Origin of the sequence: Paenibacillus doosanensis (assembly GCF_025060755.1) — a bacterium.
Classification (GTDB): domain Bacteria; phylum Bacillota; class Bacilli; order Paenibacillales; family NBRC-103111; genus Paenibacillus_S; species Paenibacillus_S doosanensis.
In genome coordinates this window covers 1-57,671 of record NZ_JANYUY010000028.1, presented here as the reverse complement: position 1 = coordinate 57,671, position 57,671 = coordinate 1, and the positions used below count along the sequence as shown (strand labels likewise).

39 protein-coding genes, 20 tRNA genes and 2 rRNA genes (1 of these 61 running past the window's edge) are annotated in these 57,671 nt (G+C 53.6%); 3 read left to right on the top strand and 58 right to left on the bottom strand.

What is annotated here, in order from left to right; genetic code table 11:
- The 23 genes from N0M98_RS19825 to N0M98_RS19715 all read right to left on the bottom strand — a co-directional run.
- Window positions 1–5,649, bottom strand: the 5' portion of a protein-coding gene (locus N0M98_RS19825) for an S-layer homology domain-containing protein (protein WP_259618925.1). 1,980 nt of this gene lie to the left of the window's left edge; 5,649 of the gene's 7,629 nt are visible here — the first part of the coding sequence; it begins with the start codon at window positions 5,647–5,649; its stop codon lies off the left edge, out of view.
- A 109-nt stretch (window positions 5,650–5,758) separates the two neighbouring features.
- Window positions 5,759–11,212, bottom strand: a complete 5,454-nt coding sequence (locus N0M98_RS19820) for an autotransporter adhesin family protein (protein WP_259618924.1) — start codon at window positions 11,210–11,212, stop codon at window positions 5,759–5,761.
- A gap of 232 nt (window positions 11,213–11,444) precedes the next feature.
- Window positions 11,445–14,501, bottom strand: coding sequence for a hybrid sensor histidine kinase/response regulator (locus tag N0M98_RS19815; protein ID WP_249865281.1), 3,057 nt, complete (start codon window positions 14,499–14,501; stop codon window positions 11,445–11,447).
- A gap of 19 nt (window positions 14,502–14,520) precedes the next feature.
- Window positions 14,521–15,630 carry a response regulator gene (locus tag N0M98_RS19810; RefSeq protein WP_259618923.1) on the bottom strand — a complete coding sequence of 370 codons (1,110 nt, stop codon included), beginning with the start codon at window positions 15,628–15,630 and terminating at the stop codon, window positions 14,521–14,523.
- Between the two features lie 592 nt (window positions 15,631–16,222).
- A complete protein-coding gene (locus N0M98_RS19805) occupies window positions 16,223–16,777 on the bottom strand; it encodes a DUF1697 domain-containing protein (RefSeq protein ID WP_310944048.1) in 555 nt (184 codons plus the stop codon).
- Between the two features lie 181 nt (window positions 16,778–16,958).
- Entirely contained in the window at window positions 16,959–18,074 is a 1,116-nt protein-coding gene (locus N0M98_RS19800) for an ATP-binding protein (RefSeq protein ID WP_249865283.1), read from the bottom strand.
- Window positions 18,075–18,360: 286 nt separating this feature from the next.
- Window positions 18,361–18,612 carry a hypothetical protein gene (locus N0M98_RS19795; protein ID WP_249865284.1) on the bottom strand — a complete coding sequence of 84 codons (252 nt, stop codon included), beginning with the start codon at window positions 18,610–18,612 and terminating at the stop codon, window positions 18,361–18,363.
- Window positions 18,613–19,214: 602 nt separating this feature from the next.
- Window positions 19,215–19,808, bottom strand: a complete 594-nt coding sequence (locus tag N0M98_RS19790) for a hypothetical protein (protein WP_249865285.1) — start codon at window positions 19,806–19,808, stop codon at window positions 19,215–19,217.
- 427 nt (window positions 19,809–20,235) lie between these two features.
- Window positions 20,236–21,111: an Rpn family recombination-promoting nuclease/putative transposase gene (locus N0M98_RS19785; protein WP_259618922.1), complete on the bottom strand. Its 876-nt coding sequence runs from the start codon at window positions 21,109–21,111 to the stop codon at window positions 20,236–20,238.
- A 179-nt stretch (window positions 21,112–21,290) separates the two neighbouring features.
- Entirely contained in the window at window positions 21,291–22,085 is a 795-nt protein-coding gene (locus tag N0M98_RS19780; RefSeq protein WP_249865287.1) for an SDR family NAD(P)-dependent oxidoreductase, read from the bottom strand.
- 74 nt (window positions 22,086–22,159) lie between these two features.
- Complete coding sequence (locus N0M98_RS19775; RefSeq protein ID WP_249865288.1) at window positions 22,160–23,320, bottom strand: UxaA family hydrolase; 1,161 nt, start codon at window positions 23,318–23,320, stop codon at window positions 22,160–22,162.
- 138 nt (window positions 23,321–23,458) lie between these two features.
- Window positions 23,459–23,779 (bottom strand): UxaA family hydrolase, encoded by a 321-nt coding sequence (locus N0M98_RS19770; protein ID WP_249865289.1) that lies wholly within the window; start codon window positions 23,777–23,779, stop codon window positions 23,459–23,461.
- A gap of 143 nt (window positions 23,780–23,922) precedes the next feature.
- Window positions 23,923–24,846 carry a fumarylacetoacetate hydrolase family protein gene (locus N0M98_RS19765; protein ID WP_259618921.1) on the bottom strand — a complete coding sequence of 308 codons (924 nt, stop codon included), beginning with the start codon at window positions 24,844–24,846 and terminating at the stop codon, window positions 23,923–23,925.
- Between the two features lie 79 nt (window positions 24,847–24,925).
- On the bottom strand, window positions 24,926–25,699 hold the full coding sequence (locus tag N0M98_RS19760) for an SDR family NAD(P)-dependent oxidoreductase (RefSeq protein WP_259618920.1): 774 nt from the start codon (window positions 25,697–25,699) through the stop codon (window positions 24,926–24,928).
- Between the two features lie 32 nt (window positions 25,700–25,731).
- The gene (locus N0M98_RS19755; RefSeq protein ID WP_259618919.1) at window positions 25,732–26,490 is read right to left on the bottom strand and encodes an IclR family transcriptional regulator; all 759 of its coding nucleotides are present in this window, start codon (window positions 26,488–26,490) and stop codon (window positions 25,732–25,734) included.
- A 248-nt stretch (window positions 26,491–26,738) separates the two neighbouring features.
- Window positions 26,739–27,524: a LutC/YkgG family protein gene (locus tag N0M98_RS19750; RefSeq protein ID WP_259618918.1), complete on the bottom strand. Its 786-nt coding sequence runs from the start codon at window positions 27,522–27,524 to the stop codon at window positions 26,739–26,741.
- Entirely contained in the window at window positions 27,514–29,016 is a 1,503-nt protein-coding gene (locus tag N0M98_RS19745) for a LutB/LldF family L-lactate oxidation iron-sulfur protein (RefSeq protein WP_259618917.1), read from the bottom strand. The genes N0M98_RS19750 and N0M98_RS19745 overlap by 11 nt, the downstream gene beginning before the upstream one ends.
- Window positions 29,000–29,743 carry a (Fe-S)-binding protein gene (locus tag N0M98_RS19740; RefSeq protein ID WP_249865295.1) on the bottom strand — a complete coding sequence of 248 codons (744 nt, stop codon included), beginning with the start codon at window positions 29,741–29,743 and terminating at the stop codon, window positions 29,000–29,002. Before N0M98_RS19740 ends, N0M98_RS19745 begins: the two co-directional genes overlap by 17 nt.
- Before the next feature lie 215 nt (window positions 29,744–29,958).
- Window positions 29,959–31,134 carry a Ger(x)C family spore germination protein gene (locus N0M98_RS19735; protein WP_259618916.1) on the bottom strand — a complete coding sequence of 392 codons (1,176 nt, stop codon included), beginning with the start codon at window positions 31,132–31,134 and terminating at the stop codon, window positions 29,959–29,961.
- The gene (locus tag N0M98_RS19730) at window positions 31,131–32,600 is read right to left on the bottom strand and encodes a spore germination protein (RefSeq protein ID WP_259618915.1); all 1,470 of its coding nucleotides are present in this window, start codon (window positions 32,598–32,600) and stop codon (window positions 31,131–31,133) included. The genes N0M98_RS19735 and N0M98_RS19730 overlap by 4 nt, the downstream gene beginning before the upstream one ends.
- Complete coding sequence (locus N0M98_RS19725; protein ID WP_259618914.1) at window positions 32,564–33,664, bottom strand: GerAB/ArcD/ProY family transporter; 1,101 nt, start codon at window positions 33,662–33,664, stop codon at window positions 32,564–32,566. The genes N0M98_RS19730 and N0M98_RS19725 overlap by 37 nt, the downstream gene beginning before the upstream one ends.
- Before the next feature lie 541 nt (window positions 33,665–34,205).
- On the bottom strand, window positions 34,206–34,919 hold the full coding sequence (locus N0M98_RS19720) for a FadR/GntR family transcriptional regulator (RefSeq protein WP_249865299.1): 714 nt from the start codon (window positions 34,917–34,919) through the stop codon (window positions 34,206–34,208).
- Window positions 34,920–35,155: 236 nt separating this feature from the next.
- Complete coding sequence (locus N0M98_RS19715; protein ID WP_259618913.1) at window positions 35,156–36,028, bottom strand: AraC family transcriptional regulator; 873 nt, start codon at window positions 36,026–36,028, stop codon at window positions 35,156–35,158.
- A gap of 395 nt (window positions 36,029–36,423) precedes the next feature.
- On the opposite strand from N0M98_RS19715, the gene N0M98_RS19710 reads away from it, so the two are divergent.
- Complete coding sequence (locus N0M98_RS19710) at window positions 36,424–38,397, top strand: alpha-amylase family protein (protein ID WP_259618912.1); 1,974 nt, start codon at window positions 36,424–36,426, stop codon at window positions 38,395–38,397.
- A 124-nt stretch (window positions 38,398–38,521) separates the two neighbouring features.
- Here the strand turns inward: N0M98_RS19710 and N0M98_RS19705 are convergent, their stop codons facing one another.
- Window positions 38,522–39,907: a protoporphyrinogen oxidase gene (locus tag N0M98_RS19705; RefSeq protein WP_259618911.1), complete on the bottom strand. Its 1,386-nt coding sequence runs from the start codon at window positions 39,905–39,907 to the stop codon at window positions 38,522–38,524.
- Window positions 39,908–40,018: 111 nt separating this feature from the next.
- On the opposite strand from N0M98_RS19705, the gene N0M98_RS19700 reads away from it, so the two are divergent.
- Window positions 40,019–40,531 (top strand): dihydrofolate reductase, encoded by a 513-nt coding sequence (locus N0M98_RS19700; RefSeq protein WP_259618910.1) that lies wholly within the window; start codon window positions 40,019–40,021, stop codon window positions 40,529–40,531.
- A gap of 193 nt (window positions 40,532–40,724) precedes the next feature.
- Here N0M98_RS19700 and N0M98_RS19695 read toward each other — a convergent pair whose 3' ends face one another.
- From N0M98_RS19695 to N0M98_RS19680, 4 genes are all read right to left on the bottom strand, one after another.
- A complete protein-coding gene (locus N0M98_RS19695; RefSeq protein WP_259618909.1) occupies window positions 40,725–40,928 on the bottom strand; it encodes a YbdD/YjiX family protein in 204 nt (67 codons plus the stop codon).
- On the bottom strand, window positions 40,921–43,008 hold the full coding sequence (locus tag N0M98_RS19690) for a carbon starvation CstA family protein (RefSeq protein WP_259618908.1): 2,088 nt from the start codon (window positions 43,006–43,008) through the stop codon (window positions 40,921–40,923). Before N0M98_RS19690 ends, N0M98_RS19695 begins: the two co-directional genes overlap by 8 nt.
- 134 nt (window positions 43,009–43,142) lie before the next feature.
- Window positions 43,143–43,340, bottom strand: coding sequence for a LytTR family transcriptional regulator DNA-binding domain-containing protein (locus tag N0M98_RS19685; protein WP_259618907.1), 198 nt, complete (start codon window positions 43,338–43,340; stop codon window positions 43,143–43,145).
- Window positions 43,341–43,631: 291 nt separating this feature from the next.
- A complete protein-coding gene (locus N0M98_RS19680; RefSeq protein ID WP_249865307.1) occupies window positions 43,632–43,934 on the bottom strand; it encodes a YunC family protein in 303 nt (100 codons plus the stop codon).
- Window positions 43,935–44,122: 188 nt separating this feature from the next.
- On the opposite strand from N0M98_RS19680, the gene N0M98_RS19675 reads away from it, so the two are divergent.
- Window positions 44,123–44,677, top strand: a complete 555-nt coding sequence (locus tag N0M98_RS19675) for a hypothetical protein (RefSeq protein WP_259618906.1) — start codon at window positions 44,123–44,125, stop codon at window positions 44,675–44,677.
- 73 nt (window positions 44,678–44,750) lie between these two features.
- Here N0M98_RS19675 and N0M98_RS19670 read toward each other — a convergent pair whose 3' ends face one another.
- The 30 genes from N0M98_RS19670 to N0M98_RS19525 all read right to left on the bottom strand — a co-directional run.
- Window positions 44,751–46,700 (bottom strand): putative bifunctional diguanylate cyclase/phosphodiesterase, encoded by a 1,950-nt coding sequence (locus N0M98_RS19670; RefSeq protein WP_259618905.1) that lies wholly within the window; start codon window positions 46,698–46,700, stop codon window positions 44,751–44,753.
- A gap of 377 nt (window positions 46,701–47,077) precedes the next feature.
- Window positions 47,078–47,458 (bottom strand): DUF423 domain-containing protein, encoded by a 381-nt coding sequence (locus N0M98_RS19665; RefSeq protein WP_249865310.1) that lies wholly within the window; start codon window positions 47,456–47,458, stop codon window positions 47,078–47,080.
- Window positions 47,459–47,593: 135 nt separating this feature from the next.
- On the bottom strand, window positions 47,594–47,896 hold the full coding sequence (locus N0M98_RS19660) for a hypothetical protein (protein WP_249865311.1): 303 nt from the start codon (window positions 47,894–47,896) through the stop codon (window positions 47,594–47,596).
- Between the two features lie 232 nt (window positions 47,897–48,128).
- Window positions 48,129–50,456, bottom strand: coding sequence for a glycoside hydrolase family 95 protein (locus N0M98_RS19655; RefSeq protein WP_249865312.1), 2,328 nt, complete (start codon window positions 50,454–50,456; stop codon window positions 48,129–48,131).
- 261 nt (window positions 50,457–50,717) lie between these two features.
- Complete coding sequence (locus N0M98_RS19650) at window positions 50,718–51,011, bottom strand: DUF3817 domain-containing protein (RefSeq protein WP_249865313.1); 294 nt, start codon at window positions 51,009–51,011, stop codon at window positions 50,718–50,720.
- Window positions 51,012–51,119: 108 nt separating this feature from the next.
- Window positions 51,120–52,103: an aldo/keto reductase gene (locus N0M98_RS19645; RefSeq protein WP_249865314.1), complete on the bottom strand. Its 984-nt coding sequence runs from the start codon at window positions 52,101–52,103 to the stop codon at window positions 51,120–51,122.
- 253 nt (window positions 52,104–52,356) lie between these two features.
- Complete coding sequence (locus tag N0M98_RS19640; RefSeq protein WP_249865315.1) at window positions 52,357–53,373, bottom strand: NAD-dependent epimerase/dehydratase family protein; 1,017 nt, start codon at window positions 53,371–53,373, stop codon at window positions 52,357–52,359.
- 22 nt (window positions 53,374–53,395) lie between these two features.
- Entirely contained in the window at window positions 53,396–54,994 is a 1,599-nt protein-coding gene (locus N0M98_RS19635; protein ID WP_259618904.1) for a glycoside hydrolase family 28 protein, read from the bottom strand.
- 348 nt (window positions 54,995–55,342) lie between these two features.
- Window positions 55,343–55,413 (bottom strand) — tRNA-Gly (locus N0M98_RS19630).
- Between the two features lie 4 nt (window positions 55,414–55,417).
- Window positions 55,418–55,494, bottom strand: a tRNA-Pro gene (locus N0M98_RS19625).
- 7 nt (window positions 55,495–55,501) lie between these two features.
- Window positions 55,502–55,584 (bottom strand) — tRNA-Leu (locus tag N0M98_RS19620).
- Between the two features lie 6 nt (window positions 55,585–55,590).
- Window positions 55,591–55,664: transfer RNA gene (locus N0M98_RS19615), tRNA-Arg, on the bottom strand.
- 53 nt (window positions 55,665–55,717) lie between these two features.
- A tRNA-Cys gene (locus N0M98_RS19610) sits at window positions 55,718–55,791 on the bottom strand.
- A gap of 11 nt (window positions 55,792–55,802) precedes the next feature.
- Window positions 55,803–55,874 (bottom strand) — tRNA-Gly (locus N0M98_RS19605).
- Window positions 55,875–55,882: 8 nt separating this feature from the next.
- Window positions 55,883–55,967: transfer RNA gene (locus N0M98_RS19600), tRNA-Leu, on the bottom strand.
- Window positions 55,968–55,978: 11 nt separating this feature from the next.
- Window positions 55,979–56,051: transfer RNA gene (locus tag N0M98_RS19595), tRNA-Lys, on the bottom strand.
- 13 nt (window positions 56,052–56,064) lie between these two features.
- A tRNA-Gln gene (locus tag N0M98_RS19590) sits at window positions 56,065–56,136 on the bottom strand.
- A gap of 10 nt (window positions 56,137–56,146) precedes the next feature.
- A tRNA-His gene (locus N0M98_RS19585) sits at window positions 56,147–56,222 on the bottom strand.
- A gap of 18 nt (window positions 56,223–56,240) precedes the next feature.
- Window positions 56,241–56,323, bottom strand: a tRNA-Tyr gene (locus N0M98_RS19580).
- Window positions 56,324–56,342: 19 nt separating this feature from the next.
- Window positions 56,343–56,418, bottom strand: a tRNA-Thr gene (locus N0M98_RS19575).
- Window positions 56,419–56,438: 20 nt separating this feature from the next.
- Window positions 56,439–56,514: transfer RNA gene (locus tag N0M98_RS19570), tRNA-Phe, on the bottom strand.
- A gap of 25 nt (window positions 56,515–56,539) precedes the next feature.
- A tRNA-Asp gene (locus tag N0M98_RS19565) sits at window positions 56,540–56,616 on the bottom strand.
- Between the two features lie 18 nt (window positions 56,617–56,634).
- Window positions 56,635–56,711: transfer RNA gene (locus tag N0M98_RS19560), tRNA-Met, on the bottom strand.
- A 16-nt stretch (window positions 56,712–56,727) separates the two neighbouring features.
- A tRNA-Val gene (locus N0M98_RS19555) sits at window positions 56,728–56,803 on the bottom strand.
- Window positions 56,804–56,834: 31 nt separating this feature from the next.
- Window positions 56,835–56,909 (bottom strand) — tRNA-Glu (locus N0M98_RS19550).
- 13 nt (window positions 56,910–56,922) lie between these two features.
- A tRNA-Ser gene (locus N0M98_RS19545) sits at window positions 56,923–57,014 on the bottom strand.
- A gap of 10 nt (window positions 57,015–57,024) precedes the next feature.
- Window positions 57,025–57,100: transfer RNA gene (locus tag N0M98_RS19540), tRNA-Asn, on the bottom strand.
- A gap of 4 nt (window positions 57,101–57,104) precedes the next feature.
- A tRNA-Ile gene (locus N0M98_RS19535) sits at window positions 57,105–57,181 on the bottom strand.
- 42 nt (window positions 57,182–57,223) lie between these two features.
- Window positions 57,224–57,340, bottom strand: a 5S ribosomal RNA gene (gene rrf, locus N0M98_RS19530).
- 154 nt (window positions 57,341–57,494) lie between these two features.
- A 23S ribosomal RNA gene (locus N0M98_RS19525) occupies window positions 57,495–57,671 on the bottom strand; the annotation flags it as partial.

The window sequence follows — 57,671 nt, the reverse complement described above, 5'->3', positions numbered from 1 at the left end:
CGTCTCTTTACCGTTCACGATGACCTTGAGTCCCGCGTCGTTAGAGCTTCTTCCCGAGACGCGGATTTTACCGCCGCTCGTTCTTGCGCCCGTCACCGGCTCGTCCAAATATAATATCGGAGCGATCGTATCGACGGTCAGATACAGCATCTTGACCTTGCTGTCCTTCGTTTTCGTATTGGTCGCCACAAGCTCGATCGCATATGTGCCGTCCGTCGTCTGCGGAGCGAGCTGCAGCACGCCGTGGCTGCCGCTGCCTTCATTCTGCAGCGTCGTCTTGCCGAGCGATTGACCGTTATAGAAGGCTTCCACCGATACATCCTGCTGATCGGAATACAGCTCGACGCTTTGCTGTGCGACATTATTGGTCAGCACGTCGATTTTCGGCTGACGCTTCGACAGCAGCTCCCGGCTCTTCTCCAAATCCGGCTTGGCAGGTACCGGAAGCAGCTTGCTTACGCTGTCGGTTCTATCCGCATAATGGAAGTTTTCGTTCTTATCCAGTTCCTTGGACGGCTTGACAACAGCGGAAACGCCAATCTTGTATTCTTGTCCGACCTGCAGCCCGACATATTTCACCTGGCTCGGGTCTACACTTCCGCCGTTCAGACTCTTTTGATCCACTGCATCGGAGGTTGTCGTAGCCGTCCAGCCCCCGAGCAAAATGCCCTCGTATTTGCCGGTTTCGGCATTCCAGTGGCTTGCAAGCTCCTGCTCGGTGAACATCAGCTCTCCGAAGTTGTCGTAAGGCAGCAGCTTGCCGTTTTGCTCCTGCATCGCATTGATTACATAGCTGTGTTCAGCGTCTTTCAATGCATCCTTCTTCGCCGCAGGCTTGAACGATAACGCGAAGTATCCGTTGCCCGCCGGCTCTATCGATACGTCGCTGACCGGCTGAGGCGCCAATGGATCGATGATTTCGAACTGCTCCGCCGATGTTTTGGTGCCGAAGGTCGATTCGGACTTCAGCTCGGCGCGCAAATAATAATTGCCCTGCTGCATTAATCCGCGAATATCTTCGGTTCCGTCCAGCATATCTACCTGGGTCACATCGATCGCCTTATGACCGCTGGTCGTTGTGCCGGAGAGTCCGCCTCCCTCGCTTACCTTCACATCCCGCGCAATCAGAATGCCGGGATCGCCCGGATCGAGCGTCTCCTGCCCGTTCTCGCCTTGGGTCGTAGTCGTGCTGACAGGCTCTTTGGTCAAGTACAGATTGACCGTATCTTCCGGCTTCGCATTTTCCACCGACCAGTTGGCCGTAAACCGGTTGGCGTTGCCGCTGTCTTTCGTCAAGCTGACGTCTTTGAGCTGCGGCAAAGTCGGAACGTTCAGTAGCTTCGTCTGCACCGCCGATTCGGAAGTCAGCGTCCATGTTCCGCCCTTTTGCACCCGATCCTGCGGAAGCACGATATACGCCTTGCGGTGATCGACCTTGTCGCTCGCTTGGGCAGCCGGGATAATTTGCGTGAACGCCGTCGCGTCCGGATTCGTATTCTTATCGTCATAAATGATCGGATAAGGCTGTCCCGCCGCATCTTTCAGTGTCAAGCTCGGTGTATTCTGATCGGTATATTCCACTTCAATGATCGCATTGCCGGTAACGCCGTCCATCGGAATTTCATGCACGCGTCCGCCGTTTTTCACGGTAATGCCGCCTATGCCGATGTCCATCGATCCGTTGTCCAGCAGCTGCACACCTTCGGCTACGTCGCGGTATACGATCTCATGCGTCTCTTTCTCCGCCTCGACCCACGATGTCGCCACCGTCTTCACGCCTTGCCCGATGACGAGCAGACGGGGACCGCGCTTCGGATCGTTGATCAGCAAATGGGTAAAGCCGTCCGGCAGCTGCTCGCTGGAGGTGCCGAATTCGACGCCGCCGCCCCAATAATAAGTGATTCCGAGCGAAATAAACAGAATGCCTACGCTTCCCCACACTTTGTCGTTGTTCAGTCCGAAGAACATGCTGGACAGCGGCATTCCCCCGACGACAGGCACTTCCTCCGGAATTTGCACCTTGGCGCCGATGTATCCTTCGAAGTCGGTCCGGTGCTTCTCCAGGTTTTGCCCGACGAACACCCCGGCTTTACCTACAATGACATTCCAGCCGGCAATATCTACCTCCGCCTGCATGCGCACGAACCAAGGCGTTACCCACTGGGCTTCGATCAAAGCCTGGGTCAGCATTTTGATTAAATCGTCTTCCTTGGGCGCCGCCTTGGGCGAATAATTCATTTTCCCTTCCAGCTTAATGCCCGTCCGCTTCAAGGTCAGGTCGATATCCCCGAAAAAGTACGCGGGAGCCACGCCGAACCTCAAGCTGACACCGGCCTCGATGACCAGCGGGAACGGATCGTCTTTGGTGCCGCCGGCAATCGTATCGGCCAGCTCGCGCACCGCTCCCCGGACCCCGGTCAGGTAAGTCGCTCCGGTAATCAGCACGCCCGGACTGTCCAGCGAGGCGCTGAATGCAATGACATCCGGCAAAATCCGTCCGTCATCGACCTGCTTGAACGAAATTTCCGCACCGATTTCGGTCATGCTTTTTAATTGGGCGTCGAATTTCAAGCCGTATGTGTTGGATACGCCGTCAACCTTCTGCACGTAATGAACGATGTTGATTTCACCGCTCGGCTTCTTCGGCCCTTCGGGTTCCTTCTTGGCGTCCTTCGATTCTTTTTTATCCGGCTCGATCAAGCCCAAGCTTTCATTCAGGTCGAACTTGAGCCCCGCATCGATGCCGACAAAGCCTTTATCGTTAAAAACAACGTTGCGGACTTCGGCGTTCAGCACCTTGAGCGAAATGGTTCCGCCGAAGGAAACGCCGCCCAGTCTTAGTATAAAGTCGTTAAACGAGATGCCGAAGCCGGAGAACGTAAAGTTCGGTACGGCAAACAAGCTGTGCTTGTTGAAATAAACGAGCTGGATCATCAGCTGGCGCAGCGGGTTGAGTCTGTCTCCCAGCGCTCCCGTCGCCCAGCGCAGCGTACCGTTTAGGCTATCGTCCTCTTCGTTTCCTTCTTCCTTCGGAAATTCCGCTTGCGGAATCGTATAGCCTTCTCCCAGCGTTTTATCGAAACCGTTGTAGAAATCGAGCGTCCATTCCCCTTTGTGGAACACAAAGCCGCTGCTTGCGACGCTGAGCGTTCCATCGCCTTTGACGAAGAGCGTATCGAAGAACGGCACGCTGTCGAAGCCGTTTACCTGCTGCTTGGCGCCGAAGATGTCCAGCTTGCCCCGGGAGAACACCATATCCTTGCCTTTGTAAGCAACGGCGCCGTTAATGATGGCCGGCTCGGTCTTCGTATCCACGATCACCTGCTGGTCCGCTCCGGTTCCCGCTGTTTTGATCATCCCGCGGATGTCGACGAGCTTCTCCTTCTCCTCGTCTTCGAAAAATTCGTCCATCTCATCTTGCGATGCGAACAGAGCGTAGTTGTATGCGGGCACTTCCTTCAGCGACTCGTCATCCAAATATCCGGAAAGATCGAACTCGGGATCGATCGCTTTGCTCGCCGCGCCGAAATAATATTTGGCATTTTTGAACACCGTTACGGCGCTGTATAAATCGGTTCCTTTCTTGAAAGGCTCACCTGGAAACGCGCTGTTGATATCGTCCAGCAGCTTCCCGCTCAGCGAAGGGGTCACATGGCTTAAATCGACCATTTGCTTATAGACGGCCATAATTTTCGCTTCCCTGACCCGGTTGGCATCGTTATCCGTCACGGCAAACGTTTGACTCGTCGTCAAATCGTACATCGCCGCAATGTCCGCATCGCCGCCGGTATCGCCCTTGTAGTCGATTTCAACCTGGTACTCCCCGAGCGGCAGCTCCGGCCCCAGACCGGCCTCAATCACCTTGCCGCTGCCGTCGACCAAATCGCCGCCCCGGTACGTAATACGCATGTCGCCGGAGAAACCGTCGTCAGTCGGCTGCAATATAACCGAGCTTTTGACCGGCACCTTATAGCGTTTTCCTGTCGCCTTATCTTTTAGATACAGATCGAAGTTAGGGTCGGTCGTCTCGTTGCCCGTATTGTACGCGTCGATATTCGTCATATTGACCGTAATGTATTTGACGTCCGTGCTGTACGCTTCCTTCGGCGTCAACCCGTAAGCATACGTCGGCACGGCGTTGCCGATGGCGGGCAGCAGCACAAAGTTCGATTTGCTCGACTCGTATTGGGCTTTTATCCCTTCGTCCGTCTCCCCTTCCAGCTTCACCTGGGTTTCCGGACTGCGAACCGTCATCATATATTGCTTGGTCGTAGGCCACGGCTTGCCCTTCGCCTGCACCTTGAACGAGGCGGTAACCGTATCGCCCGGCTTATACTTCGGTATAATGCCCTTCTCCGCCTCTTCCGGCGTCGCCGATTTCCGGAACATGAGCTTCTTGCTGCGGTAGGCCTCGGTCAGCGCTTTGCCGTTCGCGTCGCGCACAATATTGCCCTGCTCGTCCAGCTTGACGAAGTTCAGCCCGCTGTCCAGCGTCAGCTCAACCTCGATATTGGACTGCTCCATATTAAATACAGCCAGATTCTCCACTTCGGCGTTCAGATCGAATATGCCTTCGCCGACATAGTCGCTGTTATCGCTTAAGGTAGCGAGCTGCTGAGGCGGATCGAGATAGCGGATGGAAAACACTTTGTCCGGCTCGATAATTTCGCCCAAACCGTACACCGTCTCGAACGTCTGCACCGCTTGGTTGGCCAGCGGTTTCGGCTGCCAGTAGAAAGCTACCGCGGAGTCGGCCGTGCCATAGTCATTCGTATCTCTCGTAAAGTCAAGGTTCGGATTCGGCGTATAATCCCATTTCGTATTCGCCAGACCGTTCCAATGCCCTACGATCATTTCATCGACGATGTTGATGTTCTTCTCCGCGAAGTTATTGAAGCCGTAAGCCATTACATTGGTCGCTTGCGGATTCGTCAGATCGAGCTTGTCCCGCATAATCCAATACGGAGGCAATTTATAGAGCGGTCTGTCCTCCTCGGAAATACCCGGGTCATTCTCCGGGTCGTGAACAAGCTTTCTCTCCACGGTAAGAGGAACCTGATACGCCGTGCCGATCTGGAACTGCGGACCGTCGTTTCCTCCGACCATCGTGTCGAGCAGCATACGAGAGCCGAGCTGCACCTGGGCTCCGCTGTTGTTCAGCACTTCATAGCGGATGTTGACATTGCCCACGTTTTTCTTGTCCGATTTATCGGAATACAGCATAATAATTTGCTTGATCGCAACGCCTTTGATCGTCCATACCGTTTCTATTTGCTTCGTGCCGTTCGAATTCTCAACAATTCTCGGCGGCGTAATCTCCGAGAAGAAAGCGGCCCCGAACTTGTACGGGTTGCCGAAAATATAATCGGTCCCGTCGATCCGAAATGTCGTAAAAGAGGTTTCCGGGTCGTCGCCTTGGAACAGCATATTGACGTTATCGTCTTTTTTGCGGATCGGCTGCCCTTCCACCGTTCTTATGCCGTATCGTCCGGTGGCGTTATCGACCGTAATTTTAATGAAATCGTTCTGCAGCACCGTTACCTTGGGAGCGCTGAGCTCCGCTGCAAGAACGGATGCAACCTGGACGTTGGAGCCCAAAACGAATATAAGCGCGAACAATAGTATCAGCGTCTTTTTGAGAAGCTTCAATGCAACTGCCTCCTATTCTAAAACCGTAAATACCCTCTTTTCTTTGAACAAAGGTAAAGGCGTCCTTAAAAGGAAGCCTTTATCCCCCGATAGCTTGTCATCCGTCCGACTATTGCTTCTTGCCTATAAAGAAGGTCGCATACTCGCGTTCCCGCTCCTGATTGCGGACGATAATCGTATACCAGCCCGCTTCCGGGAAGGTGACTTTATACTGCCCTTTCACCAAATCGCCGTACGAAACTTGACTTGCAATGTATTTCATTTGCCCTTCGCGATACAATCCCGGCTGATAGAACAAATCGTAAGTGCCCCATTCGTTGACTTGTTTTTGCCCGTCCACATTCATCACGTTAAATTTCTCAATGCTGAAGGTGAGCGTATTAGTATCGAACAATGCGCTTTCCACGCTGGAACCGGACAGAAGCACTCCGTCGGCAAAGATGAGCATGCCGTCGCCGGACACTACGGTTACGTCCTGATACGCTACCGCCGTATTGCCGACCTGATCCGTTGCGGTGTATGTGACGCGCTGCCGACCGAGCTTGCCCAGATCGAGCCCGCTGATTGCGACGCGAATTTGATCCGCCGAAGATACATTGTCGCTGACGGCGTATCCTCCCAAGTCGGTTAGGAAGTTGAAATCCGGCTTGTTCTGCGTCACACCGACCGAAGACATCTTCAATTCGATACTCGGCGCCGTGTTATCCAGACCTTGAATGGTCACGGGCACCTTTTTCGTATTGCCGAGCAGGTCGGTCAGAGCGACGAGCGTGGAACCGTCCGCCGAGAACGTTCTTGAATAGGTGAACGAGCCGTCGTCGCCGCTGATCCGGTTCGTATATTTGCCGTCGGCGTCTTTGGCGGGAGCCGTGCCCGCAAATACCATATTCGGCGCCGTAACGTTACCGGACAGCGTCACCTTCATCTTGCCTTTCGCATACGGCACGCCGTTAACCGTTACAATCCGATCCTCCGGCAGAGCGTTGCCCGCATCGTCTACAAACGTATACTTGATCGAGTCCGCTTCCGGCGGTGCGGAGATAATGTTGTCGACCGTTTCCTTCACGACCGTCGTATTGCCGTACACATCCGATACCGTGAAGGAAGCCGTACCGTTCTGCAGCAGCATCGCCGTATTTTTTCCGCCAGGTACAATAAAGTCTTTATCTTTCGGATTTTGCTTCACTACCGTTAATGTGACTCCGTTGGAAAACAGCACATTGCCGTTATCGTCGGTTATCGTTCCGAACGTCTTGCTGCCGTTGTCGCCGTAAGCGTAAGAACGCTCAATTTTCACCTTCGGCGCCTCTTTGTCGATATAATCGACGGCAGCCTTCGCCTTCCCCGTATTGCCCGCTTCGTCCACAAACTCGAATTCGAAGCTTCCGTTCTCCGTAAACGTGTAGGTCGAGCGTCCGGGAGGATTCGTTATTCTGACCTGCTCGGACAAATCCGTCAGCTGCACGGTCACATTCCCGTTCGTCTTGCCGGTATTCAAATATTCAACCGAACCGGTCGGCGGCGTAGTATCGATATTTTTGACCACGGCATACAGCGTCGATTTCCTGCTTGCATCGGCGTTGTCCGTCAGCTCGAAGGTGTACAGCCCGTTGGCATTGACATGGAACGTGTTGCCGCTGCGAACCGGAGTCGAAGGATTGGCTGCGGCAGGCACGACTTTAATGCCGAGCGGAGCTGCGATATCGATATCTACTCCCGTTTCCAGGCTGGCCGGTCTGTCGCTGCTTAAGCTGGCTAACGCGTACACCGGCATCGTCTTGGGCATATTCGACGCATCCAGATTTTTCGGCTGGCCAACGACGCCCGCAGACGTTCTGTATTTCACTTGAATATGCAAATCGTTCGTGTTGTTCGTCGGCACTTTCAGCGCGACGAAGTTCGTATAAGGACGCCACTTGACCCAGCTTGCTCCGTTATCCGGAGATACCGAGAAATCGTATCCGCCTTTATCCACCGTGCCGGTATCGAGACCGAGCTGCACGATCGCGGTATAACCGTCCTCCTCGTCACCGTACAAGTAAATCAGATCCGATTGCACATCGGCCGGAGGCGTATTGGCGTTCTCGGATTTGGAGACGGCGAACACTCCCGTCGTTTGGGCGATAACGCCGTTCTTCGCCCCGTCCTTGGCCCATACGTACAGCCGGAAATTTTTTTGCTCGCCTGGCTTCAAAGCCTCATTGGTAATAACGGCTTTGCCGTCCTCCGGCAAATCGATCCAGCCCGGGGCATTCTCCGCCGGCGCCGGAAGCTGCTCGTCGATCCATTGGTACTTTATCAGCTCGATTGGCGCTTCAATGTCTGGATTCACGGGTACCGTGACCGTCACGTTTTGCGAATCTTGCGGATAAGCGACTCCGCTTTTGCTAAAGGTGACGACCGGAGCCACGTTATCGAATTTATATTCTTTGGCAAAGAAATATTTTTTCTCGAAGCCGCTCTCATTGATTTTCGCAAGAATATGCACATATTGACTGCCGTTTTTACCCGGATCGGCGGGCACAGTGTAAATCCGGTCTCCGTTATCGCCGTTGGCGTAAGAAGAGAATGCCGTGAAAGAGGATTCCTCCGGCCTTACCGGACTGGAGCTGTACGCATATCCGGCAAAAGTCGCATAGAGCGGATCGCCCAGAGAGAGCAAGCTCGCGTCGTATGCCGATTGCGTTACCGTCCCGTATGTCGTTTGGGCGACCGTGTTCCCATATGCCGAAGCCGTCACGGTCGACAGCGTCAGCGGCGAGATGCTTCCCAGTCCCGTCAGCTTAAACTGAACGTCATGGCTTTGCACAAAGCTTGGGCTTGCTTCCGTCAGATAGCTTCCGCTGATCCGCCCGGAAGAATTGACCGTTACGGTCTTATCGTTATGAACCGTCCGTTCGTTGCCCGCATTATCGACCGTTCGGACGTAGAGCCAATACGCCCCGTCTTCCACAACCTCGTTCTGCGTCGTCAGCGTCGCGCTGTCTCCGGCCAATTCCACCGGCATCCAGGCCGCATCCTGAGGCTGGCTTCCGTCCTTCACCCACTGGTACGAACTGCCGGCGACTCCGCTGTGCTCGTCCGTAATTCTGACTTTCACCTGAACGGCAGGCGTATTGTCTCCGGCGATTTCAACGTAAGCGACCGCAGGCGCCTTGTTATCCAGCTTGATCGTTCCGACGCTGTGAACCCAGTTGGAATCTTCCTTCTCGAAGTCAGTCAGCGGCCACACGGCCAAATCGCCGTAGCTGCCTACCTTCTCCAGCGCCTTATTATCGGCGTAAAAGATTTTATCCGCTTCAGAGCCCGGAGCCTCGGCGATCCAGCCGTTGTATTCTTCGGGATGCTGTTGTATGTAGGATTGCTTCTTGGTGTACTGCATCAATTCTCTTGCCGAATCCCAGGTCATGTCCGACGTCCATGTATGCAAATACCATTCGCCGCTCTTCTCTTCGGTTAACGCTTCCGCTGGCAGCGCGATCAGATTCGTTTTGTTATTGGCGACGCTGAGCTGAATGTTGCTGCCCGGATACAGATCCTCGCCTGGCTGCTTAGCTGACAGAGAGAACCGCTTGAGCGCCGCAAAATGATCTCCCGCTTTGTTTGCAAACGGATCGGTCGCGCTTTGACTCCACATATAATAGACCAATCCTACGGCCGGAGAGCTGGAGCCCGTCATGTTCGATGGACGATAGATGCCCCTGCTCGGCCTCACTTCTCCCGGTCCCTTCGGATCAAGAGACGGTACGATCAGCGCAGGATCGTTGGCGTCGATCGTCACTTTGCCGTTTTTCTGATAAACCTGATCGGTCGCCCCTCCCGATTCATAGCGGTAGCTGATCTCCGGCTGCGTATTGTCAATCGACAGCTGCGCCCAGTCGATCTTCGAATTGACGTTGGCCGCATCCTCGCCGTCTTCCGGGTCGGTGAAAATTCCTTCATAGTTGGCCGGCTGGATCAGCAGATTGCCCGCGTAATCCTGCAGCACGCCCGTATCCTTATTCTCGCCCGTCAGCGGGTCGATGACGTTCGCCTTATTCGTCAAGGCAATCGCCTTCAGAAGCGGCGCTTCCACCGTAACCCCGTCGGGAATCGCGAGATGGAACGTCCATTTGTCGGAATTGTCGCCCTTTACGTACGTCGCTTTCATCCCGTTATTGAGCAGTAAATAAGTATCGTTCACATCCCAACCTTTTTTAACCTGGGCTTCCTCCGTCAGCTGAACGGTGAAATCGAAAGCGTCGTTCTTGTTCAAAGTAACCCCGGTCAAAATTTCCGGTTGAATGCCGTTGCCGACCTTCGTATATTTGGGAGGCACCGCATCGACAATGACCCGAAGCCCTTGGTGATTATAGTCGAAAGGGTTGACGTTTTTGCCTTGCAAGTAGCCGCCTGCTGCGCTGCTATCGTCGCCCGATTGGTTGAATTTGGAATAATCGAGCACAATATTGCCTGCCGCGTCGGCGAGAACGGCTCCTCTGAACTTTTGCTCCAAAGAGGAATCGATGTCAAATACGGAGCCGCTCTCTCCGCTGGCTTTTTCAAGCTTCGGTTCGAGTGGCAGGTTGCCGCTATGATGATACTTGCTGGCCGTATATTTGTATTCCAAGCTTTTATTTAACGGTACACTGAGCGCACCTTTGGCAAAATCCGCCGCCGAGTAGTTTACGCTCTTCAAATATTGCTGCTCTCCGGCCGCCGGCAGTCCGGTTCCGGCCGGGTTGACAAACAGCGGATGTCTCAGAAACGGATCGTTATAGGCCGAGCTTAACGTAATCGGCCTTACCGGCTCGCTGAAATTGTACGCCAGACTGAAATATTCATTTTTTTTGGCGTACAGCTCCGTTTGAGCCGGTTCTATCTTTTTATTTTCCCTGAAAGCGCCGTTGCCCTTGAATGTATATCCCGTCAAAACCGGACGTTTAACGTCTTTAAATCGAATATATAAGCCTCTCGGACCGGACGGAGCGTCCGTCTCATCCCGCACTCCTTTTACTACGACGTTAATAACAGAGTTCTCCGTTATATGTATATCGCCGGATTTGCTCGAACCAGCACCGCCATGATAAGCTAGATCATAGACTACCTGTTGGCCGTCGACATAACCCCACACTTCCGTCCCTTGCCAGCATTTCGGAATACCAAGAAAACCGCAATGCTCCTCAACCCACTCTAGATAGCTCCAGCCGATAGCAACCGTTGCGTCCCCGCCTTGGGCAAGAGCTTTCAGCTGCGGATTTTGCGCGACATTGATCGTAAAATTCATGGTATCGCCTTCATGGACAAAAAGATCTCCGTTTACAAAATCATGATTCCCCCCGATACCGCTATAGCTATATCCATCGGTTTTGCCTATGAAGTTGGCTAACGCATTTTCCGGCGAATGGGAGCAGTTCCCGATTAACACTTGAGTCGATCCGAAGCGAACCTCCTGATCTCCGGACCCGCATTCGCCGCCCGCCGCCTCCGCCTTCGGCATATCCCAAGGCAGAAGAAGCGACAACAGCATGCATACGCTCAAAACGATAGAGCACCATCTTCTTGCCGTCTTGCTCTTCAACATTACAATGAAACCCCCTCTATAAAATCCTTACAACCTATTTCCTATTCACGGCAAACTGGGACTAACTTATTATTTTTTTCCATCTTACGACAGCGAACCTTAAAGAAACCTTAAAAACTAGGTCTTTCGACATAATCTGTATGAAATTTCACCAAAAAGGACTGTCGTCCCAAACAAAAAACGACAACCTTCTCCCGATATTCACATCGGGGAAAGATTGTCGTTTTTGTCGTCACACGTTGGAGTGAAGGACTGCTGCTAACGGAATCAGCACCGTCACTTTGGTTCCGTTTCCCGGCGAGCTGTCCACTCGCAATTCCGAATGATATTCATATTTGAGCCGCTTCATAATATTTTTCAATCCGACTCCCTGGGAAGCCTCCGAGCTCGGGTCCAGCAAGCAACTAAGCCTGTCCTCTCCTATACCGACACCGTCATCCTCGATTTGGATGCAATAATGAGCGTCCGTCCGGTTCGCCTTAATTTTCACCGTGCCTCCCTCGGTTCGGCCTCCGATCCCATGCCGGATCGCATTCTCAACGAGCGGCTGGATCAGCAGCGGGGGAATGCTGACACCGTACATCTCTACTGCTATGTCATACTCAATCCGCAGGCGGTCTTTAAATCTCGTCCGTTCGATTTCGACGTAAGAACGGATCAGGTTCAGCTCCTGTCCGAAGGAGGTTCGTTTCTGGACATTGCTGAACCGGAAGCTTCCGCGCAAATAGTCGGCCAAATCCGTCGTCAATTTACGCGACTGTTCTTCGTCGGTATAGCTTAGGGCGATGATCGTATTCAGCACGTTGTACAAGAAATGGGGCTTGATCTGGGACTGGAGAAACGCCACCTCCAGCTCGATCGCCTTCTCCAGCGACTCCTTCATCAGCAGCAAGCCCTTGATTCTCGCCTTCAGCTCCATCGCATCGAACGGCTTCGGCAAGAAATCGTTCGCCCCCGCCTCGAAGGCGGCGAGCTTATCCTGCGGCTGCGCCGCCGTCGTCACCATTAATACGGGCATTTCCAGCAGCGTATACTTTTGACGGATGTACTGGCATACCTCATAACCCGACATTCCCGGCATCATCAGATCGAGAACGACCAGATCGACCGCATTCGGCTTATCGATCTGCGCAACCGCCTCCAGACCGTTCTTGACGGCAACGACATTGCAGCCTGTCGGCGCCAGCGCATCGAGCAATATTTTCAAATTGGAAAAGTCATCGTCGACGATAAGAATCGTATGCTTACCCAAGTTCTCCTTATAATAGGGAGTAGGGAACGAATAATCCTGCTCGTCCCGGGCTCTGACGTAAGCGAGTTTGTTCGTGCTCGCGCTCGCACCGCTGCCGGCGGACGGCAAGCTGATGGTGAACACCGTTCCTTCGCCTTGGACGGACGACACCTCGATAGTGCCGCGCTGCAGCTCGATCAGCTGCTTCACGATAGGCAGTCCAAGCCCGAAGCTCTGAAGGCCTTGCGACTCGAAGGACTGGAACGGTTCGAAGATGAGATCGAGCGCCTGAGGGTCGATTCCCGCTCCCGTATCCGCCACCGAAATTTCGATCATTCCGTCCCGCTCCGCCGCTGACACTTCGATACTCCCGCTTACCGTATGCTTCACGGCGTTATCGAGCAAGTTGTTCAATATTTGCCGAAAACGGTTTTCATCCGCAAGCACATTCGGCAAATTTTCCGGAACTTTGTTGATCAAAGCGATCGGTTTACCTGCCGTTAAGAAGGAAAAGATTCGCAGCACAATGTCCACCGTCGTACGAACATCGACCGCTACCGGACGAACAGTCAAATCTCCCTGCTTCAGCTTCGACAAGTCCAATATATCAAGCACGAGCTGCGACAGCTTGCGGCTGATGCTAAGGACCAGCTCCAGCTTCTCCTGCTGCTCCGGCGGCAGCGGATCGCGCGCATCCTGGACCATCGATTCGGAAATCGTAATAATGCTGTGCAGCGGCGTTTTGAATTCATGCGATGTTTTGGAAAGGAAATCATCCTTTAATTTATCCGCTTTGAGCAGCTGCAGCGAAAGCTGTTCGTTCTTCTTGAACTCGTTCGAGAACCGGAGCGACATGAGCAGAGCAAGCATCAGCAGCACGAGAATGACCTCGTACGGAAAAGTAAAATACAGCGGTGCGTTCGTGTAGACGTTGAAGCTTTGCGCCAAGGAATGATAGTTTAACGAAATAGCTGCCACTACCAGATACAAGCTGCCTTCCACCCGATGAAGCGCGGCCAGCACGTAGACATACGTCGCATACAAAAACGGCGCCGTCGCATAAAAGGTCGTCATCAGCAATAACAACCTGCTATTGTGCACATCCACAAGAGCCGTGATCATGAGCACGACCCCCAACAGGAGCCCCGTATGGATGACCCACTTGTGGCAAAAAGGACGAAACGCCGTATAAACGAACAAAAACAGCGACATGCAGGCGGCATATACCGAAATCGACTGCAGGCGAATATAAATGCCGTACGGTACGAAGTCGAATAAGACGAACAGCAATCTTTCGCCGCGCGTCGACAAAAACATGGTTACGAATATGCATAGAAGTCCAAAGGTAACGAGCGAATAATCGTTTTTACGCTGGGAATACAATCCGATGAAATACATCCCCATAATGAAAAAGCTGCAGATGGAGATTAAATCGCGGGCCAGCGCGATATCGCGCAAACTGGAAATTTGATTCGAATAACCGAAATAGATGGAATTGGGAATACCGCTGCTCGGCAAATAATCGTAGTTAGCCACCTGCACGATAATTTCGTTCCAGCCCGGCTGCAAAGAAAAATAAGCGACGTACGGCTTATTGCTTCCCACGTACGAACCTTGATCCGGCAAAGTTCCCGCCGAACCGATTTCCGTTCCGTTGACGAGAATACGATTAGCCATTTGAATCGATAACGTCTTCAAGCCGTACATACGGTTTCCATCGTCTACGCGGATGTGCAGCCGGTAAGTGGCTAAACCGAACGGCTTCATCCGCTTGCCCCAGGAACTCGGCAAATACATCGTCTCCGGAGATGGGGATGAGGATGTTTCCACATAAGCCTGCAACTCCTCATGCCCAAGCAGCCTGCCGGGGTAAAACTCCCATTCTCCGTCCAGCGCCACAACGCCTTTCTCGGCCAAGGGCCAGCCGCTTAAGTCCATGCGCCCGCCGGCTGCAAGCGGCGTGCCATTATCGCGAATCATATACAATTGGTACAGAAATCCGTAGGAAACGATCAGCATGATCAATGTTACGGCCGCTGCGGCCAGCTTTTTTCTCATTCGTTACTCCCCAAACAAATTAAGCGAAGCTTTGATACAAGCGCACGGTCTCTTCTTCCAGCTCGACGCCCAAATTTTCCCGCACCGCATGATCGAGCTGCCGGAATATTTTTAACGCCTCGTTGCGTTTGTCCGTATTGATGTACAGTTGGATTAAATCCCTGCCGTCCTTCTCCGAATCGGGAGAAACGTCCAGAACGCGCCGTAAGCTGTCTGCCGCAAGCACAACGTTCCCGTTTCTCATAAAATGGCTGTACGCGATTCTTAACGTCCGGATATATCTGGATTTGAGGTCCTCCCGCTTCCACATCGCCCAGTCGAAATCGCAGTCCTGCAAATATTCCCCTTTGTGCAAGGCGTTCATTCTCTCGTACTGTTTCTCGTTCAGGGCTTCCTCGGCCGCCGCCGTTTCCGCTATAGCAATAAACTCCTCGACATCGCTTTTCATTCCGGTTGCATCGATAGCATAACCTCTGCCGATTTTATTGACCTTCAGATCGAGGCTGCTGGCCTGAAAGCTTTTGCGCAAGTATGAGATGCACGTATACAAATAAGTTCTCGCTTTAGTCAGCTCGGACTCCGGCCAAAGCGAGTTAAGAATCGTTCCAGCATCAATCTGATTCCCTTCGTGATGCATCAAATAAGCGCACAGCTCCCGTTCCTTATTCGTTTTCCAAGGAAGCAGCCCGCCAGCCGTATGGATTTGAAATCCTCCGAAGCACTGCACGTAGATTCCGGCTCCGCTTGCAGCCTCAACGCGGCTTTGGACAGAAACCGCCTTCGCAAGGCGCGATACGGTGTTGCGCAGCCTATCCTTGGTGAACGGCTTCAATAAGTAATCGATGGATTGGATTTCAAAAGCTTCCACGGCGTATTCGGAATAAGCGGTTGTAAACACAATCTGAATATGCGGTACGATCGCTTTGATTCGTCTAGCCGCTTCCACTCCTAATATACCCGGCATTTGAATATCCAGGAATACGGCATCCGCCTGCAAACCTTCCATAGCTTCAATCCCCTGCAGCGGATTCGTAAAACGTCCGGCAACCGTGACGCCATCGATCTCACGCAATAAGATCTCCAAAATATTCAGAGCATTCTCTTCATCATCGATAAGTACAACGCGCATGAACTGAAATCACTCCTTGTTAAAAACCGTTTTTACCGCATGCCGTAGCAAAATTAGCGGTCTGCAGAAACGTTGAAGGGGCGGAGTTGTTAAAAAGACTGGAACCGATTCCAAACATTTGCGCGGTATTTTGCTGTGTAGATTGTGACAAGCCCCAAAACGAAACGATACTTCGAAGGTGATTCCGTCCGCATCCAGCTTCGGCTAGATCTAACTTTTCGCCGCACTTCGACATCCTTCGCTAAGAGGATTATACACCGCTGAATCTGAATAAATCCACTGCTTCGACACTTAAATTAAAATTTTTCCTACCGGGGAAGTGTGCGATTGTCCGTTTGAAGCGGCTTAATCCGCCGGCAGAGTTCGAGCGCCTCCGGACTTACCCGAGAGGCTCTCCAAAAAATGGCCCGCATCATTTCAAGCTTTGCGCAAACCCGCTCCGCCATGTCGGATACGGCGGCGACCGGCCGTATTTCCTCTGCCGCCGCGAGGACAGCCTCGCGGTCGAACGCGTCGATAACGACAGTTTAGCCCCCTCAAGATGATCTTAAGCGCCATTATCATTGATGCGCACGTTCGATCCGCTCGCTCGTTATGCCATCGCCGTTCCTAAAGCCAGCAGTTTATTGACCGTCTTCCAATTGCGCACGGTAACCGGAACGTCCAGCTTGTGCAGGTTTATCGCCAGCTTGGAATCGCGTACGCTGTAGCGGAACAGAAGGTAAACGTCGCGGCCGTCGATGCGGTACTTATCGTTGTCGGTCCTGTATTCGCTCAGCCGTTCTGCCTTTTCAGGCAAAGGCGCTTCAGGCATAAATGCAACATACAGACTCTCCGCATCGGACGCCGCCTCCGCTTCGGCAATTTCCTCATCCGAGAACGGGCACCCGGCGGCAACCTTTTTCCACTCATCCAGCGTTCTTACCACGACGGCGACGGCGAACCCGAGCCTCGCCTCCAGCTCGCGCTCCAGCCGCTGGCGCAGCGGCCCCTCTTCCTCATCGGCTTCAAACAAAACATTGCCGCTTTGAATATAAGTTTGAACCCGACCTAGACCCATCTCTTCCAAAATCGTTCGCAAGTCGGCCATTTTAACCTTATTTTTGCCGCCGACGTTAATTCCTCGCAACAACGCTATGTAAATCATTATCCGGCCTCCTTATTTATTTAACGCATCCCCGCCGTAATTCACAGCCTCAGCCGTTCTCCTCCGTGCGAGCGGCCCCGGCCAGACAGGCGGCCGTCCGAGTGCGAAACAACTCAACTATCCTCGCGTTCCAGGACGCTCTCGGTACGGCTGCCCCATATGACCTTGTAACGGAAAGAAGTTATTGAATGCGAATCCGCAGCCCGGGATAAGCCTCTCTCAGCTCTGCGGCACGCGCTTCGATCTTCGCTTTATCGAACCGTCCGGCGAACAGCTCCTGCTCGGGCTTAAACGTCACGCTCGTACCGGTATCATTCGTCTCGCCGACCGTCATAAGCCCCGATCTCGGAATGCCGTGCCGGTATTCTTGCCGGTAGATCCCCCCATCCCGGCGGATTTCCACGCTCAACGAATGCGACAGCGCATTGACAACCGCGATGCCGATCCCTTTCTCCGCGCCGGGCGCTACGAACGAAGATGCGGAATGACTGAACATATCCATCTTCGTCAAAATAGACTGCACCGTAGGCTGACCGGTTTGCGGCAGCAACCGAGTCGGAATGCCCCGGCCGTTATCCGCAACGGTCGCGCTGCCGTCGTCATGTAAATAGATGCCGACCTCGCTGCAGTAGCCTGCCTCATGCTCTTCAAGCGAATTGTTGACGACCGCCCACAGAAGCTGATGGAGATCGTACCCTTCCTTGCTGGATGCACCCAAATAGCTGTGCGCTTCGTCGCGCGCTTCGGTCATAGCGATATAATCGCTGGTATCGATTAAATCCGACATAGCGGACAACAGCAGCAAAATAGAAAAGCGGCGGTGAGACGGGATCGTATAGCGGCCTCCCCGTTCTTCCTGCACAAGCAGATCCGCACCGGTCAAAGCCTTCAAATGATGGTATAATTGCCCGGTCGTTCCCATATTCAGCCGTTCTACCAGCTCCGCGCCGGTCAAAGCCTCATCCCATAGCTCCAGCAGCAGATCGAGCCTCTGCTTATGGCCGAGCGCAGCCAGCACCTTGGCCGCCTTGCCCCTATTAAGCCCCAGCAATTCTCGCGAGGCTTTCTCCTGCGGTTCGCAGCGCACCGTCTGCTCCCCGCTGCGGTAGTAGCCGGAGAAATACATGGCGCCAGCTTCCCCGCCTCCCCCTTGCACCAGCAGCTCCTTCTGCCGGTTATCGGCTGTTCCGGCCTCGGCAGACTTCACTTCCGCACCGGCCATGCTTCGCACAAGCCTTTCAAGCTCCGCCATTTGCGCTTTCAGCGCATCCAACTCCGCACCATAATCCCGGTTCATCTGGAGAACCACACTCCCTTCATAGATTCAATAAACGCTTAGGAACTACGAAACGAACATAATCACAAAAATACGTATTTACGTAATTATGTTATTACGTATATTTTAAACTATCCTCTCAAGGAAGTAAATACCTACTTATCTGCGAACCGCGGATTTTTTTGAACGGTCTGACGGCAAAAGAAACCATGCCGCAACACGCTGTGCGCAGCTATGGTTTCCTTTTTAGCAAAGAACCGGGATACCGGCGGTCTGATTCGCCTCGATACCAAACGGCCCCGAGCGGTTAATCGGCTCGCTCCCCCGCATCATTATGATTTCCGGCATCTTCGTTATCTGCTGCGCCTTCACCGGCTTGATTGCCTACCGCAGCGCCGATAATACCGCCCGCCACCGCACCGGCAGGCCCTAATACGGAACCTACGACCGCCCCTACCACGCCTCCGCCTATAGCTCCGGCGGTTACTCCGGGGTCAACGTCGGCGAGATCGGGCCGATTGCGGGCCGAACGCTCATCTTGTTCTTTACGCTCGCTCATTCTTCTCACATCCTCTGCTCGTATAGGAAAATGCCGCTTCTTGCCAATTTCCCTATTCTTAGCTTGTCCCATTCATACGTGAAGGATTCTTGTGCTAGCTGCGGTTCTATGGAGAAATCCGTTTTTAAAAATAGTATTGCGTCTACTATCGGAGCACAGGAAATATTGATAGTTTTGCATATTCTATATTAAAGAAAGCAGGGGAGGTGAGAATATGTACGCCATACTATCCGTTTTGTCCCAAATCGGCTTAGGCACCTTGATTCAAGTTGATTCCTTCGGCGTTTCTCATATCGGCAACTATGGGGGATGTCAAAACGGCGCGGTCGTTTTAAACAATGTAGCGTCCGGAACGGGGAATACTGTTCATATTGCCATCACATCGATTATAGCGATTCACACTCTCTGAAAATGGAGCTGCAGCAGGGCGGGGAAAGAGCAGAGCCACCTCTTCGCCCTCTATTTTTTTGCTTCGCCGCATGTCATCGGCAGAGACCCGCAGCCGCACAAAAAACCAAGAGCTCCGCCGAGTCCCTTGATTTTTTAACAGCCTGGGTAGTATGCCGCGCGTATGGATAATCACGCTCCTTTTACAATCCATTTTATACAAGCATCAGATGCTTGAACTGCTCCATCGCGATGTAATAGCGGAATTTGTTCAAATCTTCGGGAGAAATGCCGTGAATCTCCGCGCCGTAACGAATCGTACGTTCCATAATATGCGCGTAGCGAACAATAAGCTTCGGATGAATGCACTCATCGTCGCAAATCAACATGCTGTCGTAAACATAATGCATCCGGATGGAAAAATCATCGACCTCAAATCCGAGGCCGTACCGGCTCACATCGGTAATACGTACGGCCGTCGTCTTGAAGTCCTCGCTAATGGTTGCAAATGTGTTCAGCCTAAAAGGGCTGACCGCCGGCTTATCTTCATTTAACCAGGCTTCGACTTTACACTCCGGCCTTGCTTTTATTTGGAACAATTCCGAGTCGACAGGAGCCAGGAGCACCTTGGATTGGGAATGATTCAGTATTCTCATCGATTGACGGCTGCTTTTATCGAAGCACAGCACCATCTCTCCGTTGATGAGAGCATGATCCTCCCGGAGCGTAACCTCCATGAGCCCATGCTGATCGTAACCGACTTGGCCCTGGTACACCTTACCTTTGTGAAGCAATTGGATGTCTTTCATACAAACCACCTCCTAAACTTTCGGCAATGAAGGTCGGCATCTTTAACGGCTGCTGCGTTTTGCCTTTGACGAATCGTTGCTGATCATAGTTCTACTATAGGAGATAAAGTTTTAAAAAGTATAAGACAATTATTAGGAGATTATTAGAATTTATGTCGCAATTTAGCGAATATTGTCGATTTCTCCGTTTGATTTATTAACAATATGTCCCTTTTCCTGATAAAACCTAACATCACTTCCGTACTTTATACCTACGGCGCATTTGATTCGAGACTTGCGTTGGTACATAAGGCGGGAGTTGAGGGTAAAATTTCGCCCTTTCCTCCACCGTTCCCTCTTTGGTCCCGCTTTTGGGCTGCAATCCCTTTCCGTCAATATCGCAAAAAACAGCCGGCTCCTGCAGCGCGGCTGTCTTGTTATATTTCATTTATTTAAGAGAGCCGAGCGTGCTGATCTCTTCTGTCGACATTCCCGTCGCCTTGGCTATGGTTTGAATATCGATTCCCAGCTCCAAAAGCTTGAGCGCCGTTTCCGCTTTGCCTCTTTCTATGCCTTTTTCTATGCCTCTTTCTATTCCAATAGCCAGCCCTTCCTCCAAAGCCCCTTCAATCCGCGATTTTTCATCGCTAAGCGCCTTCATACGGGCGTCGTAAGCCATCCTTGCCGCCGCATCCTGACTCAAAAATTCCAATGTATCCATCGCCTTTTTCAACATCGGCTCATTCATCGTCAACACCTCCCAGTTGGATTTGTCCGCACCCTTCAGGAACATCAGCCAATTGACCAGTCCACCTCTGTCCAGCGGAACGAATTGTTGATCCAGCTTCGTAAGCTCTATCACATGAATCTCGATATCGTCCAAAAGCGGAATCCCTGTGTGATCCTCTCGCAAATGGAATACGCTGTGGTAACGGTCATTCGGCAGGCTGGAATAATTCAGAATATTGATCGTGACGCACTTTTTCAGCTTCGTGTAATTGCTGCCCTTCGGAATCTGATGGTAGTACATCTCAGACCAGTAGAATAAAGTTCGCTTCTCCATATGGTATGGATTGAATAACTGCATCTCAATGTTCAAAAGCTCCCCTTGTGCAGTACGGGCCTTGATATCCATAATCGATTGTTTATCATCGGGGCTGTCTGGCTCCGTATATGGATTCAGCAGGATAATCTCCGTTAGCGGGGGCTCGCCGGCATCCCGAAACGTACTGTTCAAAAATGCCAGCAGCACATCCTTGTTATGCTCACTGCCAAATATGCGTTTAAAAATAATATCCACACGGGGATCAAGCATGTCTTGCATCGCAAAATCAACTCCATTCCTTTCTTGTTTATTATATCATTTTCAAGACGGTATAATAAAGAAGTACAAAGTACGGCTAATAATAACGTTGGAATGACCTGATTTGGAAGCTGCCCCTGTAAGCGAAAAAAAGCCCCTCGGATTAAATCCCGAGAAGCTTGAGCCTGCGATTATTTTTATTAATGCTCCATATGATCTTCAGGCTGAGCCGCTTTGACTGTCAAGCCGCCGTCAACCATCAGCAAATGGCCGTTGATCTGCATAGCCTCATCCGAAGCCAGAAATACGACGGCGTCGCCGATTTGGCGGGCCGTTCCAAGACGTTTCATCGGATTCGCTTCGATCTCTTTGGCGCGAATTTCCGGATCGGCCAAGAAATCGGTACACATATCGGTGTCGACCGTACTCGGGCCTACCGCATTGACGTTAATGTTATATTTGCCCAGCTCGATAGCCATGCCTTTGGTCAGCATGTTCGCGGCGGCTTTAGACGACTGGTAATGCGGGATGACCGGACTTGTTACGACAAGGCTTGCCGTAGAGAGGACGTTGACGATTTTGCCGTAGCGCTTCTCGATCATTTTCTTCGCAGCCAGCTGAGAGCTTAAGAAAATCGACTTTACATTCGTAGCGTACGTGCGGTCCCATGTTTCTTCCGTTACTTTCATAAACGGTTCGAACGGAGCGATCCCCGCGTTGTTCACCAAAATTTCAACGTCGCCCAGCTGCTCCTCCACTTGCTTGAACATCGCTTCCACTTGAGCCTTGTTGCCCACATCGGCTTGCACGACGATCGCTTTGCTGCCCAGCGCCTCGATCTGCTCTTTGACTTTCTCAGCCAATGCGCGCGAACGGTCCGACGTATAGTTAACGGCTACGTGCGCGCCTTCTTCCGCGAGACGAATCGCAATCGCTTCGCCGATTCCCCGACTGCCGCCTGTAACCAGAGCTACCTTATCTTTTAATCTTGCCATCTTCACGAATCCCCTTTCGCGTGAATACAACCTTATGGACTGCTCAGCGCAGTCATGTGACGCATCCGGATAGATTACAAGCTAGGCCCGATCCGGTTAATACTGAACTCGGTATGGCCGAGCACTTCCGCTTTCGTCAGCTTGCCGCTCGCAACCGCTTTGATCTCTTCCCAGATTTGATTGCCCGCGTCTTCGAGGCTCAAAGTCCCTTCCAGCATATCGCTGACGTCGATATCCATATTATCGCTCATCCGCTCGAACATCCGTTTATTTCCGGTAATTTTGATAACAGGAATGACTGCGGAGCCGGTTGGCGTCCCGCGGCCGGTCGTGAAGCAGACGAGATGAGCTCCGCCGGCGGCCATTCCGGATACGCATTCGATATCATTTCCCGGGGAATCCATGAAGTACAGTCCGTGCTTAGGCAGCTGCTCCGCATATTCGACGATACCCTTGATCGGCGCATTGCCGCATTTGCTGATACAGCCCAAAGATTTCTCCTCGATCGTCGTAAGTCCGCCGGCAATATTGCCCGGACTCGGATTGCCGCCTCGCATATCCGCGCCCATCCGCTCGACTTCCTTCTCGAAACGCTCGACGATATGGTATAACTGCTTCTCCGTCTCCGGTGTCGCGCAGCGGGAAGCAAGCACATGCTCCGCCCCGATGATCTCCGTCGTTTCTCCGATAACGACGCCGCCGCCTTGCTGGATCAGCGTATCCGCCGCCGCTCCAAGCGCAGGGTTGGAGGCAAGGCCTGATGTCGCGTCCGAACCGCCGCATTTGACGCCGATAATCAGCTCGCTGAAAGGAATCGGCTCCGGCTGCATCGCATCGAGCTGAGCGCGCATTTTCTTCGCCAGCTCGGTTCCATGCTGAATCGCTTTCACCGAACCGCCGACCGACTGAATGTCGAATACTTCGACGAGCTTGCCCGTCGGTCTGATCGCCTCTGCCAGCTCATGAGGATCGATCACCTCGCAGCCGAGGCTGATAATGATGACGCCGCCGACATTCGGGTTTTTCCCTGTCCCCGCCAGCACCTCGAACGTGCGTTCTTTGTCCGCTCCGATCTGGCTGCATCCGTGCTGATGCGGAATCGCTACCGTATCCGGCACCATTTGGTTGATTCGGCTGCACACTTGATTGGCGCAAATAACGGTCGGAATAATCAGCAAATGATTGCGAATCCCTACATCGCCGTTCGGTCTTCTGTAACCCATCATGTGACTCATATGTTCTCCTCCTAAAAGTTTTCGCAAGAAAACTGACTTCGTAAGCGTTAACTAAAAGTTTTCGCAAGAAAACTGGCTTCGTAAGCGTTATAAGAAAACGTTTCTTGCGTAAACATTGCGCTTACTCTCTAATGTATATTATGCTTTGACCGCCTGATCCCCGCGGCCGCGAATGCCTTCAACGTTATGAATATGAACGTGCTGCCCCGCTTTAATGTCCGCTGTTGTCCGGCCGATCACCTCGCCGTATTTGCGAATATCGGTGCCTTGAGGAATATCCTCGATCGCCAGCTTATGGCCGAAAGGGATTGCATCAACAAGCACAATCTCATGCACTTGATCCTGCTTGCGGTAGCTTACCTTCTGTCCTTGCTGCAAATCTTTGATGGCCGTAGCCACGTGGTCTCTGGCGTCCATGACCAGCGCGTCGGCTCCTGCTTCGATATGATGTGCTGCCATTGTTTTGACCTCCTAAGAGCTTTCCGTAAGGAAAGCTATCTTCGTTAGCGAATAGTGAATGCGCCGAGCTGCGAGCGCGCGGATCGTTCCTCCGATCGCCGCTTCTCCGGAACGATCGCGTCTGTCTGCCGCGTCTTCGCCGTTTAAACCTGCTCCGCGACCATTTTGTTAGTCAGCGAGCCGAGCTTTTCAATCTCGATCGTAACGACATCGCCGTCTTTTAAATAGACGCGCTTGTCTTCAGGCAGACCGAGCACGACGCCTTCCGGAGTTCCGGTCAAAATAATATCGCCCGGAACGAGCGTCATATGCTGCGAAATATAGCTGACGATTTCGTCGCAGTAGAAAATCATATCGGACGTGTTTGAATTTTGGCGAACCTCTCCGTTCACGATGCAGCGGACGGCAAGATCGTTCGGATTGCCGACTTCGTCCGCTGTGACAAGGTAAGGACCGAGCGGGCTGAAGCCGTCGCAGCTTTTGCCGAGCAGCCATTGATGCGTGCGCATCTGCAGATCGCGCGCAGACAAGTCGTTCACATTGCAATAGCCGAATACATGATCCAGCGCCTGCTCCTTGGAGACGTACTTCGCTTCTTTGCCGATGACGATAACCAGCTCGGCTTCGTAGTCGACTTGATCCGTAACCTTCACCGGAAGCGGTACGTCGGCCCCGTGACCGGTCAGCGTATTGTTGAACTTGTTGAACAGAATCGGAAACTTCGGAATCGGAGCGTTCGTTTCCTCGGCATGCTTGCGGTAGTTGAGCCCGACGCAAATGATTTTGTTCGGATGAGTAACGCAAGGGCCGAGCGTCAGATCGGATTCGGCGAGCAGATATGCCGCCGCCGTGCGTCCGGCCGCTCCCGCCAAAGCCTGATCCACATACGCTTGCAATGCCGCTACCGCCTGCGCGCCTCCGTCGATAACCTCATGCACCGTTTGCGGCACGGATTGTCCCGCCCCGGCGGGAACGGCTTGCAGAGCCGCGGCGATATGTACGATGCCCTGCTCCGTTTTCACTCCGAGCGTTTGCTGGCCGTTCTCGATAAAAGTAAGAAGTTTCATAATGGCATACCCTCCATAATAGTATGAGTCCTTATCGGTTGATAATTTGATCCAATAACGGCAGTTCCTAACGGACGGTTTAGGCGTTTTTGCCGAAGACGACGCCGCCGTCGATGTACAGCGGAGAACCCATCATGAACTTCGATTCGTCCGAAGCCAGGAACAACGCCGCTTTGGCGACATCCTCGGGTCTGCCCAGATCGCCGCTCAGCTGGCGCGATTTGAGCGATGCGTAAGCTTCTTCCTGATTGTCGTACGATTTTTTCAAATAATCTTCGACAAAAGGCGTCAGAATCGTTCCCGGAAGCAGCGCATTCACGCGGATTTGGTATGGCGCATAATCGACCTGCATGGACTTCGTCAACGCAAGCACCGCCCCTTTGGTTGCGGAGTACGACGCGCGTCTGGCTAGTCCTATCTCTGCGATACAAGAGGACATATTGATGATCGACCCGTTGCGCCGCTCCATCATATGCGGAAGCACATACTTGGAAGGCAAGTATACGCCGCGGATGTTGATGTTAATGACGCGGTCCCATGCGTCCGGCTCGACCTCGTGAATGGCTCCGACTCCGCTGACACCCGCGTTGTTGAACAGCACGTCAATGCGCCCGTAAGCGGCGATCGCCTGATCGACCATCGCTTTGACCGAGTCGGGATTCGTTACGTCGGCTTGCAGAAAAATCGCTTCGCCTCCGGCTTGCTTAATTTCTTCTACCGTTTCTTGCCCTCTTTCTTCGAGCAAATCATTGACGATAACGGCCGCTCCTTCGCTGGCGAAAAGCAGAGCCGTGCTCTTCCCGATGCCCGAGCCCGCTCCTGTAATCAACGTTACTTTATTCTGCAATCTCAATTGCTTCACGTCCCTTCCGGAATTATTAATCGCTATTGGCAGTTGCCTTGGGACAACCTGCCCGCAAGCGCGCAAATCTCCCTGCTTGCCTGCTCCCTCTTCTGCTCCCATTCATGCTGAAACATCGAACAGCTGATCGCCGCTATGACTTTTCCTTGCGCGTCCCGCACCGGGGCGGCCACACAGCAGAAACCCATGACGGCTTCCTGAAGATCGCAGGCATGACCTTGATCCCGTATGGCCGCCAGCTGTTCCATCAACTCGCGGCGCGACTTGATGGTATGCAAGGTTAGCTCCTGGCCCAGCTCCTCATTCGGGTATAACGCCTCAACCTCGGCCGGATCAAGCGCAGCCAGCATTGCTTTGCCGAGCGCCGTCGCGTGCGCGGGAAGCTTCATCCCCGGCTCCGAGGCGAGCCTGACAGGCGAAGGCATCTCCTCTTTGGCAAGATACAGTACATCCCGCTGCTCCAGCTTGGCGAGCTGAATCGTCTCCTGAATCGTATGCTTGGTTACGGAGGCTTCCTTGCGGAAGCGGTCGATCAAACTGAATTGCTTGAAAAAAACATTCCCAATAAAACCTAGCTTCGATCCAAGGGAATACGTGCCCTCGGCTTCGCGCACAACCCACTCCAGCGTTTCCATCGTATTGAGCAGGGAAAACATCGAGCTCTTATTAATGCCGAGCTGCTTGGATAAATCGATAAGCTTCAGCTTGGAAGGCTGCCCGGAAATGGCTTGAAGCACGACGTCCGCCTTCTCCAAGGCGGGCACCCAGTATTTCTTTTCCATGGCTCCTCCTGATAAAACACGCCGATTTGGTTTTTTATACAAAACCACGGTTTTGTATAATTGACACCTTCATCGTACAACGGGTACATCTTTCTGTCAACGGATTTTTGCCCTATTACCGGCCCCCGCTTATCCGCTATGCTGCTCAGCTTGCCAAGCGCATAATCGGTTTCCGTCCGGACGCATGACAAAGAGCCCTCCCCGCTTTCGGAGAAGGCCCTCTATTATATTTGTTACGCATTTAGCTTCTATTTAATAATAACCGCGTACACTTTGCCCGGTCCGTGAATTCCGATCGTCAAGTCGTTCTCGATATCGGCGCTCCGGCTCGGTCCCGTAATCAGATTTAAAGACGAAGCATACTGGCTGCCGTCCGTCTTGCCCTGCGTAATGCCGCCGAATGCCTCGCCCATCCGGTATACGAGCTGGTCCGCGCGGAATATCGCGAACAAAATTCCCGTCAGCAGACTGACCGAGCGGCCCCGCTCCGGCGTACATTGGAGGACTAGCGTGCTCGTGTTGGCGATAGCGTAATCCGGCCAGATCATGCCGAGCTGGCAGCGCTCCGTCCGTTTCAGCAGCTCGCTGCGCTTCGCCCAGTTGGAGTCGCCGCCTGCGGAACCGGCGGCTGTAGAAGCCTCCGGCTCCTCCGTGTCGCCTTCCTTCCACGGAACGACGGTCACTCCGGCTTCGGCCAGCGCTTCGTCCAAGCCGAGCTCGATAAGCCCCGCATGCTCCCAACGCGACGCTTGGGTTACCCCTTGCTCGGCTGCGACCTCTTTCAGCCAGGCGCCGATGCTTTCTTTCGCATCCTTCTCATCCACGACAAGCACTTTTCCCGTCAAAGCGGTCCAGCTTTGAATGAACAGATCGATCTTCTCGTCCGTCGTCTTTTCGATCTGCCTGTAGAAATCCGGAGCCCCCTTGAACGGCCGCTCCGGCGGCGTGCTGGAAGGCGCTCTGCGTCCGAGCCGCGACGAAATATTGGCGATAAAGGCCTCGCGGCCGTGAATTTGTCCGGTTTTAGTGCTCATGAGGCTTACCTCCCTTATTCGCTGGCGCTTCCGGGGCCTTCGCTACCACCGGAGCGTTCTTCAGCTCCTTCTGCAGCGCTTCCCAGCGCTCGCGGAACGACTGCTTCGGCTTCATCGGGAAGAAGCGCGACTGCGTCCAGCCGGACATCGGTCCCGGCCCTTTCTTGATATAGCCTTTGCTGATGAAAGGCTTCTGCAAATAATAGGCGGATTTGGTCGCCATTTTATACAAAGTCACGCTCCCGAACGCCGTCTGGAACGACTTGAAGGCCGCGCGCTCGGCAAGGGGCGTCAGCCCCATCTTGACCTTGCGGGCGCGCAGCTGCACGAGCATGTCGTGCAGCGGGATTTTGACCGGGCATGCCTCGTAGCATGCCCCGCACAAGCTGGAAGCGTAGGCCAGCTGGCCCGCTTCCTTCATGTCCTGCTGCAGCAGCGGCGTCAGCACGGCCCCGATCGGGCCGCTGTATACGCTGCCGTAGGTGTGTCCGCCCACGTGACGGTACACGGGGCACGCATTCATACAGGCTGCGCAGCGGATGCAATGCAGCACGTCCTGGAACACCGGATCGCCGAGCTGCGCCGAGCGCCCGTTGTCCAAGATGATCAGATGGAGCTCCTCCGGTCCGTCGGCCTCCCCTTCGCGGCGCGGGCCGGTAATCATCGACGTATACGACGTCAGCTTCTGGCCCGTCGCGCTGCGCGCGAGCAGGTTCAAGACGACTTCCAGATCCTCGTAAGTCGGCACGAGCCGCTCCATCCCCATGATCACGACATGCGTCTTCGGAATCGTGCTGACCATCCGGCCGTTGCCTTCGTTCTCCACAAGCGTAATCGAGCCCGATTCGGCGACGCCGAAATTGCAGCCGGTCAGGCCGATATCCGCCTCCAGGAAATAATTGCGCAGGCGCTGCCTCGCGTAGCCTGCAAGCACCTTCGTCTCCGGCGGGAATTGCTCCCCGGATTCGTTGTTGAACAATTCGGCGATTTGCTGCTTATTCTTATGAATCGCAGGAATAATCAAGTGCGAAGGCGTTTCCTTCGCAAGCTGCAAAATATATTCGCCAAGATCCGTTTCGATCGCTTCAATGCCCTTTTCATGCAGATGATGATTCAGATGAATTTCCTCCGACACCATCGACTTTCCTTTAGCTACCAATTTGGCTCTGCGTTCCTCGGCCAGCTCCATGAAAATTTTGACGGCCTCGTCCCCGGTTTTACAGAAATAAACATGGCCGCCCGCCTTGGCGACGTTATCGGTAAACTGGGTCAAATAATAATCCAGATTCTCAATGACATGCTTGCGGATTTGTTTGCCGCGCTCGCGCCATTCTTCCCAATGGCCGAAATCTTCCGCCGCCTGCAGCTTGGCGGATTTCAGCTTCTCCGTCGTGAAAGCTACCGCTTTGCGTAAAAACTGGTCGGCCAACGCTTCCTCGGTTCTTTTTTTCAGCCCTGTGCCGATCAATTGCTTCTCATCGACCTGATTCACCGTTCTTCACTCCTTCCTCCAGCAGCTGGGCGATATGCATGACGCGAATCGGCTGATTATCCTTGTTCAGCCGGCCGCCGATATTCATCAGACAGCCCATATCCGAACCGACCAGGATGTTCGCGCCCGTCGAGCAGACATGCCCCGCTTTCTCGCATACCATCGCTTCGGACATATCCGCCATCTTCACCGCAAACGTTCCGCCGAACCCGCAGCAATCTTCCTTCCTCGGCAGATCGATCACCTCAAGGCCCTTGATGTTCGACATCAGAAGACCCGGCTCCTCCTTGACCCCGAGGAACCGCGTCGCATGGCAGGAAGCGTGATAAGTCGCCTTGGCTTTCAACACCGCTCCGAGATCCGTCACTCCCAGCACATTGACCAAAAACTGCGAAAACTCGTACGTTTTGGCAATGAGCTCCTCCGCTTTCCGCTTCCATTCCGGCTCATTCTCGAACAACAGCGGATAGTAGTGATGAATCATCCCCGTACAGGACCCCGACGGCGAAACAACGTACTCGCTATGCTCGAAGGCGCGGATCAGCCCGCGGGCCACTTCTCTGGCTTCATCCTGGTAACCGCTGTTGAACGCCGGCTGGCCGCAGCATACTTGCGCTTCCGGGAAATCCACTTCGCAGCCGTAACGGTGGAGCAGCCTGACAACGCTTTCCCCTACTTCCGGATACAGCTGGTCCGCCAAACAAGTAATAAATAAAGAGACACGCATAAGGTTCCCTTCCTTTAACTTAAATTATCGATCGTATGTTATCAGGTTATCAGATAAGTTGATTTTTGAAAAGCTTTATTTGCATTTGCCGCAAAAGAACGAAAAAAGGCCGCACAACAACTGGAAGAGCGGGAAATGCGGCCCATTCGGCTGCTCTGCCCGTCATGATTGATCCGGAACCGGCTGCCGAAGCCTCTGCAAGCTGCACCCCTGTCCTATTGCTTGTACGACCCTTTCATCTGCGGCGATTTGTATTTTTGCGCATGGTTGATAAGCAAGTGCACCTCTATATCCTCAAGCGAGTCCCGATCCAGCGGCAGCCGCCCGTCTACATTCAGCGCTCTCCATTTGGCGGGGTTAAACATATAATAGGTCTGCCCCAAATGAATCAGATCCACCCCCATGTCAAGTCCCTTCTCGTAATACTCCTTAATCTCCTTGCGGATCGTCTGCTCCGCCAGCCGTTCGATCTCCTCCAGCGGCTTTTGCGTGGCAAGCTCCATCAGCGTCCCTTTGGCCTTCAGCTTCACTCTAAAGCGCGGACGGCTGTTCCGGTCGTCAATCTCGATATGGTGCGATGCGTCTTTCACCTCGACGGTCGCGATCGAGCGGCCCGCAGTCCGCAGCGTCAAAGGGGAAGCTTCATAGGCCACCTGCAGCCAGCGCCCCAGCATAATATCGCTCATTTTCATCCATCCCGCATACTTCGTTCCGTTGAAGATGAACCCTCCCGTTTTTTTTAATATGGGCATCGGCCGGTTTTGCTCCCTCCATACCTTGCTCGTCAGCTCAATCGAGGGGATGGCGACCGTGGAGGAAGGCTCCAGCATACTGGCGACGATCTCATTTACATAGTACGGCTTCAAGTTCGAAAGCTGATCGTAGTTCGGCTCCGGGTTGCCCAGCAAGCTGTCGATGGAACTCCGGTCAAAAAACGTTTTGGCGTTAAGCAGGTCGAACAGATCGCTCTTCGTGCCGTAGAACCATTTGGTATAGCGCGTCTCTTTGTTGCGGTTCGTGAAATCGAACACTTTCTCGAGCATTTGCTTTTTAAACACATTTTCCGTCAAAACCAAATAATTGACATGCCCGAGAAACATTCTTCCTTGCCCCGTCGCTATCAAATCATTCATTGCAGCCAGCACCGTCGCCCCTTTCCCTCTGCCTACATAAGCTTTCACCGGGGCCGTCTGCTCCTCCACTTTGGCAATCGAGGCAAAATTGAGCATTTGCGCGTAAACGATAAAATCGTTGTCTTCATAATCGACGCCGAGCCCTGTAATATAGTTCAATCGCTGCACTTCTTTGGCGTCCCAGCAGCCTGCAAGCACCAAAAGGACGGAACCTGCCAGCAGACACGCGATGAATCGACCGGCCGCTCGTTTGCTCAAGAGGTTCCGCCTCCTTTCGGCGAAGATTCCGAATGGACCAGATCGATATTGTTTTTCCGGAAGGGGAGCCGGATAAATTTCAGCAGGCTGTCTTTTCGCGTGTATTTCTCGTAAGTGAAGAAAGGGGTGCCGAACGATTCGGTGTTGACGGCGTAAACGAGCATATAAAACAGCCCGAGGATCGTTCCGTAAATGCCGCAGAGCGCCGACAAAATCAGGACGAACAGGCGCATAATTCTCGTTGTGCTCTGAAGATTAAGGTTGACCAGAGTAGAGCCGGATACGATGGCGACTGCGGCAAGAAACGTCATGCTCGGAGACAGGATTCCTGCGCGCAAAGCCGCGTCCCCGATAATGATCCCGCCGACGACCGTAATGGTCGAGCCTGTCGCCCTCGGCAGCCGGGCTCCGGCCTCTCTGAGCAAATCCAGCAGCAGCAGGCTGAGCAGCATCTCGAAAAAAGCGGAGATCGGCAGACCGAGCCGCGAGATCCCGATCGTCGCAAGCAGCTGGAACGGAATCTGATCCTGGTTATACATCAGCAGCGAAATAAGGACGCCGGGCGAGAACACCGTGATAAAAGCGGCAATGACTCGCAGCATACGGCTGGCAATAGCCGCGTGATAGCTGAAGTTCGAATCCTCCGGGCTGATGAACAGCTCGGTCAAGGTTACCGGCGCGATCATCGCGGTCGGCATTCCGTCCATTAGCACCAAAATTTTGCCCCTTGCAAGACGCTCTGCGGCATAATCGGGTTTGCCCGTAAAATTGCTGAGCGGCAGTATGGAATAACGGTTTCCCGTGATCACGTCCTCAAGCCTGGCGTTGCCGCCGATGAGAACCGTCTGATCGAGATTTTCCAGACGCTGCCGAATGAGAGAAAGCGAAACCTGCGGAACCCGGTTAGCAAAATAAAGTAGCGCCAGCCTCGTCTTGGAGGTGCCGTAGGAGTAGTAATACTTCACGCTTAAATCCGGGGTGGAAAGCCGCTTGCGGACCAAGGCGATATTCGTGTCCAGCTCCTCGACGAAGCCGTCCCTCGCCCCGCGGATGGAAGGCTCCAGCGCCGACTCCTCCGGCTCCCGATGAGGCATGTTGGCGAAATTAATGCTGTAGAACTCCTGTCTGTGCGCGAAATAGAGCAGCAGACGGCCGCTGAATATAAGAGATGCGCACTCGCCCGAGTTCGTATCTTCGTCCCTAATCCGCGAAGCGCCGTTCTCGATCAGCAGATGGGAAAAGGACTTCCCTTCCCCGGACAAGGAATGGACCAGCTCCGGCATGAAATATTCGCGCATGCGTTTCATATCGACCATATCCGGCTGGAAAAATATCGTTACTTGGTGGCCGCCGGCCTCCAGCTGCTCCGTTGCGATATCCTCGCAGTCCCGAATGCTCTTCTTTAGCTCTTCATACATCCCCTCTTTCTTCAAGTTGAACCGCTCCTCTCCTGCTTTTTGAACCAAACGAGCAGCGTAACCCCCGCGCTGAACAAGAGGGCGACCGTCACAGCTCCCGTGAAATACCAATCGTTTAGAAAAGCGACAAAGTCTTTATCCGAAAACGGCAGCAGCACGGCGATCGTCATAAGGCAGCCCAACCCGGCGACGACGGCCATGGACCCCCGACCGGGAAGCGAACGGCTGCGAAGCATATCCTTCAGCAGAAACAGCGCAAGCGATATCCGGATAAACCCTCCCGAAAGCCACTGGAATATCGATAAAAAGTCGACATGCTCGACGTAATGCCCGATTCTGACCAGCCGCCATTCCTCATAGGCCGGGTATCGGAGATGCGCCGCTTCCGCCGGGCCGAATTCCGCAATCGCTCCGACTAATGGCCCTGAAGTCAACCCGACAAGCACCCAGAGAGTAAGCAGCATATGGCTAAACTTCGGCTGAGCTTTCAGATGATGCTGCATCAGCAGCACCATCACAACTTCAATAAGACCGCCGCCTACGATAAACATCCCTTCGAAGACGGGGCCCATGCCGTTTTCCAGCAACGGAAGCAGGTGATCGTAATGTTTGCGCGGTATATTCGCCACGCTGACGAACATGCCGAATACAACGACAAGCGGCAGAAGAAAAACGCCGCATCTTGCAATCGTCCGTATACCCGAGTAAGTGGCCCATACGCAAACGCCCATAAACGAAAATGCGATAAACCAAACAGGCGTCTCGGGAAGAAACATGCTCTTGACCCACACTACCGTGTCCACAAGCGTTGTTGTTCCGAGCGCGAATAAATATACCGCCATGGGTATTTGAAACAAGGCGGAGATCACCAGGCCGTATCTCTGCCTCATCCATAAAAAAAGCGGCTGCATCTTCGTTTTCTTTATCACATAGGTTAAGAGCGGCAGCCAGCAAGTCAGGAGCACTCCGACCAGTACAACGGTAATCCATCCGCTGCGGCCTGAAATCCCAAGCAAAAAAGGCATGACAATGACATGATCCATAAGACCCGATGAGAGCATAAATAAGGTAAAAAGCTGCTGAAGATTCAAGCTCCTCTGGTTGTTATCCATGGCTTAACCACCGACTGTTTTTTTTTGAAAATAAAAGCAGGTTAGGCGTATTATTCCTCGGATAGTTCAGTTTATACCCGCCGAGCAAATCCTTCCGAAAGCGGTGCCCCGTTCATCACTATCGCAGCGGCAGCAAGAACAAATCCCCCAAAAGCCATCCATGCCGCCGACGCGGCACCACAGACAATGGAAATGGGGTAACAAGAGTAATTTCCAGGGTAGTGACGTGATGCTCTGAAGCTTATTCCGTCCGCATCCAGCCTAAGCTGGATCGGCGTCTAACCATTCCTCCGGGATCGTTCTATGGGTAGACTTTCCTTTCGGGGGTGCCCACGGATTTCCACAGGGTATGGCTGCGCATCATTTCCTAAACAAACAAAAAGCCTCCTTTCCGTCCGGCGGAAAAGAGGCTCACTCTAGAAGGGCAGTGATTAATTTCGGGTCCTGCGGTCGATAGAGGTTTCTCGCTGCTGAAATCGGATTCAAAGACGCCCACTGACGCTGTTCCAGATTCAAACGGCCCTTTCGCTCGCTTCACCGCTTATTTTTTCAAAAACTTCAAAAGCACCTGCTCGACATGAAACAAATGATGGCGCATCGCGTCCTGGGCCGCCGCAGGATCTCCCTTCAATATGGCTTCATAGATAGCTCTATGCTCCTTAAGAAGCTGCCTGGACACGGTCTTGCTGGAATACATCTGCAGCCGTCTCGTCTCGCGAATAGCAGCCTGCATCTGAGTGGAGATCGAATCGATCATTCGTTCCATAATCGAGTTATGCGTCGCCTGGGCGAGCGTCAGATGGAACATCATGTCGGACCGCTCTCCCTCTTCTTCATTGCCCAGGAAATCTTCCATTTTGCTCAACACCGCCTCAAACTTGGCGATATCCTGATCGTTACGCTTCTCGGCCGCTAACGCCGCATTCGAGATTTCGAGCGCCTTGCGCGCTTCGATCAGCTCCATGACCGTCTCCCGGCTCATCAGCAGCGAATCGAATACGGGCAGGTCGACATCCTGCGCTTCGATGCTGCGCACATAACTTCCTTCGCCCTGATGGATTTCGACGAGCCCCATGGCCTTCAGGGCGCTCAGCGCCTCTCTTACCGTGGACCTTCCCACCTGGAAACGCTCGGACAGCTCCTTGGCCGAAGGCAGCTTCTGCCCCGGCTGCAGCGCGCCGCTCACAATCTGCTCCTTAATCTGATCGGCGATCACTTCATATATTTTACGCGACGAAATTTTCTGAATTTCCAAATCGGGCCGCCCCCTGACTGCTTCTATGACTAGCTCCATATCCTGTCATTCTCACGTTTATTATACCTATCCTGCAGCATAAAGCCAATGATCGCCGTTTACGCCTTACCCTGCACATTACCGAACGCGCTGCGTCATCCAAGCTTCGCGCCTTGAACTTCTCTTCCTTTTCCCCCGAAATGTCTACGGCGCACGGCTACCGTCAAGATCAGGCGATATTGTGCTATTGCTGCCGGTCAGACATACCCTCTGGCCGATTGCCGGAACAGTCCGGGAGACACTCCGACGGTTTTACTGAACATCCGGATGAAATAATTGTAGTCGGCAAAACCCACTTGAGAAGCGATTTCCGGCACCGGAACCGCGCTGTCCAGCAGCAGCCGTTTCGCCGTCTCCATCCTTAGCGCGTGCTGGTACTGCAGCGGGCTAAGTCCCGTATGCTTCTTCAGGCAGCGGGCCGCATAATCGAAGTGAAAATGCAGCTCCTCCGCCAGCAGCCGCGCCTCGAACGGCTCGGCCATATGCTGCTCCAGATAAGCTTTGACCTGCTCGGAGACGGCATAGGATCGGGTGGCGCGGCGCTGCTCGCGGACGCCGGATTGCAGCTGCGCGAGCAGCCGTCCCAGCGCCACCTGCAGATCGACCGCATGCTCCAGCGTCAAGCTGTCGCGCAGCCTTAGAATATCCTTCAGCGCCGGCTGAAGCGGCTTTATATCGACGGCGCCGTACTTGGGCAGGAATAAATATTGCTCCGGCGCGGTCAAATCGCTGTCCGTTCCTCTGCGGACCAGCGTCGACCAAGGAATATGCTTCTCGGTCAGCCTCGCGAGCGGTCTTCCGTGACGAAAGTGCAGCCAATACAGCTCCGAGTCCTCCGTGGAAGGCCTGTGTCCGTAGTGCGGCCGCCCCGGTTCGAGCAGCAGCAGCTCTCCCGCCTTCACTTCGTAAGGGATGCCGGCCTCCGTCATATACAGCGCTCCGTTGCAGACGATGATCAGATCGTACACCTCGAAGGTTCGCTCGAAATGCTGCATGCCTTCCCGCCATACGCTGTGTCCCGCCGTCAAAAACTGCGGCAGCGGCGGGATGGCCAGCTGCAAAATATCCATACGCTTCCTCCCTGCCCCAAGCTCGGAATCCGTTTTCTCTGATACATCAGTGTATATCACCGCACGGCAAAAAACAAATTGCATTTGGTCTAAATTATGCTATAAATGGTCGTGCCTCCACCTATGACGCCCCGCCGCCTTCCGCTTATAGTTAGGGAAGAGCAAGCCGGGCATGCTTCCCGGCGCAACATTTTGAGCAAGAACAAATCCCCCAAAAGTGACGTAAAGCTCTGAAGCTTATTCCGTCCGCATCCAGCCTAAGCTGGATCGGCGTCTAACCATTCCTCTGGGATCGTTCTATGGGTAGACTTTACTTTCGGGGGAGACCACGGATATCCACAGAATATGGCTGCGCTTCATTTCCTAAACAATAAAAAAAGGAGAGTGCGATCCGCATGCGTTTTCGTCAAGTTCATTTAGACTTTCATACTTCGGAAGCCATTCCGCATATCGGCAGGCAATTTTCCAAACAGCAGTTTCAAGACATGCTGCAAAAAGGCCGCGTCGATTCCATTACGATTTTCTCCAAATGTCATCACGGATGGGCCTATCATCCCAGCGAAGCGAACGAGAGACATCCCGGCCTCAGCTTCGACCTGCTCGGCGCCATGATCGAAGCGGCGCACGAGATCGGCGTCAAAACGCCCGTTTATATTTCTGCCGGACTCGACGAGAAGCTGACCCGGAGACATCCCGAGTGGCTTATCCGCGATATTCATGACAATACGAACTGGGTGGACGGCTTTATGAAGCCGGGCTATCATCAGTTTTGCCTCAACTCGCCTTATTTGGACATTTTGATCGCACAGATCGAAGAGGTAGTGCGCAATTACGACGCGGACGGCATCTTCCTCGATATCGTCGGCGTCCGTCAATGCTACTGCCATACCTGCGTCCGGATGCTCCGCGAGCAAGGGCAGGACCCGCGGGACAAAGACGCCGTCATCGCGCTGGGCGAGCGAACCTACGCGAGCTACGCCCGCCGCGTCCGCGAAGCGATAGACGCCATCAAGCCCGGGCTGCCAGTGTTTCATAACGGCGGTCATATCCGCCGCGGCAGACGCGACCTGGCCCGGATGAACTCGCATTTGGAGCTGGAATCGCTGCCGACCGGCGGCTGGGGGTACGATCATTTTCCGCTATCGGCGCGTTACGCGCACGGGCTCGGGATGGATTTTCTCGGAATGACGGGCAAGTTCCATACGACCTGGGGCGAGTTCGGCGGCTACAAGCATCCGAACGCGCTGCGCTACGAAACCGCGCTCAGCATCGCCAACGGCGCCCGCTGCTCCATCGGCGACCAGCTGCATCCCGAAGGCTTGATGGACCCGGCCACCTATGAGCTGATCGGAGCCGCCTACCGAGAAGTCGAGCAGAAGGAAGCATGGTGCGCGGGAGCCCGCAGCGTAGCGGACATCGCCCTGCTTTCGGTGGAAGCGGCTGCCTCGAATAAAGAGGAGAAACGCGAAGACCGGTCGGGCGCTTCAGACGCCGGAGCGGTTCGCATGCTGCTCGAAGGCAAACTGCTGTTCGATGTGATCGATACGGAGAGCGACTTCACCCCGTATAAAGTCGTCGTTCTGCCCGATCAGATTACCGTCGGTCCGAAGCTGCGGGCCAAGCTGGACGGTTATTTCCGGCAAGGCGGCAAGGTGCTTGCTACCGGCCGTTCAGGGCTTAATGAAGAAGGCACGGCATTCGCCATAGACCTCGGCGCCGTCTGGGAAGGAGAGAATCCGTATAAGCCGGATTACTTCCGCCCGCATTTCGAGCTCCCTAGTCTGGCAAACGCGTCGTTCATCTTTTACGCCGACGGCCAGCAGGTCGGCTTGGCCGAGGGCGGCTCCGTTCTCGGCCACCGCGAGAATCCTTATTTTAACCGGGACGTATTCACCTTCTGCTCTCATCAGCATACGCCGAGCGCGCTGCACAATAACGGTCCCGGCATGATCGAAAGCGCCAACGGCATTTATTTCGCCTGGAACGTATTCGCCGATTATGCGACCAAAGGAAGTCTCGCGCTCAAAGAGTGCGTGCTTTACGCCTTAAACCGGCTGCTGCCGGACAAGACGCTGACGACCGATTTGCCGGCGCAAGGCGTCGTTACGCTCATGGAGCAGCAGGCCGAAGGACGTTATGTCAATCATCTGCTGTACGCCTCCCCCGTCAAGCGCGGCTCGGGCGTCGAAGTGATTGAAGACATCCTGCCGATTTTGGACACGACGGTTTCGCTGAAGCTGGATAAGCCGGTGCGGCGCGTTTATTTGGCTCCGCAAATGACCGAGCTTTCTTTTGAAGCGGCGGACGGCGTCGTCCGTTACACGGTGCCGAAGTTCGAGTGCCATCAGATGGTCGTTCTGGACGTTTAGTCTATTCTCCATAATCTAAAAAAGGCGTCCCTCCTGTCGGAAACGACGGTAGGACGCCTTAACTTTATGGCTGCCGGAACGTTATACCGGGGAGCATCTCCCGGTTCTTCCTATTCGGAACGAGTTACAGCCGTCCGGCGATCAGCTCGGCCGTCTTTTGGCCGTTCGCAATGCAGTCGGGAATGCCGACGCCGTAGTAAGAGCAGCCGGCCAGCAGCACGTTCGGATAGCCGGCCTCCATTTTCCGTTCCAGCGACTGCACGATCTCGTTATGCTTAATATGATAATTCGGCATCGTTTCATGCCATTTGGTCACCTTGTACGTCACCGGCTCGGACGTAAGACCGAGGCTGCTTTCGATATCTTTTAGAGCTACCTTCAGCAGTTCCTCTTCGGTAAGATTTTTCAACGTTTGATAGATCGGCTTCAAGCTCTTGTAGAACAGCCTGACGAGCAGCCGGCGGTTTGCCGACGTATGCTCCCACTTGCGGCTCGTCCACGTACAGGCGTCGCAAACCAAATCGCCGTTCTTGGCGGCGATAAAGCCGGTGCCGTCTTTGGGCAGCTCGTGATCGGGAATGTCAAACCCGATGTAGACGCTGATCAGCGAGCTGTTGCGCAGCCGGCTGAAATCCTCGTTCAGCTCCTCCGATTGCAGCAGCGCCTGCGCCGCGGAGTGCAGCGTGCTCAAGACGACGAAGTCCGCTTCAATCCGCCGCCCGTCGGCAAGCGTAATCCGGTACTTGTCCCCCTCTTTGACGAGCGCCTCCGCCTTGACGCCTTTTATTACGTCCACGCCGGTAAGCTTGCGCTCCATCTCGTCCACCAGTGCCGAAACGCCATGTTTAAACGATAAAAACTTTTTATCGCCCGTGCCTTTAAATTTGCTCCTATTTTCAGAGAGTCCTTGGATGATGCTGCCGTACTCATTTTTATAATCCAGCAAATAAGGGAGCGTGGAAGCGATCGTCAAATCATGCAGCTCGCCCGAATATACGCCGGATATGACCGGCGAAATTTGCCTTTCGACCAGCTCTTTGCCGAGGAAGCTTTCCAGGAACAAGCCGATGGAATCGTTTTTGGTGAACGTTTCATTTTTGGTATAGAAATCTTTCAGCGCATCGACTTTGCCTTCGGCGGACACGAGATCGCTCTTGGCTAGCGATTCCAGGCTCAGCGGAATGCCGAACATCGTATCGTCCGGGATCGGCTTCAATTCGCCGTCGATATAAATATACGACTTGCCGGTTCCGTTATAGACGACCTCTTCGCGCATATTCAATTCATCGATGAGAGGAGCCACATTCTGCTTCCGGGTGATGATCGAGTCGGCCCCGGTTTCCATTGTAAATTCACCTTCATAGTGCGTGCTGATCTTGCCGCCCAGCTTCTTGTCGGCTTCGATCAACACGACTTGGACGTCCAGACTGCGTTCTTTCATCAGTTGATTCAAATAGTATACGGCAGACAAACCAGTAATACCGCCGCCGATCACCGCGACTGTTTTCATCGTCATTACCCCTTAATGTAAAAACTGCGATATTGTTATTCATTTTACCCCATCCGGGTTATTATTGTATGGTAGTATGAAAGAAAAGATTGAAAAAAAGGTGAAGCTTTCATGATCATTTCGTTAATTGCCGCCGTTTCCGAGAATGGCGTCATCGGTATGGACGAGGCTATTCCTTGGAGCATCCCCGGGGAACAGAAACGCTTTAAGGAGCTTACGCTCGGCAAAACCGTCATCATGGGCCGGAAAACGTACGATTCCATCGGCAGGCCGCTGCCGGACCGGCGCACGATCATCGTAACGCGCAGCCGCTCCCTGCAGTCCGGGCCATGCCTGACGGCGGGCTCGCTGGACGAAGCGCTGCGGCTGGCGCGGCAGGAGGAAGAAGTCTTAATCGCCGGCGGAGGCCAAATCTATGAAGCCGCCCTGCCTTACGCCGACCGGCTGTATTTGACGATCGTTCATCGGCAAGCGGTGGGCAATATTTATTTCCCGGCATGGGACCGCAGTCTTTATACGCTGACGTACGAGCGGCCGGTCGAAGGCAGCGACCCTTATACCTACTATACGTTCGAGCGTATAAAAGGAACGGAAAACCGCTCCGATGAACCGTTCCGTTCTTGAGCCGGTTCAATACCTGCTGAACCTGCTGTAGCGGCCGTACGCTCAAGGGCCGAGCCCGCGGCCGCGACCGGCAATTCCTCTCTGTTCTCGCAAAAACGCAAAGACGCTTCCAAATGCCGCTCTACTAAGCGGAAACGGAAGCGTCCTGTTATTTTGCCTATCGTCGGAATTGGAATGACTGCAGGGCTTGCGGCTAACAGCAGCGTGACACTTTGCCGCCCTTGCCATTGTAGCGCGCCTCTTGCGCTTCACGGAAAAACTCCTCCCGCGACTGAATCGGCTCTGCGGGATGATGCTCCAGCCTGTGCTCTACGTATTTATCGTAGCTCGGCACGCCTACCAGAAGATCCAGAAACTGATTGCGGTACTTCAGCACGCTGCGGACCGTCTCAAACATACTTCGGCACCTCCCGCCCGTTATCGCCGCCGCGCGGCACATAAGGCGCTTCGGCCAGCGGGGCCGGCTTGTGGCTCAATACGCGGAACCATATCCGAATAGACGAGATCAGCACGGCGATCACGATAATCATAAACAGCGCGCACAAGGCGGCGTCCAAATAATCGTTCGTGACGATCTGCCGCATTTGCGCGGCATTTTTCGCCGGAGCGATCAGCTGCCCGCCGTTCAGCGCGGTTTTGTACTGCGCCGCATGGGTAAGAAAGCCGATGCTGGCGAACGGATGGAACAGCTTCTGCCAGCCGGCGCTCATCGTAACGATCAGCAGCCAGGCCGTCGGCAGCAGCGTTACCCAGGCATAAGCTCTCTTGCCCATTTTCAGCAAAATCGTCGAGCCGAGCAATAGCGCCATACCGGCCAGCATCTGATTGGCGATGCCGAACAACGCCCACAAGGAGTTGATACCGCCAAGCGGATCGATGACCCCTTGGTAGAGGAAGTAGCCCCAGCCCGCAACACAGAGAGCCGTAGCGAGGAAGTTGCCGATCGTCGACTCGGTATTGCCGAGCGGCCTCACGACGCTGCCCAGTATTTCCTGAATCATGAAACGCCCGACTCTCGTGCCGGCGTCGATCGTCGTCAGAATGAACAAAGCTTCGAACAGAATCGCGAAATGATACCAGAACGACATGAGCGTTTTGCCGCCGATCACATTGGACAAAATATGCGCCATACCGATAGCGAACGTCGGCGCCCCGCCGGTGCGGGATAAGATCGTCGTTTCCCCGACGTCCCTGGCCATCGCCGTCAAGTCATTCGGGGTGATCGTAAATCCCCAGGAGGTGATCGTCGCCGCGGCTTTCGCCGCATCCGCGCCGATGACGGCCGCCGGGCTGTTAATCGCGAAGTAAGTGCCTGGCGTAATGACGCAGGCCGCGATCAAAGCCATCATGGCGACGAACGATTCCGTCAGCATCGCGCCGTAGCCGATCGGGCGGGCATGAGACTCCCGCTCCAGCATTTTCGGCGTCGTGCCGGACGAGACGAGCGCATGGAAGCCGGAAACCGCGCCGCAGGCAATCGTAATGAACAGGAACGGGAACAGATTGCCCGCAAACACAGGGCCTGTACCATCAATGAATTTCGTGGTCGCCGGCATTGCCAAATCCGGCAAGACGACGAGAATGCCGAGCGCCAGGCCGACGATCGTACCGATTTTGAGAAACGTGCTGAGATAATCCCGCGGCGCCAGCAGCAGCCACACCGGCAGCGCCGAGGCGATGAAGCCGTAGGCGATCATCATCAGCGCGATCGTTTCGCCGCTGAAGTCGAACAAGCCCGCAAGAGCCGGGTGCTCGGCGACGTATTTGCCGCCCATCAGCGCCGCCAGCAGCAGTACCGCGCCCATCAGCGAAGCTTCTCCCACACGTCCCGGGCGAAGGTAGCGCATATAGACGCCCATGACGACGGCGATAGGAATGGTCGCCGCAATCGTGAACATGCCCCATGGGCTGCCTATCAATGCTTTCACGACGACGAGCGCCAACACCGCCAGCAAGATGACCATGATGCCGAGAATACCGACCATGGCGACGGCTCCTGTCACCGGACCCAGCTCGTCCTTGATCATTTCGCCGAGCGATTTGCCGTTGCGCCGCGTGGAGGCGAACAAGATGACGAAGTCCTGTACGGCGCCTCCCAGAATGACGCCGACCACAATCCACAGCGTGCCGGGCAGGTAGCCCATCTGCGCGGCCAGCACAGGGCCGACGAGCGGACCAGCGCCCGCAATGGCGGCAAAATGATGTCCGAACAACACCCATTTGTTCGTCGGAACATAATCTTTGCCGTCGTTTCTCAGCTCGGCAGGCGTCTTTCGGTTGTCGTCCAGGCCGAATACTTTATTCGCCAGAAATTTGCTGTAGAACCGGTAGGCTACCGCATAGAAGGCCACGGCCGTCACGACGAGCCAGATGGCGTTAATCGACTCCCCCCTGTTTAAGGCAATCGCAGCGAAGCCGAAGGCGCCGGCCGCGGAGATGAGCCCCCAAATCAAGATGGACTTGATGCTTTTAGCCATACGCAATCCCTCCAGAAAAGTAACATGAATGAGTGAAGATGTTAAATTTCCAGCTTCAAACGCAGCTCCAAGGCATAGTTCCGGCTTACCGGAGCCGCGCTTTGAGCGGCATCGTTCATCATCAGATTATACGATTATACCGCGCCGTTCACCCGAGATTTTAATTCGACGATAGCCTCAAGCTGCGCCTGATAGCTCCCTTCCATATCCTGCAGCGTATACTGCATTTCATAACCGCTCTGTTGCGCGTACACGAGGACATGCTTGCCTTCCTTACTGATGTATACGATAGTCTTGGCCGAAACATACTTAATCCCTCCCGCAACTTCCATAGCCACTATCCCCCAAACAAGAACCAATCCCCCAAAAGTGACGTGATGCTCTGAAGCTTATTCCGTCCGCATCCAGCCTAAGCTGCTAAGCTGGATCGGCGTCTAACCATTCCGCTGGGATCGTTCTATGGGTAGACTTTCCTTTTGGGGGAGCCCCCGGATATCCACAGGATATGGCTGCGCATCATTTCCTAAACAACCAAAAAGCAGCCGAATCCTTATAAAGGAGAATTCGGCTGCCTGTTTTATATCCATACCTATGGCTCCCGGCTCGCAGGCGGAGCAATCTTTTTATCTCATCTTGAGAATCGCATCTCTGCCCTTCATCCCGGGAACGATGCCGAGCTCTTCGGCCTGGTACGTTACCGATTCCAGCGGCGCGTCGAGCAATTCCTCAATCGTTCTTACGCCTGTCGCCCTGGCGGCGATAATTTGCCGGTCCTTCAGCTTCGCATTCAGCAATCCGACGTCCAGCGCGCCGCACATTATATACCCTTTATCGGTAGTGACCGCGAGCAGGGTCGTTTTGGGAAGCTTGACCTCAATGGCTAACGCGGTAAAATCGTCAAGCGTCACGGGTTCCATGCGCATCATCGTCAGCATCTCCTTTTATTCAGCACTGTAGAGTATTATATGTAGCTCACTCAATAGGCGTGAATGGAGCAGCGACTCAGGAAGATGTTTTTATCGAGGGAAAGGAGGCGCATTTTAAAAAATCGCTACTTAAATCCTATGAAAAATGATATAGTAGGGATGATTACTAGGTCTTAAGGAGGGCAGCCATGGAGGCGGACCAAAACCGAATCGGCAAACGCAGATTCCTTTTCAACGTAGACATTCTCATCGAAGACGAGACCAATGGGCGTGCTCTGGAAAAGCTGCTTCACCTGTTGAACGGGGACGGAATCAGAGATTATCAGATCAAAGAAGGGGTTGAATTAGGTAAGTTTATCGAATTGGCGCTGCGCCAGTCGATCAGTAAGCCCAAATCCGATCTAAGCGGGACCCGAGCGTCGGCAGGCATGACGGCGCATCCATCGCAAGCCGCTTCAGCCGCAGACGACGCACCGACATCCGCTACCGCAGCCGCGAAAGCGCCGTCAAACCCGGCTCATGGAGACCCGCACCAACCGATCTGGGATCAACTGCAGCAGTTCAAGAATCAAAACTCCCTCGTTCGCTTAACGGTCGTGAAAGGTAAAGGCATCAAACTGAACATTCCCTGTAGAATTCTTAATTTCGACCCGATCAGCGGCAATGTTTCCGTATATCACGTTGACGAGAAGCAGGTCTACCTGTTTAAAATTAACGAAATTGACGATTTCAACGTCAGTTAACCCCAAAAAGGCGGAAAGCCCGTACCGGGATTCTCATCCCGTTGCCGGTTTTCCGCCCTTTCTCATGCAAAAATTACGATTTGTTGCCGCCTAAAATCGGATGCACCCGAACCGCTGCAACCTGCCGCTGGCGGTACAGCAATTCCTCCGCCTGCTCGGCGCTTAAGGGCGGACTAAACCAGTAGCCTTGGATTTCATTGCAATGATTGTTATGCAGAAAGCCAAGCTGCTCCTCTGTTTCCACACCCTCCGCGATCACCCGCAAATTCATGTGCCGCGTCATGGCGATAATCGAAGCTACGATCGCCGCATCGTTCGGATCGGTCATAATGTCGCGAACGAACGATTGATCGATCTTCAGCTTGTCGATCGGAAATCGTTTCAAATAAGACAGCGAGCTGTATCCGGTACCGAAGTCGTCGATGCTGATTTTCACGCCGAGCGCTTTTAGCTCAAGCAGCAGGCCGATCGCATAATCGACATCCATCGTGCTGCTCTCGGTAATCTCCAGCTCCAGGTATGCCGGATCGAGCTGCGTCTCCCGCAGCACCTCGGCGACCTTCTCCGGCAAATTTTGCTGCAGAAACTGCCTTGTCGACAAATTGACGGAAACCGGCACATGCACAAGTCCCTGATCCTGCCACAGCTTATTTTGCCTGCACGCTTCCTGCAATACCCATTCTCCGATCGGTACGATCATGCCGCTCTCTTCCGTGAACGGGATGAAGTCCATCGGCGGAATCAGTCCCTTTTCCGGATGATACCAGCGAATCAGCGCTTCGAAGCCGACGATCCCCCCGCTTTTAATATCCATCTGCGGCTGATACTTCAATACGAATTCATTCTGGCTCAGCGCTTTTCTCAGCTCGTTTTCAAGCGTCAGCCTTTTGAAAGAAACGGATTTCATCTCCGAGTTAAACACTTGATAATTGTTTTTGCCCTTCTCCTTCGCCCTGCTCAGCGCAATGTCGGCGTATTTCATAAGCGAGCTACCGTCTTCGCCTTCCTCTGACAGCACCGCTATGCCGATGCTTGCCGTCACATGCACCTGATGCTGTTCGAGGATAAACGGCTCCTCCAGCACTTCGATCAGGCGCGAGGCCAACTCGTGAACCTGCCCTTGACCGAAACCCGCAAACAGAAAGGCGAATTCGTCCCCTTCCGTCCGAGCCACAAAATCGTTTTCCGTAACGCATCGTGTGAATCTTTCGGCTAGCTGCAATAGCAGCATATCTCCGTAATCATGTCCGAATACATCGTTTATAATTTTGAACCGGTCGATGTCGAGGTAAAATACGGCGAGCTCATGCCGGTGCAGTTTGGCGGAAGCAATCGCTTCATCAAGCTGGGCTACGTACAGCCTGCGGTTCGGAAGTCCGGTCATGTCGTCGTAATAGGCCATATAGCGTATACGCTCTTCCGTTCGCTTCGTCGCCGTAATATCCTGCCCTATGACGATCATGCCGTTCATAGCGCCGTTATCCTTCACGGGCGCCGCCGTCGTATCGAGATCGATCCGGTAGCCGTTCTGGTGCAGCATACCCGTCCGAAACGTCTGCGGCAAGCCTTGCCGCACCTGCGCGAACGCTTCAAGCGTCTTGCCGATGCTCTCCTCGCTAAGGAACCGGCTGAACGCCATGTTCTCCATCATCGTCTTCGGATAACCTAGCAGCTTCTCCATGTTTCCGTTAACCTTGACGATCGTCCCGTCCATATCCATTAAGCAAACCAGATTCGGGTTATGCTCGAACAGCGATTCGAACGCCTTCTCATGATCTTTCGCAGCCGCTCCTTCATAGAGGACCGGCGGTTCGGGCACAAACAGCGCCGATACGGCCCGCCGCTTTCTCTGTAAGCGGCGCAGCGCGGAGATAACGGGAAAAACCGCCAACAAGCTCAATATCCACACTGCGAAATAGAGACCCCACCAGGCTACAGCCAAAGACAACAAAAAATACCCGACGGTCCATACTAACTGACCTCTTCCCTCAAGCAGACCGGGGCGAATCATCTTCCGCATCATTGCCCTCCTCTTTAGCCGGAATTTTCGACAATGAAATTCACTACCATTTTCTACAATGGGGGCCTTTTCTCCTGCATGCACTTGAGAAAAAGCGCAAATTCCCCGTTTTTTTGACACAATTCCGTTCACAAATAGTCTAAATGACCTACTGTGCAATCAACTTTGAACAAATCGCCCAAAAGTGACGTGATGCTCTGAAGCTTATTCCGTCCGCATCCAGCCTAAACTGGATCGGCGTCTAACCCTTCCTCTGAGATCGTTCTATAGGTAGACTTTACTTTCGGGGGAGCCCCCGGATTTCCACAGGATATGGCTGCGCATCATTTTCCTAAACAACAAAAAAAAATTCGGCCATGCCGGCCGAATCCAAAAGATGGCTATGATTTCTTGTGTTGGAACGCGGCGAGCGCGACCGATAACCAGCCGTACAGGAAAGCGACTCCGCCGAGCGGAGTAATCGCTCCTAGCGGCTTAATCCCGGTCACACTAAGCGCATATAAGCTGCCGGAAAACAAGATGATCCCGATCAGCATCGCCCAGCCGGCCCGCACCAAATGCTTGCTCGCAGGCATTAACGCCGCCAGAACGCCTATGATGATCAGCCCGAGCGAATGGACCATATGGTACTGAACGCCGGTTTCGTAAATCGCCTGCATCTCCGCAGTCAAATGGGACTTCAGCATATGAGCTCCGAAAGCTCCGATAGCAACGGACAACAGCGCGCAAATAGCGCCGACGCCGACAAAACGATAGTTCATTCCGTTCTCCTCCATAATAGCGCTAGATTCATTATTTGAGATACATATATCATACTGGATTTACCGGACGGATGCCAAATCGGCGGCAACGCAAAAAACCGGCCTCGTTGACGAACGGGCCGGAAAAACAGCGCATTAATAAATTTCTCCCACATCATGCTGGCCGATAATAAGCGTGACCGGCTCCAGATAAACCCTCGTCGCTGCGGGAACCTGCATCAAATCGGTTTCAATATCGACGATCTTGACACGCTGCTGCTTCCCTTCCCGCTTATCATACACAACCTCGAATTGGCGCAAGCCAAGCTGATGCGTAATGACCGAAGAACCTACGCTCAGGGCCACCAGCTCATGCTGGCCGTGATCAAACAAGACTTCAGACATAATTTCATCGTTCATATCAACAAGTTTAACGGATTGATAAATTGAATATTGCATACACATCCTCCTTTAGTTTTATACGTATGCACTCCATTTCGACGCAATCCGTCAAAATTCCTGCCTATTTCCCCCCCGCAAATAGGACAATTTTCATTGCCATGTCGAAGGTCCCGGCTGAATCCCGAAAAAATGACGATAATATCCCATCCTCCCAGGCCCAATCGGCGGGCGCAGCAGCGGCAAAAACGGCCGAACCTTGTGCGGTCCGGCCGTATCTGCAACGCAGAATCTATTCGTCTTTTGATCCGCTTGGAGTCAGCACATAAACCCGTCCGGCCTCGGCTTTCCAAACGAGCAGCCCTTCCCGGTATTCGGATGCGGCTGCCTGTCCGCCGCAATGTACCTGAAGCGGCTGCTTGCTGTAAACCCGGACGACGCCCGAATGCGATGCACGGATTACCGCTTGACTAAGCGCCCCCTGCTTCCATTGCAGATCGACCTCCAGCCCGCCTCTGGCCCTTAAGCCGCGGATACTTCCGTCCGGCCATACCTTCGGCAGCGCAGGCAGAAGGGAAATCTCGCCGCCGTGTGACTGCAGCAGCATCTCGGCGATGCCCGCCGCGCCCCCGAAGTTGCCGTCGATCTGGAACGGCGGGTGGGCATCCAGCAAGTTCGGGTAGGTCGATTTCGCCAGCAGAGCCTTCACATGATCGTAAGCAGTGTCGCCTTCTCCGAGTCTTGCCCAGAAGTTGATGATCCAGGCGCGGCTCCAGCCGGTATGGCCCCCGCCGTTCGAGAGCCTGCGTTCGAGCGTGCGCTTCGCCGCCTGGGCCAGCTCCGGCGTGCGGCGAGCATGAATCATTTCGCCCGGGTGCAGCGCGAACAATTGAGAAATATGACGGTGGCCGGGATCAAATTCCTCGTAATCCTCCAGCCACTCCATCACTTGGCCGTATTTGCCGATCTCCGGCTTCGGTATCCGTTCAAGCGCTGTCGTAAGCTCCCGGCGGAAATCTTCATCCCGATTCAGGATCGCCGCCGCCTCCGTACATGCGGTGAACAGCGTATGGACGATTTGCATGTCCATTGCGGGACCCATACAAATGTTACCCGCCGTTCCGTCCGGGAGAATGAATTTATTTTCAGGAGAAATGGACGGGCCTGTCACGAGGCGCCCCTTGGCATCCTCCACCATATATTCAAGCAGAAACTGCGCGGCTTCCTTCATGATCGGATAAGCGCGGTTAGCGAGGAATTCCCGGTCCAGCCCGTATCGATAATGCTCCCATAGATGCAAGGATAGCCATCCGGCCCCGAGCGGCCATATCGATGCGGATACCGGTATGCCTTCTACATGGGTGTCTCCCCATAAGTTCGTGTTATGATGCGCAACGAACCCGCCGCAGCCGTACACATCCCGCGCCGTTACCCTACCATTCGGCAACATCTTGTCGATCAAATCGAACAGCGGCTCGTGGCATTCCGCCAAATTGCACAGCTCCGCCGGCCAATAGTTCATCTGCGTGTTAATGTTAATCGTGAACTTCGATTCCCATGGCGGCGTGTAGCTGTCATTCCAAATTCCTTGCAGGTTCGCGGCGATACTGCCGGGCCTTGAGCAGGAGAGAAGCAAATATCTACCGTAGTCGAAATACAGCTGAACAAGTCCCGGATCGTCTTCGCCTTCCTGTACCTTGTCCAATCGTACATCGGTCGGCGATCCGCTTGCCGCAGGCGCCGAAGGCGAGGACAGCTCCAGGCGGACCCGCCCGAATTTCTCCGCATAATCGGCGATATGATCCCGCCTCAACTGCTCATAGCCTTTGGCGGCTGCCGAATCCAGCTGGCTCAATACTTCCTTCTCCGGATCTTCATACCGGAAGGTCGTATTCGCGGCGAGCAGCAGCGTCACTTCATCCGCCTGCTCCACAGACAGAAAATCGCCTATCGTCTTCACGGTCCCGCCCCGCACCGCCGCTCTCAAACCGGCACGGAACTCTACGCCTTCCTTGCCGCATTCGCCGAGCATCATGATCGTATCCGTTCCGATGCTTTTCGTTCCTCCGTCAAACGGCCGGCGCATGAAATGGACGCCGAAAGTCAGCCCTCCCGGCTTATTCGTTTTCAGGCGGATCGCCATCACATGGTCGGCCGCGCTGCTGAAATATTCTCTCGTATATTCATAGCCGTCCAGCTCGTAGCGGACGCCGGCTATCGCCGTTTCCAGATCCAATTCCCTGCGGTAGGCGGCAGTTTTTTGATCGTGATGCAAAAAATAAAAAAGAAGATCCCCGAGCGGCTGATACGGATGCAAATATTTGGGCGCCGACATCAGCGCCATCCGGCTCAAATGCTCCGCTTCCTGCTGTTTTCCTTCAAACAAAAGGCGCCGAATTTCCGGCACGTAGTTTAAAGCATCGGGGTTATTGGCCTTCTTGGGGCCTCCGTACCATACAGTATCTTCGTTAAGCTGAATTTTTTCCTGGGCTACCGATCCGAAGATCATTCCTCCCAGCCGGCCGTTGCCGATCGGAAGCGCCTCCTGCCACCTGCTTGCCGGCTGCTCATACCATAATACCGGGCGGTTCAGCTCGGCCTCCTTATGCAAACTGCTCATGCAAAGACTCCTTCCTGTCATAAAAAGCTTCAACAAAGCTGCGACCTATACGCATACCTTTTTTATTTTATAGAAGTTTGTCCGGCAGTTACATGCAGAATGCTCATCTGTTTTTGCATAAAACTAAGATAACCCCACAAAGTGAGGCTCCTAGCTTCGAAGCCGAATCAAGTACTTTGCGGGGACCCCGAATAAAAAAAGCCTCGATTCGGAGCTTTTTCCACGATGTTTGACCCTGCGTAAGCGGTAGCTTGATGCCGGTTAACGGCCGCTTCGGCGCAGCCGGGCGTCCAACACAAATGTGCCGAAGGGCAGCAGCGATGCGAGAATCGCGCCCAGTACCTTGAAGATGTTCCAGCGGTGCGCCCATGTCACATGGGCAAGCGCCAGCAAATACAAGATAAACAATATGCCGTGAAGCATGCCTATGTATTTGACCGGCTGAGGAAAATCCGCATAATATTTGAGCGGCATGGCGATAATCAGAAGCACCAGGAATGAAATGCCTTCATAAATGCCTATGGCCCGAAGCCGCCCGATAGGGGTTTTGAACATGTGGCTCCTCCTGTCCTAAGGGATATTTTCCTAATCATTATATATAAAAAAACCGCTGTCGTAATACGAACAGCGGCATTTGTCAGAATGAATTCATTTTTATGGCAATCAATACGCTCCACGAATATGCTCATGAACCTCTTGGTGATAAAAACGGTTCAGCTTCTCATGATCAAACGGCGAGAACGGTTCCACGTCCAGCACGCCCAGGTTGTCCTCGACTTGAGCCGTATTTTTGAAACCGGGAATAACGCAGGTCACATTCGGATTATCGAGAATCCAGCGAAGTGCGGCCCTTGTCATATTGCCTCTGCCTTCTCCGATCCATTGCAGCTGTCTGCTCAATTGAACGCCCTTCTCGAACGGCAAGCCTGCGAACGTTTCTCCGACATTAAAGCTTTCTCCGTTGCGGTTATAGCTGCGGTGATCGTCCTTGTCAAAGGCGGCGTCCTCCTTGAACTTTCCTGTAAGCAGCCCGCTGGCGAGCGGCAGGCGGACGAGAATGCCGACTCCGCGCTCTTTGGCGCGCGGCAGCAGTTCTTGCTCCGGCTTTTGTCTGAAAATATTATAGATCACCTGAAGCGCTCTCACATTCGGATTTTCCAGGCAAAGCAGCCCTTCCTCCACCGTCTCCACGCTTACGCCGTATTCGCGGATCTTGCCTTCGCCGCGCAGCTTGTCCAGCACTTCAAACACCGAGCCGTCCCGCAAAATGGAAATAGGCGGACAATGAATTTGGTACAGATCGATTCTTTCTCTCTGCAGCCGCTTTAAGCTTTGCTCGCAATAAGCGCGAACCGCGGCTTCCGTGTAATTATTCGGATCGTGAATATCTCCGGAGCGGCAAAATTTGGTGGCGATATGGATTTGATCTTCCTTGCCTTTGGTCGCTTGGGCAAGAAGCTCCTCGCTATGGCCGTTCCCATACACATCCGCCGTATCAAAGAAATTGACGCCTGCCTCCATGGCGCGTTCCAAACCTTTTAACGACTCCCCGTCATTCACAGTCCCCCAAGACCCGCCGATAGCCCACGTGCCGAAGCTGACCTCGCTTACCTTTATATCGCTAGATCCTAACTGTCTATATTTCATAGCTTCTATTCCCTCCCTGATGGCTGACCGTGCTTACGCCCGGCCTTCTTCTATTATAGCCGCGGAGCAGCTGCTGCAAAATAACGCAAAAAAAGTTCAGTTACTTACATTTAGGTAAGCATGGCGAGAATTTGTCGTCCCTTTGCGACATTCGGTTCGCGCGCCAACAAGCGGTACGCAACAAAGCCGAAGACGGGCCCCGTTGCATCTCTTCTGCAAGCGCTGGCCCCGTCCCCGGCTATCCGTTCATTTCTTATATAGATAATAATTTCAACTGTTTGCCGAATTCCGTATAAAGCCCTGTCAGCCGATCCTCCAGCAAATCCTTCTCCGTATCGACCTGATGACCGTCGCGCTCATACCAGTCAAGCAGCATTGAAAGTCCGGCAGACAGAGAGATGTCCGCTTGATAGCCGGGCAGATCGCGTTTCAGCTTGCTGTTGTCGAACAGCCCGGAGTAGCTTTTTTCATAATAAAGATGTGAAAATAACGCCGGACTCGCCTGCACCAGCAGATCCGTGCTGATATGAACGATGTTCGGCTCTACGCCGAGCAGCTTGCCGAATTCCAAATATAAGTCCTGCCAAATATGCACATCTTCGTTGGTTGCATGATAGCTTTTTCCATACATATTGGAATTGCCTACGGCGCCGACGAAAGCCTTGGCCACATCCGGCGCAAAGCTGAAGCTCCACGGTACGGTACCGTCGCCGAACATAAGAAGCGGCTTACGGCTTCTTATACGGTGCACGATATTAAAGTTTTGGCGCAGTACGCCAAGATTCGCGCAGCCGATACCGTAGGTTAAAGAAGGCCGGATGATCGTCACGGGAACTTCGCCCAGCTTGATCATGCCGCCCAAATAACGTTCCATCTCCGCTTTTTGAAACGCATAGGCGAATGACGGATCGTCAAACAGCTCCTCCGCGTCCTCGGCCGTCGGAATCGTACGGAACGGTCTCTTGTAAGCGGCCGTGCTCGAGCAAAAAACAAACTGTCCTGCTCGTCCGTGCAGCGCCTCCAACGTTGCCTGTGCGTCGGCCGCGTCGAAGGAAATCATATCGATGACCGCATCAAACCGGCGATCTTTCATCAGCTCGCGGAATTGCTCGCGATTCGATTTGTCGCCCGTAATGCATTCCACTTCGCCGGAAAATAAATGATTCTTGCTGCCGCGGTTGAACACGGCAACCTCGTATTGCTTGGCGAGAGCCGCTTCCACGATGGAACGGCTGATGACGCCGGTTCCGCCTAGAACTAATACTTTCATGATGTCACCTGCTTTTTTCTTCCTATTTTACCACAACCATACCTTCTGCCGTAGCATCTACTGCGATATCTTGAACCGCTTTCTCCAGCATATTGCCGGAAAATACGATATCCTTCGTTTCCCCGCCGCTGATTTGGGCGTACACATCCGTTCCGCGCACGGCAGCAGCGCCTTGCACGTACGCTCCTTGAGTATCGCGCAGCTCAATGACCGGCGTATCCGCGTGCGGACGCTTCATCCCGAATCCGTGCAGCTCGATGCCCTCGCCCTTATCGATCGTAAGAGCCGCTCCCTCCCGGGTCTCGATCCGCACATGATGCATTTGAAGCGAACGCACATATTTGCAGTACATTCCTTTGCCTGCCATCACGAGTTCTTCGCGCACCATATCCGGTTCTCCGCCCTGCTCGTTCGGATCGCTTGTCATCTCGATATGAATATGATCCAGCACGACATCCTCGATCGGCATTTCCGGCAGACCGTACAGGAAGCCGGCCGCGCCCAACACTTCGGTCGCCGTAATATGGCTCAGGCGGATGTGACGGAACACCGGGGTCGCCTCGGTAACCGGCTGCGCCAGCGGGCTTGAAATATCCGGATTGGCCGGATCAACGCCGTAACGGTAGAACGAGTTAATGGCGATCGGACACAGCACGCCTTTCATGAAAATATTATTCACCTGCACATGCTCGATCGTTCCCCCACGGGCCCGGTTCGACTTAAAGCGGATGCCGCGGTCCGTTCCGATAAAGACGCAGTTGGAGATGACGACATGGCGGATGCCACCGGCCGTCTCGCTGCCCAGCACGACGCCGCCGTGTCCCGCCCGCATCGTGCAGTTCGTTACCGTGACGTTCTCCGTCGGGATGCCGATGCGGCGCCCATCCTCGTCGATCCCGGATTTCAGGCAGAGGCAATCGTCTCCGACATCGAATTGGCAATCGGATATGCGCACGTAACGGCAGGAATCGATATCGAGCCCGTCGCCGTTAGGCGTATCCGAAGGATTGTGAATGAGCAAGCTGTGCAGCGTTACATTATCGCAATAGACGAGATGCGTATTCCAGAATGGAGAATTTTGCAGCGTCACTCCTTCGATCCGCACATTCGTGCAGCGGAACATTTGAAGCAGCGCGGGACGTAAAAATTGCGTCTCCCACTCCACGATATTGCTCTTGATACTCATCAGATGGCTGTTCAACTCAAACAACTGCTTCTCCCGCTCGCTGGAAGGGCGGCGTCCCGCCTTGCATTCATGATACTGCTTCCACCAGGCTGAGCCTTGTCCGTCGATAATGCCTCCGCCTTGAATCGTCACATTCGTCAAATCAATGCCATATACCAACGGGGAATAGCCGTAGCATTCATAGCCGGACCAGCGGGTTTTGACAAACGGATATTGATCCGGGTCCGTCGAAAACAATAGCTTAGCCCCCGAATCGATATGCAGCGTCATATGGCTCTTCAGATGAATGGCCCCCGTTAAATAAGTGCCTGCAGGAAAATATACCGTACCTCCGCCGGCCGCTTCGCAAGCTTCCATCACTTTGCGGATCGATTCCGTATTCAAGGTCGTCCCGTCTCCGACAACCCCGTAATCCAACACATTAAACATCGTCATGGTGTCTCTATCCTCCTAAATTTCACCAAGTGAGCGGAGGACTATAAGCTCCGCTCACGCGCTGTATCTCTATCGATCCTGTTTATTATCTCATATGTTGGTATACCAGACTATCCGTTGTATTTAACCATTACTCAAATTAGCGAGGATTTATTCAGACCGAAACCTTCATCGTCTTTATTTAACCGGCCGATACTCCGTATTTAACCTCGTTTTCCTCCCCGCTCATGCAGGTTTACATCGTCTCATCGTCTGCATTCCCGATTTCCTTCCATGTATCATTGTTTTCCCGTAATAGAAAAAGAGCCTCAGGATCTGATCCTAAGACTCTTTCGCTATGTTTCAGAAAGCGGGTGATGGGAATCGAACCCACGCTACCAGCTTGGAAGGCTGGAGTTCTACCATTGAACTACACCCGCGAGATGGTCGGGACGACACGATTCGAACATGCGACCCCCTGGTCCCAAACCAGGTGCTCTACCAAGCTGAGCTACGTCCCGAAGATTATGGTGCCGGTAGAGGGACTTGAACCCCCACGGTTTCCCTCACGATTTTGAGTCGCGCGCGTCTGCCAATTCCGCCATACCGGCTTACTACGTGCCCTGAGAGATTCGAACTCCCGACCTTTTGATTCGTAGTCAAACGCTCTATCCAGCTGAGCTAAGGGCACATAAAAGTTATTGATTCCTTGATCCTAAAGCATCTGCGGCTCCAATAAAACAATGGAGGCGCCACCCAGACTCGAACTGGGGGTAAAGCTTTTGCAGAGCTCTGCCTTACCACTTGGCTATGGCGCCGGATAAAGGAAAGCGGAAGACGGGAATCGAACCCGCGACCCTCGCCTTGGCAAGGCGATGCTCTACCGCTGAGCCACTTCCGCAAAACCAATGCGCTCGAGAGGACTCGAACCTCCACGGGGGGTTAGCCCACACGGACCTGAACCGTGCGCGTCTGCCAATTCCGCCACGAACGCATAATGAAATCTGAGCCATGTAGGACTCGAACCTACGACACCCTGATTAAAAGTCAGGTGCTCTACCAACTGAGCTAATGGCTCGCAATTAGAAATACTGGGGATCTAGGATTCGAACCTAGGCATGACGGAGTCAAAGTCCGTTGCCTTACCGCTTGGCTAATCCCCATCAAAGATCATGGGGCGATCGATGGGACTTGAACCCACGAATGCCGGAGCCACAATCCGGTGCGTTAACCCCTTCGCCACGACCGCCGCAGCTCGAAACCGGTATGGAGGCTGATGGATTCGAACCACCGAACTCGTCAGAGAACAGATTTACAGTCTGCTGCGTTTGGCCACTTCGCTAAGCCTCCATATTTGTTGCGAAAGCAATGGTGCCGTCGAGAGGACTTGAACCCCCAACCTACTGATTACAAGTCAGTTGCTCTACCAATTGAGCTACAACGGCAAATTATTATTAAGATTACATGGTGGCTCGGGACGGAATCGAACCGCCGACACGAGGATTTTCAGTCCTCTGCTCTACCGACTGAGCTACCGAGCCTAATGTATTCGGTGAAAAATGATAATGGCGGAGCCGACGGGATTCGAACCCGCGGTCTCCTGCGTGACAGGCAGGCATGTTAGGCCTCTACACCACGGCTCCACACTGTAAAAAGTAAATTGGTTGCGGGGGCAGGATTTGAACCTGCGGCCTTCGGGTTATGAGCCCGACGAGCTACCGGGCTGCTCCACCCCGCGTCGTTAAAAGTATATATGGTGGAGGCTGAGGGGATCGAACCCCCGACCCTCTGCTTGTAAGGCAGATGCTCTCCCAGCTGAGCTAAGCCTCCATATATGTCTTATACCTTTATTTGGAATTTATGGTGACCCGTAGGGGATTCGAACCCCTGTTACCTCCGTGAAAGGGAGGTGTCTTAACCCCTTGACCAACGGGCCATGCTGTATATTATGGCGGAGAGAGAGGGATTCGAACCCTCGAGACGCTTGTGACGCCTACACGATTTCCAATCGTGCTCCTTCGGCCAACTCGGACACCTCTCCAGAGGAGAAATGGCTCCCCGAACAGGACTCGAACCTGTGACAACTCGATTAACAGTCGAGTGCTCTACCAACTGAGCTATCAGGGAACAATGGTGGGCCTTAGTGGACTCGAACCACCGACCTCACCCTTATCAGGGGTGCGCTCTAACCAGCTGAGCTAAAGGCCCTTATGTCTTGAATGCTGTGATAAAACACAAGATTAAAACTTTGCTTGGCGACGTTCTACTCTCCCAGAACCCTTCGGTTCAAGTACCATCGACGCTGGAGGGCTTAACGGTCGTGTTCGAGATGGGAACGCGTGGTTCCCCTCCGCCATCATCACCAAACGGTGTAGCTTGTTCAAGGCTTGCGCCTTGAAAACTAGATACGAAACTCGTGCGCGTTGTTGAGCAATGGTTATTTGTTCTTCCCGGTTTGTTTCCGGGCCCCGAGAAAGTATTTGGAATCAGCTTCGAAGCTTCTCTTCACTTTCTTGGGAATTTGGTTAAGCCCTCGACCGATTAGTATTCGTCAGCTCCACACGTTGCCGTGCTTCCACCCCGAACCTATCTACCTCGTCGTCTTCAAGGGGTCTTACTTACTGGGAAATCTCATCTTGAGGGGGGCTTCACGCTTAGATGCTTTCAGCGCTTATCCCGTCCGTACGTAGCTATCCAG

Coding starts and splice junctions, on each gene's coding strand:
- N0M98_RS19690 (WP_259618908.1), bottom strand. CDS start 43,008: ATGGCTAAAAGCATCAAGTCCATCTTGATTTGGGGGCTCATCTCCGCG.
- N0M98_RS19775 (WP_249865288.1), bottom strand. CDS start 23,320: ATGAGTCACATGATGGGTTACAGAAGACCGAACGGCGATGTAGGGATT.
- N0M98_RS19635 (WP_259618904.1), bottom strand. CDS start 54,994: ATGACGATGTTTAATGTGTTGGATTACGGGGTTGTCGGAGACGGGACG.
- N0M98_RS19780 (WP_249865287.1), bottom strand. CDS start 22,085: ATGGCAAGATTAAAAGATAAGGTAGCTCTGGTTACAGGCGGCAGTCGG.
- N0M98_RS19755 (WP_259618919.1), bottom strand. CDS start 26,490: ATGGAAAAGAAATACTGGGTGCCCGCCTTGGAGAAGGCGGACGTCGTG.
- N0M98_RS19800 (WP_249865283.1), bottom strand. CDS start 18,074: ATGAACCGGGATTATGGTGCGGAGTTGGATGCGCTGAAAGCGCAAATG.
- N0M98_RS19680 (WP_249865307.1), bottom strand. CDS start 43,934: ATGATGCGCATGGAACCCGTGACGCTTGACGATTTTACCGCGTTAGCC.
- N0M98_RS19740 (WP_249865295.1), bottom strand. CDS start 29,743: ATGCGTGTCTCTTTATTTATTACTTGTTTGGCGGACCAGCTGTATCCG.
- N0M98_RS19815 (WP_249865281.1), bottom strand. CDS start 14,501: ATGAGAAAAAAGCTGGCCGCAGCGGCCGTAACATTGATCATGCTGATC.
- N0M98_RS19650 (WP_249865313.1), bottom strand. CDS start 51,011: ATGTTCAAAACCCCTATCGGGCGGCTTCGGGCCATAGGCATTTATGAA.
- N0M98_RS19790 (WP_249865285.1), bottom strand. CDS start 19,808: ATGAAAGACATCCAATTGCTTCACAAAGGTAAGGTGTACCAGGGCCAA.
- N0M98_RS19715 (WP_259618913.1), bottom strand. CDS start 36,028: ATGGATATTTTGCAGCTGGCCATCCCGCCGCTGCCGCAGTTTTTGACG.
- N0M98_RS19695 (WP_259618909.1), bottom strand. CDS start 40,928: ATGTTTGAGACGGTCCGCAGCGTGCTGAAGTACCGCAATCAGTTTCTG.
- N0M98_RS19770 (WP_249865289.1), bottom strand. CDS start 23,779: ATGGCAGCACATCATATCGAAGCAGGAGCCGACGCGCTGGTCATGGAC.
- N0M98_RS19700 (WP_259618910.1), top strand. CDS start 40,019: ATGATCATTTCGTTAATTGCCGCCGTTTCCGAGAATGGCGTCATCGGT.
- N0M98_RS19820 (WP_259618924.1), bottom strand. CDS start 11,212: ATGTTGAAGAGCAAGACGGCAAGAAGATGGTGCTCTATCGTTTTGAGC.
- N0M98_RS19765 (WP_259618921.1), bottom strand. CDS start 24,846: ATGAAACTTCTTACTTTTATCGAGAACGGCCAGCAAACGCTCGGAGTG.
- N0M98_RS19640 (WP_249865315.1), bottom strand. CDS start 53,373: ATGAAAGTATTAGTTCTAGGCGGAACCGGCGTCATCAGCCGTTCCATC.
- N0M98_RS19685 (WP_259618907.1), bottom strand. CDS start 43,340: ATGGAAGTTGCGGGAGGGATTAAGTATGTTTCGGCCAAGACTATCGTA.
- N0M98_RS19805 (WP_310944048.1), bottom strand. CDS start 16,777: ATGATTTACATAGCGTTGTTGCGAGGAATTAACGTCGGCGGCAAAAAT.
- N0M98_RS19810 (WP_259618923.1), bottom strand. CDS start 15,630: ATGCGCGTTGTACTTATCGATGATGAAGAGAATGCTCTGAATATTTTG.
- N0M98_RS19655 (WP_249865312.1), bottom strand. CDS start 50,456: ATGAGCAGTTTGCATAAGGAGGCCGAGCTGAACCGCCCGGTATTATGG.
- N0M98_RS19645 (WP_249865314.1), bottom strand. CDS start 52,103: ATGAAATATAGACAGTTAGGATCTAGCGATATAAAGGTAAGCGAGGTC.
- N0M98_RS19750 (WP_259618918.1), bottom strand. CDS start 27,524: ATGAGCACTAAAACCGGACAAATTCACGGCCGCGAGGCCTTTATCGCC.
- N0M98_RS19795 (WP_249865284.1), bottom strand. CDS start 18,612: ATGAGCGAGCGTAAAGAACAAGATGAGCGTTCGGCCCGCAATCGGCCC.
- N0M98_RS19665 (WP_249865310.1), bottom strand. CDS start 47,458: ATGAACTATCGTTTTGTCGGCGTCGGCGCTATTTGCGCGCTGTTGTCC.
- N0M98_RS19660 (WP_249865311.1), bottom strand. CDS start 47,896: ATGCAATATTCAATTTATCAATCCGTTAAACTTGTTGATATGAACGAT.
- N0M98_RS19675 (WP_259618906.1), top strand. CDS start 44,123: ATGGAGGCGGACCAAAACCGAATCGGCAAACGCAGATTCCTTTTCAAC.
- N0M98_RS19785 (WP_259618922.1), bottom strand. CDS start 21,111: ATGCAAGACATGCTTGATCCCCGTGTGGATATTATTTTTAAACGCATA.
- N0M98_RS19710 (WP_259618912.1), top strand. CDS start 36,424: ATGCGTTTTCGTCAAGTTCATTTAGACTTTCATACTTCGGAAGCCATT.
- N0M98_RS19725 (WP_259618914.1), bottom strand. CDS start 33,664: ATGGATAACAACCAGAGGAGCTTGAATCTTCAGCAGCTTTTTACCTTA.
- N0M98_RS19670 (WP_259618905.1), bottom strand. CDS start 46,700: ATGATGCGGAAGATGATTCGCCCCGGTCTGCTTGAGGGAAGAGGTCAG.
- N0M98_RS19705 (WP_259618911.1), bottom strand. CDS start 39,907: ATGAAAACAGTCGCGGTGATCGGCGGCGGTATTACTGGTTTGTCTGCC.